Origin of the sequence: Amycolatopsis orientalis, from assembly GCF_000943515.2 — a bacterium.
GTDB classification, from domain to species: domain Bacteria; phylum Actinomycetota; class Actinomycetes; order Mycobacteriales; family Pseudonocardiaceae; genus Amycolatopsis; species Amycolatopsis orientalis.
The window spans coordinates 6,455,024-6,512,356 of record NZ_CP016174.1 but is presented as its reverse complement, the minus strand read 5'-3'; the positions used below and the strand labels follow the sequence as shown (position 1 = coordinate 6,512,356).

Genomic DNA, 57,333 nt, shown 5'->3' with positions numbered 1-57,333 from the left:
CCACGGTCCTGGTCGTGGTCACCCCGCAACCCGTCGCGCAGGAGGATCGTCAGCCGGCCACGACGTACTGGACTTCGGTCTGGAAGGCGCACGGAGACCGCGAAAAGCTGCGGGAGGCGGAAATCGTGTTGCTCGCCGCCGTGGGCGCCGGCCGGGCGAAGACGATCCGCGCGATCCGTCCGTCCGGAGTGGACAGTTCGGCGTCGAGCACGGGCATCTTGGTGACCGTGGTGTTCATGGTACTCACGCCGCCGCCCGCGGGAGAGATCGCGGAGGACTCTTGGACGACCGCCGCGAAAGCGAGTCTGTTGCCGGACAAGTTCACCGCCTTCGGCTACGTCGGTGATACGCGGATCTTCGCGAAGAGCGGCGGGCCGGTCAAAGCCGATCTCGCGGTCAGCCCCAATCCTGCCGAACCCAGGGAGAAACAGCTCAAAATCAACGAGGAGACCGGGACACTGAGGATTCCGGACGCCTTGATGTGGCTCACCGAGTTCAAAGCGGCCGAAGACGTCGGGATGGGCATCCGTGTCACGGTGGGGGACACCTTCCGCACCCTCGATCGGCTCGTCGTCCTCGGCCTCCGTGAGGCGGCTACCCCGCAGAAGTCGGCCGAGGACTGGGGCAAGCTGCTCACCGATCAGGTCCGCACCCCGGCCGGATTCGGCTTCCTGCCCCAAGGGACGCCGACGAACAACTCGGATCAGGCGGCCGCGGGCCAGGACCCTCGGGCCGAAGCCGAGTCGAAGCTCGCCGCGGCCGCCGGATTCGCGGCCACCGCGACAGATTGGTGGAAGAAGACCGATGGCGAGTGGTTCGCCGAACTGCTCGGTCTCGACCCGGCCGTACTGGCCGGGGGGGCGAACGCCGAGGGCGGCGACCGGTGGGAGGCCAGGGCGGCGCATACCGCGTTGTGGCCCGCGACCTGGGGTTACTATCTTCCCTCGTTGCTCAACGGGGTGCTGACCGAGCAGCAGATCGCGCAGACACGGCAGTTCTTCCTGGAGCACGTGTCCGGTCGCGGGCCGCTTCCCGTGGTGAAGATCGGCAGACAGCCGTACGGCATCCTGCCGACGACAGTGTTTTCCAAGCTCGCCTTCCCGCCGACCGCACCGCACCGCGTCGCACTGAACAACGTGCTGAAGGAAGCATCGCGCCACTGGCACGACGCGCTCCCGAAGGTCCAGTACCTCGACTCGGCCACGGGGGACCCGCACCAGAAGCTGCTGGACATCCTCGCGCTGCACCCGACCTCGGCCGAGTACCACCAGCGGTTCGCCAGGAGCGCCGAAGAGCTGGCCGTCCGGGAGCCGGGACTCGCCGAGCGGCTGGAGACCGTCCTGGGCGCGCCGATCCGGGACGTACTGGCCCGGTTCGGGTACCGGACCGTCGATCCGGACTCCGGGCCCGACCTGCTGCGGCGGGTGTTCGAGGAGCAGACCCAGCCGGTGCCGGCGCCGGTCGTCGACGACCGGGAACTGTCCGAAGTGGACCCGATCCGCGACTACGCGCCCGAAGGCAACTACCTGGATTGGCTGGCCCGCTACGGCAAAGAAGATCTGGACAAGGTACGCAAGGAAGAAGGGTTCGACGACAACGTCCCGCCGTCGGCGCTGCTGTACCTGCTGGCTCGGCACGCCGTGCTGCTCGGCGCCGCCGAGGCCGCCCGGAGGCTCGCTTTGAGCACGCCCGGCGCCGAGGTGCCGGATGTGCGCGACGCGCCGTTCATCCACGTCGAGGTCTCCGACGAGCCCAGCGAAAGCCGGTATCGCAAGCTCTATTCGACCGATCCGGCCATCGATCCCGACAGGCTGGTGCACGAGCATCTCCGCACCGTGCTCGACACGAGCCCCGCCGCCGCGGATCTGTCCGAGCAGATCGAGGCGCTGCGCCTGCTCGCGAAGGTACCGACGGCGCGACTGGAGCGGGTCTTCGCCGAGCACCTCGACTGTGCCACCTACCGGCTCGACGCCTGGCGCCTCGGGCTGGTCAACGAGCGGCTGGCCGAACTGCGCCGCGATCCCGCCGGTGGCCCGCCGAAACGCGGTCTCCATCTCGGGGCGTACGGCAGGCTGGAGAAGATCGAACGAGCCGGGACCCCGGCGACGGAACTGCTCCCCGAAGGTCTGCCCGCCATCTTCGGTACCGGCCCGTTGCCCCACGACGACAAGAACGGCGGCTACATCCACGCGCCGTCGCCCGCCCACGCGCGGACGGCCGCGGTGCTGCGGGCCGGTTTCCTCGCCAACGGCAAGCAGCGTGCGGACAGCACGTTCGCCGTGAACCTCAGCTCGTCCCGGGTCCGGGTCGCACTGTCCCTTTTGGACGGCATGCGGCAGGGGCAGGCGCCGGGGGCCCTGCTCGGTTACCGGTTCGAACGAGGGCTGCATGACCGCAGGGTCGGGCTCGACGAGGTCATCGCCGGATTCCGGTTCCATTTCCCCTTGCGGGCGAACAAGATCAAGGATTCGGTGCCGGATCCGGCGCAGGGTCCGGGGCTGCCGACGAGTGTCGAGCAGGTCGAGGCACGCAATGTCATCGACGGGCTCGATTTCCTTCGGCACGTGGACAAGCTGGACAAGAAGGAGCGGGTGTACCCATTCAAGCTCACAGGGCTCCCGGAGATCACCGATACCGGCATACTCGGCGACATCTACAAAGAGATCGATGCCCTTCGTGACGCGCAGGACGCGTTGGCGGATCTCATCGTCGCCGAAGGCACGCATCAGGTGCTTCAGGGCAACACCGAACGCGCGTCGGCGACGCTGGACTCCTACGCGAAAGGCGGTGTCCTGCCCGAGCCCGCGGTGGTCGAGACCCCGCGTGGCGGGACCACCCTCACCCATCGCCTCGGCCTGCAGTTCACCCCCGGCCTCGGCCCCGATCACGGCGCGCCGTTGCTGGGCCGGAACAACCCCCGCGCCAGGGCGGAACCGGCGGTCAACGACTGGCTGGCCGACATGCTGCCCGAGCCGGGCTCGGTGGCCGCGTCGGTCACCTGGCTCGATCACAAGAACAAGAAGCACGTCCACGTGGTGACCCAGGCGGAGGCCGGACTGCAGGCGATCGACCTGCTGTGGGCGGTGCCGCCGGCGCGGGCGGCGGAGGCCACCGACCTGGACGACCGGATTCTCGGCGTGGTCATCGAGGAGGCCCGCCCGCGACCGGACGCCAAACTCGAAATCCAGTACACGGAACGGGTTTCCGGGAAGGTGAGCTTCTTCGAGTTGTCACCGCTGATCGGTGCCCTGCGTTCGCTGCTGACGACGGCAAGGCCGTTGCGGCCGACCGATCTGGTCCCCGCGGCCGGTACCGCGCGGGTCGAGCGCGCGGCCGACGACGCCGTCTCGCTCTCCCGGGAACGCCCCGCCGCGGTTCTGGAGTCCCTGAACCGCCTCGGCGAGGACGTCACGGAATTCCTCGCCGATCTCGGTGCGCTGGAACCGGCGGAGGTCGTCGAGCACATCGATGATTTCCTCGCCCGGTACGCGAAACTGGCCAAAGCCGCGGGCGACTTCGGACTGGGTGTCAGCGGCTGGGGAGAACTGTCGCTGTGGCGGGGCGGCGTGTTCGCGCGCGTCCTCGGCGCCGTCGCCGAGGTGGCCGCGAGGATGGACCGCGCGCTGAAGGCCGCGGACGTGCTGTTCACCCGGTACGAGAAGCTCCCGTCGTCCACATCGGACGCGGAGCGGTACCGGCTGCTGGAGGAGATCGAACGGTTGCTGGTGACGAAACCGAAGCCGCGCGAAACGTCGGTGTTCCGGATGCGGGCGCGGGTGCGTTCGGCCCGCACGACGTTCGAAGCCCGCCTCAGCCGGTTGACGGGGATCGCCGGGACGACCGAGCCGACGCTGAGCGGCCTGCTCGCCGATGTGGCACGCGAACTGCCGCTGACCGACCTCGATCCGGCCGGTCTCGACCTCGAACCGTTCGAAGACCAGGTCGTCGCCTACGGTGCGGAACTGCTGGCGCGGGCGGGAAAACTCAAGACCGACCTCATCGGTGACGCCGCCGCGCACAAGGACGGACGGCGACAGGCCGCGGAAAGGCTCCTGGTGCGCTACGACCAGGTGCCCGCCGGGCCGGAGCGGGTCGCCGCGGGGATCGACGCCCTCAAGGCACTGCTCGGGGAGGACGTCCTGGTGGTCCCGGAGTTCACGCCGTCGGAGGAGATGCTCGACCAATGGCGTGACGCGCGGAACGACAGCGAAGCCCTCGTCGAGCACCTGACCGACGAGGGACCGGGCAAACCCGGCCGTGACTTCCCGGTGGACGACTGGCTGCACGGGATGGCCAGGGTGCGGGAAAAGCCGCGGCTGTGGGAAAAGACGGTGCACCTCGCCGGTGCGCTGCTCGAACCCGGTGGCTTGCTCGGCACCGGGATCCTGGGCTGGAAGGAGCCGCGCCTGACGCCGGTCCAGCTGCCCTATGCCGAGGACGACCATTGGCTGGCCATGGAATTCTTCGATCCGGCGAAGGTGGGCGATCAGCTGGTCGAGGACCGGTTGCTCTACACCGCGCACTACGCGGCCTCGCTGAACGGTGAACGTCAGTGCGGGCTGCTGCTCGACGAATGGACCGAGGTGGTCCCCGCCGAACGCGAGACGACGGGAATCGCGCTGCACTACGACGGTCCGGACGCCGAACCGCCGCAGTCGATGCTGCTCGTCGTCCCGCCGGTACTGGAACCGGACGGGAAGTGGACCACGGAGCTGCTCCTCGAAGCGATCGAGGAGACCTTCGACCTGGCGAAGACTCGCGCCGTGGAACCCGACCACCTCGAAGGCACCGCGCTCGGGCAGTTCCTCCCGGCGACGATGATGTCGGCGGTCCGGGACCAGGTCACGATCAGTACCGACCTCGCCGTCTCCACCTTGCGCTGGAAGGCCACCCGATGACCGGAACCCAGTCCTTCGCCGAAGAACTCGCCGTCCGCGGTACCCCGGCCGTCGGGGTGTGGAACCGGCTGGAAGGCCGCCCCCGCACCACCGGGTTCGACCGCGCCCTGCGAGCCGAAGTCCGGGATCCGTTGTGGATGCTCACCCGGCAGTGGCAGCTGGGGGAGTTCCGCGGGACGGACGCGGGCAGCCCGGTCACCGTGACCTACGCGGTGTCGCCGTCGAGGCCCTCCCGGTTCCAGCCGCCTACCGGACCGCCGCAGGACCTGAGCGCCGACCGTCCACTTGAGACGGTCGCGGAACGGCGGCGTCCGCAGCTGACGTTCGGTACTCCCGGAACGGAGAAGATCGGGTTCGACCTGAGACTGGCGATCGGCCGCCACTGGTTCAAACTGATGGCCGCCGATCAGCTCCTCTTGGGCAATCTCCTCGGGTTCAGGAACGCCTACATCGAGCGCTATCCCATCGCGCTGCCCGATCCGCGGAACCCCGACGACGTCGCGAAGCTGGCGCATCCCGAGGTCTGGTCGATGATGCAGACGGTCGCCGGACGCCGGATGGACGGCTACCTGTTCTATCTGCACCTCAAAAGCGGCGGGCACGCCGAGGACGGCACCGGCCTGCTCGGGCAGATCCAGAGCGACCGGATCCGCAAGCTGGGGGCCCGGCTGGTGCGGTGGTACGAGAAACTGATCGACCGGCCCGTGGCGGAACCGACGGACGCGACCTGGGATCCCGGCCGGTTCGAGCACCGGTTCTCGGTCGCCGCCGGTGTCGAGGGCGGGGGCGAGAAGAAGCTTTCCGCCGAGGAATACCCCGGCGGGACACTGGAGTGGCACGCGTTCTCGGTCGATCCGCAGGATCCGGTCGGCGGGACGAAACCGCCGGAGCCGACGCTGACCAGGACCGTGTTCCCCGCGCCGGTCCGCTATTCCGGGATGCCCCTGGCGCGCTGGTGGGCGCAAGAGGACGGGAAGACCAACTTCGCCGCCGTCCGCCCCGACAGCACCGACCTCGCGCGGCTGGTCTTCCTGGAGTTCGCGCTCGTGTTCTCCAACGACTGGTACCAGGTGCCGTGCGACCTGCCCGCCGGCACGCTCGCCAAGATCCGGGGGCTGGTCGTCACGGACGTCTTCGGGCAGAAGCAGTGGATCACCCCGGCGGGGCGGGGACGGGACGAGGACTGGCGCCGGTGGTCGATGTTCACCTTGGACGTCGCCGGTCGGGATGACGTCGAGGCCGACACCGACCTGCTGCTCCCGCCGAGTGTGCCGAAAGTGGCCGAAGGCCCCGCGTTGGAGGAGGTCCTGCTGATCCGCGACGAGACCGCCAACCTGGTCTGGGGTATCGAGCAGACCATCACCACGCCGGCCGGGGAACCGCGGCGGGGAAGCGAGGCGGCCGCGGAGGTCGTCGCGTTCCGGCGGCGCCTGCACGACGCCGTCGCGGCGGCGGACGGGGAGGATCCGCCGCGGGCGCCGATCTCGTACGTCGCGATGAACAGCGTGCCGGAGCACTGGATCCCGTTCATCCCGGTGCACGCCCCCGGGGACAACCGCGAGATCCGGCTGCAGCGCGCGGCGATGCCGGACGTGGTGGACCGGCGGCCGGTGCAACCGCGGACGACGTTGCTGCGGCCGGGTCTCGACGACCTCCCGGCCGGTCAACAGCCGCAGTACTACGTCAACGAGGAGGAGGTGCCCCGCGCGGGTACGCGGCTCTCGGTCGCCTACAACCGGACACGCTGGCGCGACGGCCGCGTCGTCGTCTGGCTCAGCGCGCGGCGCGGTGTCGGCCGGGGCGAGGGCTCCAGCGGACTGGCCTTCGACCTCCTGGAGGACACGCCGCTGCCTCCGGCGCCGTGATCGCGCGTGAAGGCCCCCTTCCCTCGGCTCAGCCGAGGGAAGGGGGCCTTCACGCGCGATCGAGGGGAGTGGGTCAGCCGTTGGCGGCGATGTCCGCGAGGACCGCGGCGATGGTGCGGACCGGGACGCCGGTGCCGCCCTTGCCGGTGTAGCCCCACGGCCCGGCGGTGTTGAACGACGGGCCCGCGATGTCGATGTGCGCCCAGGGCAGGCCGTCGGCGACGAACTCGCGCAGGAAGATGCCCGCGGCGAGCATGCCGCCCCAGCGGTGCCCGGTGACGTTGGCCAGGTCGGCCAGGCGCGAGTCGAGGTCGGCGCGCAGTTCCTCCGGCAGCGGCATGGCCCAGCCGCCCTCACCGGTCGCCTGCGCGATGGAGGCGACCCGGTCGCGGAACTCGTCCGAGCCCATCACGCCCGCGGTGCGGCTGCCCAGCGCGACGAGCTGCGCGCCGGTCAGCGTCGAGGTCTCGATCAGGTAGTCGGGGTTCTCCTCGCCCGCGCGCACGATCGCGTCGGCCAGCACGAGGCGGCCTTCGGCGTCGGTGTTGAGCACCTCGACGGTCTTGCCGCCGTACATGCTGAGCACGTCGCCCGGCCGGTACGCGGTGGCCGAGGGCAGGTTCTCCGCCAGCGGGATGTGCGCGACGACCTCGAGCGGGTACTTCAGCTTCGCGGCCAGCACCACGGAGGCGAGCACGGCGGCCGCGCCCGACATGTCCGAGGTCATGTGGTCCATGTTCGCGGCGGGCTTGATCGAGATGCCGCCCGAGTCGAAGGTGATTCCCTTGCCGACCAGCGCGACCTTCTTAGCCGCCTTCGCGGGCTTGTAGGCGAGACGCAGCAGGCGCGGCTGGCGCGAGGAACCGCCGCCGACGCCGAGGATGCCGCCGAAGCCCTTGCGCTTCAGCGCCTTCTCGTCCAGGACCTCGAACTCGAGCCCGTTCGCCTCGGCCAGCGTCTTCGCGCGGTCCGCGAAGGAGGCCGGGAACAGGTCGTTCGGCGGGGTGTTGATCAGGTCGCGGGCGATGATCACCGACTCCGCGATGAGACCGGCGGCCTTCAGCGTCGCCTTGTGGTCCTTGGCGGTGCCCTCTTCGGGGCTCACGAAGTCCACCTTGGCGACCGGGCCGTCGCCCTTCTCCGAGCGGTACTCGGTGAAGCTGTACGCGCCGAGCACGGTGCCCTCGACGGCGGCCTGCAGGTCGATCGCCGACAGCGTGACGAACGCGCGCTCGGTGCCGCTCAGCGCCCGCGCGGCGGCGCCGGCGCCCCGGCGGACCTGCTCGGCGGTGACGCCGTCCGCGCCGGCCTTGCCGAGGCCGACGGCCAGCACGACACCGGCGGACAGCTTGCCCAGCGTCGGCACCTTGACGACCTCATCGGCCTTGCCGGACGCGCCGAGCGTGCCGAGGACCTCGGCGAGCTTGCCGTCGAAGGCGGCGTCGGCAACGGAGGAGCCGGCGGCGAGCGCCAGGCCGTCCTCGCCCTGCAAGGTGCCGACGACGACGACATCGGCGCGCGTCTTGGCAAGCGCCGCTTCGGCGTTCTCGGTCAGGGCAAGCTTCGGCACGGTCACTTCTGGCTCCTCGCGCGTTCGCGGTGGGTACCGGGCGGCCGCCCGGTCGGATCGTGAGCCATGCTAATGACAGGCGGACCTGGGGTAACAGCGGGGCCGACCGGATAACTGGATGTTCTGGAAGGGAGACGGCGTGCGACTGGCTGGCGGTCTGCTCATCGCGCTCGCGGTGGGCACCTCCGGAGCGGACTACTGGGTGCTGCTCGCCGCCGTGGTCGCGGTCCTGTGCTCCGTGGCGGCGGAGGCGCTGCTGCCCCCGATGGGAGAGTCGCGGCCGGAGCGGATCTCGGGCTCCGTTTCACGGCTGGGCCTGGTCCTGGTCTTCGCGACGACGTTCGGTCACTACCTCTTCCCATCGGCGCCGGGAGCGGCCGCCGCGGTGTTCGCCGTGGTGGTGGCCGTCGCCGATCTCGCCGGGGTCCGCCTCGGCGACCACGCCGCCCGCTGGGTCACCGGCCTGCTGCTGGCCGCGGCGGTCTCCCTGATCGCGATCTGCGTCGGCATCCCGCCGTTGGCGCAGTTCATCGCGCCGGACCCGCCGTCCGTGCCGGGGCTCGGTCTCGCCGTGCTGGTGCTGCTGCCGTTCCTGGCACCTCGCCGTCCCGGCGCGGGCCGCGCGGCCGTGGTGGGCGCCGTGGCCGTGGCGATCATCGCCGTCGCCCTCTACCAGCTGGGGCCGGTCCGGCTGGGGCTTTCGGCGACGTCGTTCCGCGAACTCCTCGCCGCCGCCGACGCGGTCTCGCTGCTGCCGGTGCTGACCGTGGTGGTCGCGCTGGCGACCGTGCCCGTCGCGGTGGACGCCTTCACCGACGGCCGCGAGCGGCTTTCCCCGGAACGTCCGAAGGCGACACTCGCTTGTGGACTGATCGTGGCCGTCGCCGCGGCCTTCGCTGGGCCGGTCGTGGCCCTCGGGCTCGCGGGAGTGGGAACGCTCACCGAACTGGTTCTGCGGGTCCGTGCCCGTCGGTACCGTGCAAGGCGTGCGTGATCCCTTCTGGACCCCGGGCGACACCGTCGTCGAACGGTTCCTGCGACCGGACGGCTCGATCGGCCAGCATCATCCGCTGCGCGTCATCTCCGACGACGGCACCGTCCTGCTCGGCTGGCTGCCCGCGGACACCCCGATCATCGGCAGCAGGCTGGCCGACGGGCGGCTCTTCCGCGAGGCCCCGCTCGAAGAACGGTTCCGGGTGCCGAGGGTGCGCGTGGCCGACTTCTGGCGCGACACCTCGACCCTGCGCCGGATCGCCGACGACGAATGGTCGTCGGTCTGGTGGTTCTTCGACGCCGCCGGGCACTTCCTGAACTGGTACGTCAACCTGGAGGTCCCGCTGGGGCGCACGGCGACCGGGCCGGACCGGATCGACGGCATCCTCGACGTCGCCGTCGAACCCGGCGGACGCTGGCAGTGGAAGGACGAGGACGAGGCCGAGGAGGCCGTCCTCGCCGGCCGCATCACCGCCGGGCAGCTGGAGCGGCTACGGGCCGAGGGAGAGCGGATCGGGGCGCTCGCGGACGCCGGCCGGTTCCCCTTCGACGGGACGTGGACCGACTTCCGGCCGGAGCCGGACTGGCCGGCGCCCGGCCTGCCCGACGGGTTGCTCTAGCTCACCTGCAGAAGCAGGAGCAGCACCAGCACGACGTTGATCACCGTGAGGATGACCACCGATTTGGTGGACAGCTCGCGCGGGAACACCTTGCCGTGGATGCTGCGCCACCAGAAGATGCCGAAACCGGCGCCGACCAGGCCGAGGAACGCGCCGAAGCCGCTGTCCAGCAGGGCCCAGCCGTCCATCATCAGCACGCCCGTGCCGAAGGTCAGCAGTACCGCCGTCGCGAACGTCTTGATGTCGGCCCCCGTGCCGGAGGCGGCGGGCTTGGCCGGGTGAGCGGGCTGCATGGGGTTTAACGTCACCCCTTCATCCTAGGGGCGCGGGCCCTCGCTCGTTCGTCACGACGGACAGATCGCGGGAGGTAAAGATATGCGGACGTCCGACTAACGAGGGTCCGACCAAGCGTTATCGTCTTAGCCATGACGACCTCGACGCAGTTCACCCACCTCCCGCACCCGAGCCCCGCGAGCCCGGAACGCGTCGCGGACGTATTGGCCGCACCCGGCTTCGGGCTGCACTTCACCGACCACATGGTGACCGTGAAATGGAGCGCCGAGCAGGGCTGGCACGACGCGACCGTCGGTCCGTACGCGCCCTTGACGCTGGACCCGGCGACCTCCGTGCTGCACTACGGCCAGGCGATCTTCGAAGGCCTCAAAGCCTACCGCCAGCCGGACGGGACGATCGCCGCGTTCCGCCCCGACGCGAACGCGGTCCGCTTCCGCAACTCGGCCGAGCGACTGGCGATGCCGCAGCTGCCGGTGGAGGTCTTCCTCGACTCGATCCGCGAGCTGATCGCGGTCGACTCCCGCTGGGTCCCCACGAAGCCGGGCGAGTCGCTGTACCTGCGGCCCTTCATGATCTCCACCGAGGCAGGCCTCGGCGTCAACCGCCCCGCGAACGAGTACCTCTACGCGCTGATCGGCTCGCCCGCCGGCTCGTACTTCTCCGGCGGCGTCAAGCCGGTGAGTGTGTGGCTCTCGACCGAGTACGTCCGCGCCGTCCCCGGCGGCACCGGCGAGGCGAAGTGCGCGGGCAACTACGCGGCGTCGTTCGTGGCGCAGGCGCAGGCCGTGGAGAAGGGCTGCGACCAGGTCGTGTGGCTCGACGCCGTCGAGCGGCGCTGGGTCGAGGAGATGGGCGGGATGAACCTGTTCTTCGTCTTCGGCTCCGGCGACGAGGCCCGCGTCGTGACCCCGGAACTGACCGGTTCGCTGCTGCCGGGGGTGACCCGCAAGTCGCTGCTGGAGCTGGCGAAGTCGTTCGGGCACCAGGTCGAGGAGCGGCGCGTCTCCACCGACGAGTGGGAGAAGGCCGCCGCTTCGGGCGAGCTGACCGAGGTGTTCGCCTGCGGGACCGCGGCGGTCATCACGCCGGTCGGACACGTGAAGCACGCGGGCGGCGAGTTCTCCGTGGCCGGCGGGCAGCCCGGTGAGCTGACGATGAAGCTGCGCGGCGCGCTGACCGGGATCCAGGAGGGCACCCGGCCCGCCCCCGAAGGGTGGATGTACCCCCTGGGCTGAGTTCGCGCTTTTCGCCCCCTACGCGCGCCATGAAAGGTCCTTTCCTTGCAAAATTTGCAAGGAAAGGACCTTTCATGGCACTTGAGGGGTGGGGTCGGCTCCGCATTCAGAGGACTAAACGCGGGAGACGGGGAGCCTCAGGAAGCGGGCGCCTCGATCAGCGGACCGCTCACCCCCGCCTGCTCGTGCGTCGCCATCTCCGCGAGCACCCGCGTCGCCATGAACACCAGCGGCAGCGCCGCGACCGCGCCCGTCCCCTCACCGAGCCGGACGTCCAGATCGAGGATCGGGTCCAGGTCGAGGTGCTCCAGCGCCAGCGCGTGCGCGGGTTCGCCGCCGCGCTGACCGGCGGTCCACCATTGCCGCGCGCCGGGGACGAGTTCCTCGGCGACCAGTGCGGCCGCGCAGGCGACCAGGCCGTCCAGGATCACGGGCGTCTTCCGGAGCGAGGCCTGCGCGAGGAACCCGGTCATCGCGGCGATGTCGGCGCCCGCGGCGGTGCGCAGCAGCGCGACCGGGTCGGCCAGCACCGTCCTCGCCCGCCGCAGCGCGTCGCGGACCGCGGTGGCCTTGCGCATCCAGGCGTTGTCGTCGATCCCGGAACCGCGGCCGACGACGGCCACCGGTTCGCTGCCGGTCAGCGCCGCGACCAGTACCGAGGCCGGGGTGCTGTTCCCGATCCCGAGGTCGCCCGCGATCAGCAGATCCGCCCCGCCGTCGACCTCGGCGTCGGCGATCGCCCGGCCCGCGCGGACGGCGGCGCGTGCCTCGGCGTCGGTCAGCGCGTCCTCGACGTCGATCGAGCCGGATCCGCGCCGCACCTTGAACTCGCCGATCGAGCGGGTCGCGGGGGCGTCGCTGTCCACGGCCATGTCGATGACCCGGACACTCGCGCCCGCCGAGGCCGCCAGCACGTTGATGGCCGCGCCGCCGGTCAGCATGCTGCCGACCAGTTGCGCGGTGACCTCGCCCGGATAGGCCGAGACACCCTTCGCGGCGATGCCGTGGTCTCCGGCGAACACCACCACCCGGGGCCGGGTGAAGGGACGGGGCGGTGACTGGCCCTGGCAGGCCGCGACCCACACGCCCAGTTCTTCGAGCCTGCCCAGCGACCCCGCCGGCTTGATCAGTTTCGAGTGCAGGGCGATCGCCGCCGAGCGTGCGTGTTCATCAGGCTGCTCGACTTCGGCGAATTCGAGGATATCGTCGTCCAACGCCCTGCCCCTTCGGATCGCTTCGGTGGCCGCGCCCAACCTACCGACCCGTCTGTGCCAGAGTTGCCTGTGGCTCAGACGAAGGCCGCCGGGGTGGTGCTCGCGAGCGGAGCGGGTACCCGGGTCGGCGCCAAGCTCAACAAGGTCTACCTGCCGGTGGCGGGCAGGAGGGTCGTCGCGTGGTCGCTCGACGCCTTCGCCCGAGTGCCCGGTATCGACGTGCTCGTGCTGGTCATCCGGCCGCAGGACACCGGACTCGCGCGGGAGGTGCTGGCCGCGCATCCGGCTGAGGTCGAACTCGTCCACGGCGGCGCCACGCGCCAGGGTTCCGAGCTGAACGCCTTGCGCCACTTGGCTTCCCGGATCGAAAGCGGGGAGATCGACGCGGTGCTGCTGCATGACGCGGCCCGTCCGCTCGTCACCCCGGACCTGATCGCGGCCGTCCTCGCCGACACGCGGCGGTACGGGGGAGCGGTGCCGGGGATCGCGGCCGACGACGTCGTGCGCGTGGACGGCGATTCCGTTTCCGGGGCGCTGCCCGGCGCGATCCGGGTGCAGACGCCGCAGGGTTTCCGCGCCGCGCCGTTGCTGGCGGCCTACGAAACCGCCGAGCGCGAAGGTTTCGTCGGCACGGACACGTCTTCGTGCATGGAAAGGTTCTCCGCGCTGCCGGTGCGGTGGGTTCCGGGCAGCGCGGAGAACCTCAAGATCACCTACCCGCACGACCTCGTTGTCGCCGAGCAGGTGATCGGCCGAGGTCAGGGATCGCCCTGATCGGCAGTGGCTCCGTTCGCGGGCAGGATGGTGACCGGCTGGCGCGCTTCCATCGGGATCACGCAGTCCGGATGTGGTTGCAGCAACTGGATCGGCGCGGCGGCGTCGCCGGGCGGCGGGATGGTGAGCACGGCGCGCAACGTCCAGTCGGCCGTCGAGTGGTACTGCCAGGAGACGAGCGCGGGGTGGAAAACGTCGGTGTCGGGCAGGGTGGTGACCCGGAACGCGCTCGCCCGTTCCTCGCCGCGCAGGATGAGGACGTCGGCACAGGTGTCCCACTGGAACACCGCGGCGCAGACCTCCGGTTCCTCCCGGGGGCCGAAGATGTAGACGACCCACCGGCGTCTTCGAAGCTCTTCGAGCAGTTCGTCGATGCTCAGGTGGTTCATCGAGCCCCCTAACGGGTTTCGGGAACTCTGCGGAGAGTAACAGGTGTACTAGAGCACCGTCCAGAATGTGTACTAGTACGTAATAATGCGGTGTGAGCAGGATCCTTGGTGCTCGCCCATTGGTGTGCTAGAACGCTTGTGCGCACCGCGCGACCTTGTGAGGAGTCACCTTGCCCGCCGTCGACCGACCCGAACCGCCGTATCTCCAGATCGCGGGAAGCATTCGCGACGACATCGTTTCGGGCAGGCTCAAGGAAGGCGACGCGGTCCCGTCCGCGCGGGAGATCGCCAGAAACTGGAACGTCGCCATGGCGACGGCGATGAAGGTCCTCTCGACGCTCCGCGCCGAAGGTCTGGTCCGCGCGGTCCGCGGCGTCGGGACAGTGGTGCAGACCAGAGCGTTGCACCGTTCCGCGCAAGACAGGACGATCTCGATCGCGAGAACCGGCAAGGTCTATCCACCGGGCCACTACGCGAAAATCCGTGAGGCGGGGCTCCTTCCGGCGCCGGATCGCGTGGCGGACGCGCTCGGCATCGAAGAGGGCGCGCCCGCGATCCGGCGGCGGCGCACGACGTACGCGGGCGACGAACAGCCGGTGTCGACGTCGGTCTCCTGGTTCGACGGCGCGCTCGCGGCCAAGGCCCCGTTGCTGTTCGAGACCGAGCGGATCGTCGAAGGCACGGTGAAATACGTCGCCGACCGGACGGGCCGGGTTCTCTCGTCGACCCGCACCCAGCACGCCGCGGGACTCGCGGACGCCGAGGACGCGGCGGAGCTGGGGGTGCCGGAGGGGACGGCGATCTTGTTGAGCCGCAACAGGTTTCTCTCCGCGGAAGGCGACGTACTCGAGTACGGCGAATCGGCGGCCTTGCCGAACCACTGGGTTTTCTACGAATACAACATCGAGGACGGGGCATGAAGCACATTCACGCGGGTAAGGTCCGGGACCTTTACGAAATCGACGGCGACATTCTGCTCGTCGCGTCGGATCGCGTTTCGGTCTACGACGTCTCGCTGCCGACCCCGATCCCGGACAAGGGTGCGCTGCTGAACCAGCTTTCCGCCTGGTGGTTCGAAAAGCTGGCCGACGTGGTGCCGAACCACGTCATCTCCACCACCGACGTGCCGGCCGAATTCGCCGGCCGCGCCATGCGCTGCAAGCCGCTGAAGATGATCCAGGTCGAATGCATCGCGCGCGGCTACCTCACCGGTCTCGGCATGCGCGAATACCAGCGTGACGGCAAGGTTTCGGGGGTCGAACTGCCCGCGGGCCTGGTCGAGGCGGACAAGCTGCCCGAGCCGATCTTCACGCCCACCACCAAGATCTCCGACACCGGCCACGACGAGTTCATGACCTTCGCCGAAGTCGTGAACGACATCGGTCAGGAGACCGCGGACCGCATCCGCGACCTGACGCTCGAGATCTACACCAAGGGCGCGGAGCACGCGGCCAAGAACGGCATCATCATCGCCGACACCAAGATCGAATTCGGCTTCGACGCCGACGGGGTGCTGACGCTCGGGGACGAGGTCCTCACGTCGGACTCGTCGCGGTTCTGGCCCGCCGACGACTACGAGCCGGGCCGGACGCAGCACGCGTTCGACAAGCAGTTCGTCCGCGACTGGTCCGCGAGCACCGGCTGGGACAAGACGCCGCCGGGGCCGGCGATCCCGGACGAGATCGTCGAGGCGACCCGCGAGCGCTACACCGAGGTTTACGAGAGGATCACCGGGAAGACCTGGGTTCCCGGCGGTGGCCATGCCTGAACCGCAGGTCTACGACCCGTACCGGCTGATCGACGACGTCGAGGGCCTGCTGATCCAGCGGGGTCACCGGCCGGAGCGGGCCGACGGCCGGGCGGGTGACCGCGTCGCCGGCGCGAGCAGGTTGCTGCGGGGCCTGGGGATCGAGCCGCTGCGCGCGCCGGGTGACGCCCTCGACCTCGACGGTCAAGTGGCGTACCAGTCCCTGGTGCACGGCGACTGAGACAAGGCATCTGACGCGTTCAGTCGACTAACTGCGGGAAAAGCGTCCGCAGTTAGTCGACTAAATGCGGGGGATCAGGGAGAGCGGGTCAGCGTCGGGTCGGTCTCGACGACGCCGTCGAGGGCCTCGTCGATCGCGGCGAGCAGATCCGCGTCCAGCTTCACGCCGGCCGCCTTCACGTTCTCGTGCACCTGCTCCGGCCGCGAAGCGCCGATGATCGCCGAAGCGACGTTCGGGTTCTGCAGCACCCACGCCACGGACAGCTGGGCCAGCGACAGGCCCGCCTTGTCCGCGATCGGCTGCAGCCGCTGGACGCGCTCGAGGACGTCGTCGTTGAGGAAGCGGGCGACCATGTTGGCGCCGCCCTTCTCGTCGGTCGCGCGGGAGCCCGCGGGCAGCGGCTGACCGGGCTTGTACTTGCCGGTGAGCACGCCCTGCGCGATCGGCGACCAGACGATCTGGCTGAGGCCCTCACGTTCGGACGCCGGGACGACCTGCGCCTCGATGACCCGCCACAGCGCGTTGTACTGCGGCTGGTTCGAGATGAGCGGCACCTTCAGCTCGCGCGCGATCGCGGCGCCCTGGGTGATCTGCTCGGCGGTCCACTCCGAGACGCCGACGTAGAGCACCTTGCCCTGGCGGACGAGGTCGGCGAAGGCGAGGAACGTCTCTTCCAGCGGGACGGACCGGTCGAACCGGTGCGCCTGGTAGAGGTCGACGTAGTCGGTGCCGAGCCGCTTCAGCGAAGCGTTCGCCGACTCCATGATGTGCTTGCGGCCCAGCCCCTGGTCGTTGGGGCCCTTGGGGCCGGTCGGCCAGTAGACCTTGGTGAAGATCTCCAGGCTTTCCCGGCGCAGGCCCTTCAGCCCGCGGCCGAGCACCGATTCGGCGGCCGTGTTCGCGTAAACATCGGCGGTGTCGAAGGTGGTGATGCCGGCGTCGAGCGCGGCCTTGATACAGGCTTGCGCCTGGTCCTCTTCCACCTGGGACCCGTGGGTGAGCCAGTTGCCGTACGAAATCTCACTGACATTGAGGCCGCTGCGGCCGAGGCGTCGGAACTCCATGCGGGCGACTGTACCCCAAGCCGTTAGTCACGCTAACGACCTGGGAATCGCCTGCTCAGACCTTGTCGCCGGGGCTGACCCGCGGCTTGGGCACCCGCAGCTTGCGGATCTGGCTCGCCCGGATGAAGGAGTACCAGCCGACCGAGCCGCCCTTGACCGTCTCGTTCGGGAACTTCAGCCGGACCATCTTCGCGATCCGGCGGCCGCTGAGCACGCCCTCGACGATCATGCCGAGCAGCATCACGGTGCACAGCAGCGTCGCGTAGCGCTGCACGTCCGGGTACGGCACCAGCAGGGCGACGAACACCAGGATCGCCAGTGGCATGAAGAGACCGAGCAGGTTGCGCCGGGAGTCGACCAGGTCACGGATATAGGCCTTGACCGGGCCGCGGTCGCGCGGGAGCAGGTACTTGTCCTCGCCCGCCATCATCCGCTCGCGACGTTCCTTCGCGGCGTTGCGCTGCTTGGCCTTGTACTCCGGGTCGGCCTTCGCGGACTTGCGGAGTTCCTTGTTCCGCTTCATCGCCTCCCGCATGGTGGTCGGCGGGGGCGCCACCGGACCACGGCGCTTGGCCTCGGCCTCGCGGCGCTTGGGCGTGGCCTTGCCCTTTCCGGGCGTATAGGCCTTGGCCTGGACCTCGACGGCCTCGGTGTCGGGCGTCTCGGCGTCGGTCGTGGCGGAGTCTGTGGTGCTACGGCGCAGGAACCTCACCTCACCAGGGTAGTCGCGGGCGTCACGGTGCCACGCACCAGGCCGAGCGATATGTCACCATGGAGGGGAACAGATCGGGACTCCGACGTGTTGGACCAGATGCAAGACGAGTACCCGCAGCGAGTTCGACCAGAGGGAGAACCATGACGACCGCTGAGCAGGCAGCCGCAGCTCAGGCCGAAACCGCCGAGGAGACCCACGGCGTCACGTTGACCGACGCCGCCGCCGTCAAGGCGAAGGCCCTGCTCGAGCAGGAGGGCCGTGACGACATGCACCTGCGCATCGCCGTCCAGCCCGGTGGGTGCGCCGGCCTGCGCTACCAGCTGTTCTTCGACGAGCGCACGCTCGACGGCGACCTGTTCCGTGACTTCGACGGGCTCCGCGTGGCCGTCGACCGGATGAGCGCCCCGTACGTGTCGAGCGCCGTGATCGACTTCGTCGACTCGATCGAGAAGCAGGGCTTCACGATCGACAACCCCAACGCGACCGGCAGCTGCGCCTGCGGCGACAGCTTCCACTGAGCCACGCTCACGCATGAAGAAGGGCCGCGAACCTCACCCAGGTCGCGGCCCTTCTTCATGCCCGCGGTTCTGCGTACCGCCGCGGGCTCAGACGTAGGCGTCCAGATCGTCGACCTGGGCGAGGCACCGCTCGTCCACGGTCCAGGGCGGGGCGATCTGCCGGGGCAGGGGCAGATTCTCGGCCTGGAGGGACGACGGGATACCGGCGCAGTCGGCGATGAGTTCGCCGATGGATTCCGGTTCGAGGTGATACGCGGAAGTGGTCACGAACGACAAGCTAATGACTCGCGTTCGAGTAGGACACCACTACCAACCGGTAGTGTTCATGGCCGTGCCTGAAGCAACCCGTATGGGGCATGACCTGCGGGTAACTTAGCCGTCCTCGTCTCGGCGAGGCCGACCGATCAAGGAGAACCGGTGGCAGACAGCGCCAGGATCGCAGTATCCGGCAGTATCGCAACCGACCACCTCATGCACTTCCCGGGCAGGTTCGCCGAGCAGCTCATCGCCGAGCAGTTGCACCGCGTGTCCCTGAGCTTCCTGGCCGACGACCTGGTCGTCCGGCGGGGCGGGATCGGCGCGAACATCGCCTTCGGCCTCGGTGTGCTGGGCAAGAGCCCGATCCTGGTCGGCGCGGTGGGCTCCGACTTCGCCGACTACCGCTCGTGGCTCGAGCGGCACGGCGTCGACACCGCGGGCGTGCTGGTGTCCGAGGTCGCGCACACGGCCCGGTTCGTCTGCACCACCGACGAGGACCTGTGCCAGATCGCCACCTTCTACGCCGGTGCGATGGCCGAATCCCGCAACATCGAACTCGAACCGGTCGCCGCGCACGCCGGCGAGCTGTCGCTCGTGCTGATCAGCCCGGACGACCCCGAGGGCATGGTCCGCCACGCCGAGGAGTGCCGCCAGCGCGGCTACCCCTTCGCCGTCGACCCTTCGCAGCAGCTGGCCAGGATGGACGGCGAGCAGGTGCGCTCCTTCGTCGAGGGCGCCAAGTACCTGTTCAGCAACGACTACGAATGGGAACTGCTGCTCCAGAAGACCGGCTGGACCGAGGCCGACGTCCTCGACCGCGTCGGCATGCGGATCACGACGCTCGGGGAGAAGGGTGTCGAGATCATCGGCAAGGACGGTCTCGCGCTGCAGATCGGCGCCGTCCCGGAGCGCGGCAAGGTCGACCCGACCGGCGTCGGCGACGGCTTCCGCGCCGGGTTCATCGCCGGGATCGACGGCGGTCTCAGCCTGGAGCGTTCGGCGCAGCTGGGCTCGCTGATCGCCGTTCTGGTGCTGGAGACCGTCGGTACGCAGGAGTGGACCTTCCAGCGCGAAGACGCCCTGGGCCGGCTCAAGGAGGCCTTCGGTCCGGAGTCCGCCGAGGAGATCGCCGCGATCCTGCCCGCGTGAGCTGAAGGGGACTTTCCCCTCATGTGATGCGACGAAAGGGCCCTTCACCGCGTGAGACGCGGTGAAGGGCCCTTTCAGCCGCGTCCGGTCAGGATCCCGCAGATCTCGGCGGGCCGGGACATATGCGGGCAGTGTCCGGCGTCGATCTCGATCGCGGTGACGCCGAGCCGTTCCTTGGCGGCCTGGCGCATCCAGCCCGGTCTCAGCGTGCGATCCCGCGTGGGGACGATCACCGTCGACGGGACCTCGGGCGCGGGCCCGGCGGGATGCGTCGCGAGGACTTCGGGGCTGAACAGCCGCAAACTGTCCAGTGCCGGCCGTTCGGTCTCGGGATCGCAGTCGTGGAAGAGGAACTCCGACGCCTTCGCGGGTTCCGCGGCCGGATCCACGCCGATCCAGTCCGGTTCGAGCAAGGCGCGGGCCTCGTCCCGCAGGCACCGCCCGCCCGCGAAGTCGGGGATGTAGGCGGCGACCCACACCAGCGACCGCGCGCCGAGCGCTTCGGCGATCGCGGGAAGCAGCACCCCGGTCCCGGAATGGGCCACCACGACGGGCCGTTCGCCGTCGTACTGGTCCCGCACGTGCTGGGCGTATCCCTCGACCGGCAGGTCTTCCGGCGTCAGCAGGTCCACCGCGAGCGCGCGGTGCCCGGCGGCGGCGAGCAGCTTGGCCACCCGGTCCCAGCTCGCCGGGCTCTGCGTTGTGCCGTGCACGAGGACGAAGTCCATCCCTCCATGCTGGCCCTCACCCGCAGAACGGTGAAGGCCGGCATGGCGAGTCGTGACTAGAGCTTCACCGGGTAGACCGGCTCCGGCACCTCGGGCTTGATGCGGTTCTCGACGAAGATGCCGTGCCACAGCATGAACACCAGCAGCGCCCACAGCTGACGGCTGCGGTCGTGCTGGCCGGCCTTGTGCTCGTCGAGCAGCGCCAGGACGGCGTTCTTGTCGAGCAGTTCGCCGGTCTGCGAGTCCGAGATGATGCCCTTGGCCCAGTCGTACATCTCGTCGCGCAGCCACAGCCGGATCGGCACCGGGAAGCCGAGCTTGCGCCGGTTGAGCACATGCGCCGGGATGATCTTCGCCAGCGCCTGGCGCAGCGCGTACTTGCTGGTCCCGTGCGTGAGCTTCTGGTCGACGGGGATGGTCGCGGCGACCTTGAACACCTCGGAGTCGAGGAACGGCACGCGCAGTTCCAGCGAGTTGGCCATGGTCACCTTGTCGGCCTTGACCAGGATGTCGCCGCGCAGCCAGGTGAACAGGTCGACGTGCTGCATCCGCGCGACCGGGTCCCAGCCCTCGGAGACCCGGTACCAAGGAGCGGTGACGTCCTTGAAGCCGACGCCTTCCTCGTAAGTGCGCAGCACCTTGCGAAGCTGGTCGTCGCGGAAGTTGCGGGCGTTGCCGTAGTAGCGGTCCTCCAGCGGCAGCGCCCCGCGCCGCAGCAGGTCCTTGCCGCGAGTGCCCTCGGGGATCTTCGTGGAGACCTTCCCGAGGATCCTGCGCATCCCGCCGGGGATCTTCTCGAATGGCGCCAGTGAGATCGGCTCGTTGTAGACGGTGTAGCCGCCGAAGAGCTCGTCGGCCCCTTCGCCGGACAGCACCGCCTTGACGTGCTTACGTGCCTCGCGGGCGATGAACCACAGCGGCACGAGCGCCGGGTCGGCCACCGGGTCGTCGAGATACCAGACGATGAGCGGCAGCGCCTCCATCATCTCCTCCGCCGACACCACCCGGACCACGTGCTTCACCCCGATGGCGGCGGCCGTCTCGGCGGCGACGTCGACCTCGGAGTAGCCCTCGCGATCGAAACCGCTGGTGAACGCGATCAGGTTCGGGTTGTGCTCCTTGGCCAGCGTCGCGGTGGCGGTCGAGTCGATGCCACCGGAGAGGAAGGCGCCGACCGTGACGTCCGGGTCGGAGATCATGTGCTTGCCGACCGAGTCGCGCATCGCGTCGGCGATGCGCTCGTACAGCGCCTCCGCCTCGGCCTGGCCGTTCACCGGCTTCGCGGTGAACTGCGGGTGGAAGTAGCGGGTGAACTCGACCTCGCCGCCCGGGACGACCCGGAAGGACGTCCCGGACTCGACGCGGCGGATCCCGGTGTGCAGCGACTCGGGCTCCGGCACGTACTGCAGCACCAGGTAGTGCTGCAGGGCCTTGCGGTCCAGCTTCTCCTCGACGCCGAGCACGCTCGAAAGCTCCAGCAGGCTCTTCTTCTCACTCGAGAAGGCGATCTTGCCGGGGCCGGCGGCGTAGAACAGCGGTTTGATCCCGAACGGGTCGCGCGCGCCGAAGACGACCTTCTCCTGGGAATCCCAGATCATGAAGGCGAACATGCCGCGCAGCTTCTTCACCGCGTCGTCGCCGAGGTAGTGGTACGCCGCGACGATCGCCTCGCCGTCACCTTCTGTGGCGAATTTCGCACCGTGCCCGGCGGCCAGCTCGTCGCGCAGTTCTTTGTAGTTGTAGATCTCTCCGTTGAAGTTCAGCGTGTAGCGCTCAGGAGCCTCCGGCGGGCCCCAGATCAGCGGCTGGTGGGCGTGATCGACGTCGATGAAGGCCAGCCGGTTGAAGCCGTAGACCACTTCGGCGTCGGCCCAGGTGTCGTGCTCGTCAGGACCGCGGTGCCGCTGGCAGCGCATGGCGGTGTCGACCGCCTCGCGGGCGCCGGCCGCGTCGGCTTCGGTCGAACAGATCAGTCCAAGCAGGCCGCACACGTCTAGTTCACACACCTCTTGTTGTGGCCGAGCGGGGGAGAAGGGCCCAGTATGCCCGGGTGTGGGTACACCCGGATGTGGTGGGGGATACGCGTGTTGGGGTTACCCCTTGGTCAGCGTGGCGCCACAACTCGGCTAGGCTCCGCGTGAACAAGAAGATCGGTCGAGGAGGCTCTGGGTGAAAGGGCAAGGCGCAGTGGGAAATCCAGAGCGCACCCCCGTTAAACGGGCTGGTCGCATCGCAGCGCTCGCGGCGTTGGTGATGCTGACCGCGACGGGCTGTTCCGGGGACGAGATCCTTCGCTTCGGCTGGCCGGTCGGGGTGACCCCGCAGGCGCACGACATGCGCACCCTGTGGACGTGGACGGTCGTCGCGGCGCTGGCCGTCGGTGTCATCGTCTGGGCACTGATCTTCTGGACCGCGATCTTCCACCGCAAGAAGAAGACCGCCGACGGCGCGGAGGAGGAACTGCCCCGTCAGTTCCAGTACAACATCCCGCTGGAGATCTTCACGGTCGTCGTCCCGACGATCATGGTCTGCGTGCTGTTCTTCTTCACCGCGACCACCGAGAACCGCGTGCTCGCCGAGACGGACAACCCGGACGTCACGGTCGACATCGTCGCGTTCCAGTGGAACTGGGAGTTCAAGTACAAGAGCGACTCCAAGAACCACGACGACCCCGAGATCACCACGGTCGGCAGCTCGACCGAGATCCCGCTGCTCGTCCTGCCGACGAACAAGACGATCCAGTACAACCTGCGGTCGGCGGACGTCATCCACTCGTTCTGGGTGCCGGAGTTCCACTTCAAGCGGGACGTCATGCCGGACCCGGAGAAGAACAACCAGGACTTCACCTTCCAGAACTCGATCGACCGGGAAGGTTCGTTCGTCGGCCGGTGCGCCGAGCTGTGCGGCACCTACCACTCGGGGATGAACTTCGAGGTCAGGGCCCTGTCGCCGGACAAGTACGCGCAGTACATCCAGCTTCGCGGCACGGTGAACCCGAAGAGCGGCAAGCCGAACACGGCGTCCGAGGCGCTGACGGCGATGAACTGCGGCGACCTGTGCGCCCCCTACGCCGTCACCACCACCCCGTTCAACACCGACCGCACCGCGCGGGTCGCGTCCAACTGACCCGGCTGTTCGAGCCCGAAACAGGAGTGAGGCAACGTCCATGAAGGTCGAAGGACGGATTTTCTTCCTCGTCGCGGTCTTCTCCGTCGTCGTGGCGGGTATCTACGCGTACATGACCGGAACGATGACCCGGGACGGCGTCGAGCCGGTCGGTGTGGTGGCCCTGATCCTCACCGGTGGCCTGGCCTTCCTGGCCGGCAGCTACCTGCAGTTCGTGGCGCGGCGCATCGAGCCGCGGCCGGAGGACCGGGAAGACGCCGAGATCAGCGACGGCGCCGGTGAGCTGGGCTTCTTCAGCCCCGGCAGCTACTGGCCGATCGGTCTCGCGGCGGCCGCCGCGCTGACCGGGGTCGCGCTCGCGTTCTTCCACGTCTGGCTGCTGATCATCGCGCTGGGCCTGGTGATCGTCGCCATCGGCGGGCTGGTCTTCGAGTACCACACGGGTCCCAACCACGAGTGACGGTCTCGTGCCGAAGCGGCGCCTTGATCCGGTGACGGATCGGGGCGCCGCTTTTGCATTCAGAGGACTAAATGCGGGCGGGCTGGGGCGCCTCGGGTGCGGACTTGGGCGCGGAGTCGGCCGTGGACTTGGGAGTGCGCTTCGGTGCGAGCGCCGCGGCCAGGACGGCCAGCATCCCCACGCCCTCCGGCCAGGTCGGCCGGTGGCCGTAGGCGAGGACGTCCACCACCACCGCGACCACGGGGTAGACGTAGGACAGCAGCGCCACGGTCGTGGTCGGCAGCTTGCCGATGCTCGCGTACATCAGGACGTACATCAGCGCGGTGTGCACCGTGCCCAGCAGGACCAGCCACAACAGCCCTGAGGTGTCCGTGGGCAGCGGCGTGACGAGCAGCGCGGGTGCCAGCACGATCGTCCCGGTCACCAGCTGGACGGCCGCCAGGACGTGCGGGCGCAGGTGTTTGAGCTGCTTCGCGACGAACGAGGCACCGGCGTAGAGCGCGGCCGCGCCGAGGGCGAGCGCGATCCCCTCCAGCCGCACGGGCTTGCCGTCGACGCCGTGTGCGGACAGTGAGATGAGTGTCACTCCACCGAACGCGATCAGCGCCCGGATCAGCTGGCTCTTCGCCATCTTCTCGCCGAGGAACGCCGCGGCGAGACCGACCAGCATCAGCGGCTGCGTGTGGTAGACGACGGTGCTGACCGAGATCGACGAAAGCGCGTAGGAGGCGAACAGCAGCACCCAGTTCCCGACCAGGAACAGGCCGCCGAGGACGGCGAGCCACAGGTCGCGGCGGGTGAGCGTCCAGGGCCGGAGCCAGCCTCGCGCGGCGCTCCACACCAGGAGCAGCAGGCCGCCGACGAGACTCCTCGCGAACGCCACGGCGGGCGCGTCGGCACCGCTTTCGAGGACGACGGCGCCGATCGTGCCGGACAGCGCCATCGCGGCCGTCCACTGGAGCAGGGGGTTGTTCTTGTTCATGGCGACCACTTTCGACCTCGGGCGCCCGGCCGACCAGTGTCAGAGATGACATCGACCGCAAAACTTATGACACACTGCCGGAATGGATGTGAAGAAGGTCGCGGTGGTGCTCGCCGACCAGGTCTCGCCGTTCGAACTCGGCGTCGCTTGCGAGGTCTTCGGCACCGATCGCAGCGCCGACGGCATCGAGGGCTGGGACTTCGCCGTCTGCTCGCCCGGCGGCGAGAACGTCCTGAGCTGGTCCGGCTTCGGGTTGAACAGCCTGGAAAACCTGGACTTCGCGGCGTCCGCCGACCTGCTGATCGTCCCGACCTGCGCGCCGCGCAGCGCGAGCCCGCCGGAGCCGGTTCTGGAAGTCTTGCGCGACGCGGCGAGCCGGGGTGCGTGGGTCGCGGGCTTCTGCGCGGGCGTCTTCTCGCTCGGGTACGCGGGACTCCTCGACGGCCGGAACTGCACCGTGCACTGGGTCTACGAGCAGGAGTTCCGATCGCGGTTCCCGACGGCGAAGGTCGACCCGAAGGCGTTGTACGTCCACGACGGCGGCGTCCTCACCAGCGCGGGGACCGTCGCCGCCGTCGATCTGTGCCTGCATCTGGTGCGCGAACTGCGCGGCGTCGCCGCGGCCACCACGCTGGCCAGGCGGATGGTCGCGGCTCCGCATCGGGCCGGCGGGCAGGCGCAGTTCGTGCAGGCGCCGGTGCCCGAGACGGCCGCGCCGGACGACACCGTGCTCGCCGAAGCACTCGAATGGATCGAGCGACGGCTGGATCAGCCGTTCACCGTCGCGGAACTCGCCCGCCGCAGTGGTCTGGGGGAGCGTACGTTCCTGCGCCGGTTCTCGGCGGCCACCGGCACGACACCGCACCGGTGGCTCACCGAACGCCGCCTCGATCGCGCGCAGGCGCTGCTCGAAGAAGGTCGTCTGTCCATTGAGGACATCGCGGTCGCCTGCGGCTATGCCTCCGCCGCCGCGCTGCGGCACCAGTTCGGCAAGCTCCGCGGCACCAGTCCGAGTGCCTACCGCAAGACGTTTTCCGCCGGCTGAGCGGAAATGTCGTGCCCGACGGTGACGTCGACGTACTCGGGGACCTCCTCGTGCACGTCCCCGACCGTGAGCGTCCCGGTCGGCTCGAACAGCAACAGTGACGCACCGTCCACTGAGGACGGTTTGTGATAGGTGCCGCGCGGGACGACGAACACCGAGCCCCGCGGCAGCGTGACGACGCGTTCGCCCGCCTCCTCGCGCAACGCGATGTCCAAAGTGCCGTCGAGGACGTGGAAGAACTCGTCGGTGTTCTCGTGGACGTGCCAGACATGCACGCCCGCGACCTTGGCGAGGCGGACGTCGTAGTCGTTGACGTGGGCGACGATCCGCGGGCTCCAGATCTCGTCGAATCCGGCCAGTGCGGTTCCCAGATCGATCGGCTGCTTGCTCATGACCTCGATCCTGGCCGCTGGACCGGTGCGGCGGTGAGTGCTAGGAATCGCATATGTCGCATGATTTCTCGCACAGGGTCTTTTCACACCGGGTCGCCGTCCTGGTCGACGAGGGCTCCAACCCCTTCGAGATGGGCGTCGCGACCGAGCTCTTCGGCCTGCGGCGGCCGGAACTGGACCGGCCCTGGTACGACTTCACGCTGTGCGCCGCCGAGCCGTCCGTGCGCATGCACCTGGGGATGTTCATCCTCACCGGGATCGCCGGACTCGAAGCGCTGGAATCCGCCGACACGGTGATCGTGCCCAACCGGCCCGAACCGGAACTCCCGGTCGGGGAGCCGGTGCTGGCGGCCATCCGCGACGCGGCTGCGCGGGGTGCCCGGCTGGTGAGCTTCTGCACCGGCGCGTTCACTCTCGCGCGGGCGGGTGTCCTGGACGGACGGCGCGCGACGACGCACTGGAAATGGGCCGGGCTGTTCCGGACCCTGTTCCCCGAGGTCCGGCTGGAGCCGGACGTCCTGTTCGTCGACGACGGCGACATCCTGACCGCGGCGGGCAGCGCGGCCGCGCTGGACCTGGGCCTGCACCTGATCAGCCGCGACCATGGCGCCGAGGTCGCCAACGCGGTGAGCCGCCGTCTGGTGTTCGCCGGGCACCGCGACGGTGGCCAGCGGCAGTTCGTCGAGCGTCCGGTGCCGTCGGTGCCGGACACCTCGCTGGCGCCGGTGCTCGAATGGGCCCGCGAACGACTGGACCGGCCGCTCACCGTCGCCGACCTCGCCGCGCGGGCGGCCGCCAGTCAGGCGACACTGCACCGGCGGTTCCGGGCCGAACTGGGGACGACGCCGCTGGCGTGGCTCACGACGGAACGGATCGCGCTGGCATGCCGGCTGATCGAGCGCGGCGAGCAGCGGCTGGACCGGGTGGCGCGGGCTTCGGGCTTCGGTACCGCCGCGAACCTGCGTACGCAGCTTCGGCGGGCTACGGGGCTGACGCCTTCGGCTTACCGGGCACGGTTCAGCACCGCTTCGTAGGCCGTTGGGCGGGGCCTTACCTCGCACTTGGTCGACTGCTTGCGCCGGTCTCCAGGCTGTGAACCAGAGTGAAGCCGTGTTATGAACGGGACTTTCATTGCAAATTTTGCAATGAAAGTCCCGTTCATAACATGCCGTGAGGGTCAGGCGAAGGCGATCCACCGGTTCAGCAGGTCGGCCGCGGCGCCCGAGTCGATGGCCGAGGCGGCCCGCGCGAGCCCGGCCGCCAGATCGTCTTCCAGCGACCCCGAGAAACCGGCGAAAGCGGCCAGCGCGGCCGCCGAGTTGAGCAGCACCGCGTCCCGCACCGGCCCGGTCTTCCCGGCCATCACCTGGCGGAACACCTCGGCGTTGTGCGCCGCGTCGCCGCCGCGCAGGTCCTCCGCGGTCGCCCGCGGGACGTCCAGCGACGAAGGATCGAAGCTGCGTTCCGTGATCTCACCGCCGGAGACCACCCACACCGAACTGGTGGTCGTGGTGGTGATCTCGTCGAGCCCGTCGTCGCCGCGCACGAGCAGCACGGTCATCCCGCGGCGTGCGAACACCTCGGCCAGCACGCGGGTCTTGTCCTCGTAGGCGCAGCCGATCAGCGAACTGCGCGGCTGCGCCGGGTTGGTCAGCGGGCCCAGCAGGTTGAACGTCGTCGGCACGCCGAGTTCGCCCCGCGTCGGGCCGGCGTGGCGCAGGGCGGGGTGGAACTTCGGCGCGAAGCAGAAGCCGATGCCCAGTTCGTTCACGCTGCGCTGGACCGTCTCCGGCGGCAGGTCGATGGTGACGCCCAGCTCTTCCAGCACGTCGGCCGCGCCGGACTTCGACGACGCGCTCCGGTTCCCGTGTTTCGCCACCGGCGCGCCCGCCGCGGCGGTCACCACCGTGGCCATGGTGGAGATGTTGACCGAGTTGGACCGGTCGCCGCCGGTCCCGACGATGTCCACCGACGGCCGGTCGATCGTCACCCGTTTGGCATGCGCCAGCATGGCGTCGGCCATGCCGGAGATCTCCGCCGGTGTCTCGCCCTTCGCCCGCAGCGCGACGGCGAACCCGGCGATCTGGGAGGGCGTCGCCGCCCCGCTCATGATCTGGTCCATCGCCCACGCGGTGTCGTCTTCGGACAGGTCCGTCCGCGCGATGAGCTGGTTGAGCAGGGACGGCCAGGTCTTGGCTGCCGCGCCCATCGGGTCAGCCGTGCACGACCGGCACCCGCCGGGCGCGCAATACGTCGGCGACCGTCTCCGCGGCGGTCAGCGGGTCGAGCGGGTGGACCAGCACCGCGTCGGCCTGCGACCAGGTCGCGAGCCAGCGGTCGTCCTTGCGCCGCACCGACACCACGATCGGCGGGCAGTCCTCGATCTCGTTCTTGAGCTGGCGGGTCAGCCCGATGCCGCCGGTCGGCTGCGCCTCGCCGTCGAGGATGGCCAGGTCCACGTTGCCCGCGTCCATTTCGACGAGGACCTCGGAGATGCCGGACGCCTCGGTGTAGTCCACCCGGCCGAGGTCGGCGGCGGGCCGGCGGCCGACGGCGTTGATGATCGCCTCGCGCACCTCCGCCTTGTGGCTGAACACCAGGATCCGCATCGCCTGCTCGCCCATGAGCGCGCCTCCGCCTCGTCTAGTCATCTCGACACCGGCGATGTTATCCGCCATGACCGACATCACGTGGACGCACCCGACGGCTGGAGCGCGTCCCAGCCCAGCGAGTCGCCGCCGAGCCGCTGCGCGAGTCCCGCCATCCGTGACCGTTCCTGCGCGCAGTGCAGCGCGTCGAGGGTCTGGACGCGCACCGCGTGCGCCAGCGTGAGGTCGCCGTCCGGTCCCTGTTCCCGCAGCTCCCAGCCGTCCTGGGCGAGGATCGAGGCCGCCTCCGCCACCTTTTCGGGCGGCAGTTTCAAGTGGTGGCGCAGGATCGCCGGTGCTTCGGCGACCCAAGCGGGTGATCTCCGCAGCGCCGACGAGTCCGCCTCGGCCGGGTCGAAGGCTTCCACGACGATCTCCACGCCGGGCGTGTCGACGGTCAGACCTGGGCGGTCCTGCTTCTTGACCAGGTCACGAAGCCGATCTAGTAAACCCATGAGTAGCCCTGTTCCCACTTTCGTTCAGATGTGACCCGACACGCACGCGACTTGCCGTGGACCCACCCGGCGGGCCCCGTGCGTGAGAGGACATAATGCGACGCGTGACAACGGCAGCTCCCACCATCAGCCAGCGGGTCCACTCGCTGAACCGGCCGAACATGGTCAGTGTCGGCACCATCGTGTGGCTGTCCAGCGAACTGATGTTCTTCGCCGGACTGTTCGCCATGTTCTTCACCGTGAAGGCGCAGAACGCCACCGGTCAGTGGCCGCCGCCGCTGCACGGTGAGCCGTTCGAGTTGAACGTCGCCTTGGCGATCCCGTTCACGGTGATCCTCGTGGCGTCCTCGTTCACCTGCCAGTTCGGCGTGTTCGCCGCCGAAAAGGGCGATGTCTTCGGCCTTCGACGCTGGTACATCATCACGTTGATCATGGGCGCGATCTTCGTCGGCGGCCAGGGTTACGAGTACCTCCACCTGATCGACGAGGGGATGACGATCCCGTCCGGCCCGTTCGGCACGGTCTTCTTCCTCGCGACCGGGTTCCACGGCCTGCACGTCATCGGCGGGCTCATCGCGTTCGTGTACCTGCTCATCCGCACCAAGCTGAGCAAGTTCACCCCGGCCCAGGCCACCTCGGCGATCGTCGTGTCGTACTACTGGCACTTCGTCGACATCGTGTGGGTGGGCCTGTTCGCGGTGATCTACATCCTTCCGTGAACGAAGCCGCCACCACGACCTATCGGCCTGAACTGACAGCAAGGGTTGCCGCAAGATGACCTCCAGCAAGGACAACACGGAGCGCCGCTTCCGCAAGCGGTCGAAGGCTCGCAGGCGGTTCGCCGGCGCGCTGGCGCTCGGGATCGCGCTGCTCAGCGTGGGCGGGTTGTACGCCGTTTTCGCCCCGGAGCCGCAGACCGCACAGGCGCAGGGCGAATCCGCCCTCCTGCGCGAGGGCGAGAAGCTCTACAACAACACGTGTATCGAATGTCACGGGCCGAAGCTCGAGGGCGTCCAGGACCGTGGCCCGAGCCTCATCGGCATCGGCGACGCGGCCGTGTACTTCCAGACCTCCACCGGCCGCATGCCCGCGGTGCGCCAGGAAGCCCAGGCGCAGCGGAAGCCGCCGAAGCTGTCGGAAGCCGAGATCAACGCGCTGGGCGCCTACATCCAGGCCAACGGCGGCGGCGCGCAGCGTCCCACCGAGAAGGGTGACGCGCTGCGCGGCGAGGACGTCGCGCGCGGCAGCGAACTCTTCCGCCTCAACTGCGCCTCGTGCCACGGCTTCACCGGCCGCGGCGGTGCGCTCTCGTCGGGCAAGTTCGCCCCGAACCTGGACCCGGCCACGGAAGAGCAGATCTACACCGCGATGCTCACCGGGCCGCAGAACATGCCCAAGTTCTCCGACCGGCAGCTGTCGCCGGAGGAGAAGAAGGACATCATCGCGTTCGTGAAGTCCGTGAGTCACGGGAACAACTCACCCGGCGGTAGCTCGCTCGGCGGACTTGGCCCGGCCTCGGAGGGCGCGATCGCGTGGATCGTCGGGATCGCCGCGCTGATCGGCGTGACGTTGTGGATTGGATCGAAGGCATGAGCGCCGAAGGGCCGAAGCCGCCGACAGAGGCGGAGTTGGCGGACATGGATCGCGACCAGCTGGTCAAGCTGGGTACCGCGCTCGACGGGGTCGAGATCGTCGAGTACCCGAAGCCGTGGCCGGTCGAGGGGACGCGGGCGGAGAAGCGCGCCGAGCGCGTGGTCGCCCTCTGGTTCGTGCTGGCCGCGCTGTCCGGCCTCGCGTTCGTGGTCCTCGTCGCGTGGCCGCACTGGTTCGAGTACAAGGAGCCGGGGACGACCGGTTACACCAAGTACACGCTGTACACGCCGCTGCTCGGGATCACCCTCGGGCTCGCCGTCCTCAGCCTCGGTGTCGGCGTCATCCTCTACACCAAGAAGTTCATCCCGGCCGAGGTCTCGGTGCAGGAGCGCGGGGACGGCGGGTCCAAGGAGGTCGACAAGGCCACCATCCTGGCCCAGCTGGCCGAATCGGGCACCAGCAGCACCATCGCGCGCCGTTCGCTGATCAAGCGGTCCGCGGGCGCCGGTGCCGGTGTGCTCGGCCTCGCCGTCGCGGCGCTGCCGATCGGTTCCTTCATCAAGGACCCGTGGAAGGACACCGAGAACCGCGACTCCCTGTGGCACTCGGGCTGGAAGAAGAACTTCCCGGAGGAGAAGGTCTACCTCCGCCGCAACACCGGCCGTCCGCACGAGGTCTCCCTGGTCAGGGCCGAGGACCTCGACGCGGGCGCCATGGAGACGGTCTTCCCGTTCCGCGAGTCCGAGCGTGAAGACGAGCACGCGCTGTCGGCCGCCTTCAAGCGCGTCGACAACCCGGTCATGCTGATCCGCCTCCGCCCGACCGACGCCGCCAAGGTCGTCAAGCGTCAGGGCCAGGAGGACTACAACTTCGGCGACTACTACGCGTACACGAAGATCTGCAGCCACGTGGGCTGCCCGACCTCCCTGTACGAGCAGCGGACCAACCGCATCCTCTGCCCCTGCCACCAGTCGCAGTTCGACGCGCTCCACTACGCCAAGCCGATTTTCGGACCGGCGACGCGGCCGCTGGCCCAGCTTCCGATTACAGTGGACGAAGAGGGCTACCTGATCGCGCGCGGAGACTTCAACGAGGCCGTCGGACCGGCCTTTTGGGAGCGTAAGTCATGAGTTCACTCACCACCCCGACAAAGGGGACGAACCCGGTCGAGAAGGCCGCGGGCGCTGGTGCGAAGTGGGCCGACGACCGGTATCACCTGGCCAAGGGCATGCGGCACCAGCTCAACAAGGTGTTCCCGACGCACTGGTCGTTCCTGCTCGGCGAGATCGCGCTCTACAGCTTCATCATCCTGTTGCTGTCGGGTGTCTATCTCACGCTGTTCTTCGACCCCTCCATGGAGGAGGTCGTCTACAACGGCAGCTACACCGGCCTGCAGGGCGTCGAGATGTCGCGGGCCTTCGCGACCACGCTCGACATCTCGTTCGACGTCCGCGGCGGCCTGTTCGTCCGGCAGCTGCACCACTGGGCCGCGCTGATCTTCGTGGCCTCGATGATGGTGCACATGTTCCGGATCTTCTTCACCGGCGCGTTCCGGCGCCCGCGTGAGGCGAACTGGGTCATCGGTGCGCTGCTGCTGGTCCTGGGCATGTTCGAGGGCTTCTTCGGCTACTCGCTCCCGGACGACCTGCTCTCCGGTACCGGTATCCGCGCGACCCTGTCGGGCATCGTGCTTTCGGTGCCGGTCATGGGCACCTGGATCCACTGGGCGCTGTTCGGCGGGGAGTTCCCCGGCAACGAGATCATCCCGCGCCTGTACACGATCCACATCCTGCTGCTGCCGGGCATCATGCTCGGCCTGGTGGCCGCGCATCTCGCGCTCGTCTGGTACCAGAAGCACACGCAGTTCCCGGGCGTGCGCCGCAAGGAGACCAACGTCGTCGGCGTCCGCATCATGCCGGTCTTCGCGCTCAAGGGCGGTGCGTTCTTCGCGCTGGTCACCGGCGTCATCGCGCTGATGTCGGGCCTCTTCCAGATCAACCCGATCTGGAATATCGGCCCGTACAACGCGGCGCAGGTCTCGGCGGGTTCGCAGCCCGACTGGTACATGGCCTGGGCCGACGGCATGCTGCGGATCTGGCCCGCGTGGGAGCTCTACCTCGGGAACTACACGGTCCCGGCGGTGTTCTTCCCCGGCGCGGTCGGGATGCCGCTGCTGATCGGGTTGCTGGTGATGTATCCCTGGATCGAGCGAAAGCTGTCCAAGGACACCGCGCACCACAACCTGCTGCAGCGTCCCCGCGACGTCCCGGTCCGGACTTCGCTGGGCATCATGGCCCTGACCTTCTTCGCGGTCATCATGCTGTCGGGCTTCAACGACATCATCGCGTTCGCCTTCGACATCTCGCTGAACGCGACGACGTGGGCGGGCCGGATCGGCGTGCTGCTGCTGCCGCCGCTGGCGTACTACATCACCTACCGGATCTGCCTCGGCCTCCAGCGGGCCGACCGCGAGGTGCTGGAACACGGTGTCGAAACCGGCATCATCAAGCGCCTGCCGCACGGTGAGTTCATCGAAATCCACCAGCCGCTCGGCCCGGTGGACGACCACGGCCACCCGCTGCCGCTCGAGTACCAGGGCGCGTCGGTGCCGAAGAAGATGAACAAGCTCGGCTCGGCCGGGCACGCCGTCGCGGGTTCGGTCTGGTCGCCGGACCCGGTCGAGGAGACGATCGCGCTGGAGCGTGCCCGGGCCAACGGGCACGGCAACGGCAAGGTCGACGACATCGGCGGCGAGCCCTCGCAGGAGCGCAAGGAGATCACCTCCGGGCACTAGCCAGCCTGCCAAGAAGCGCGTGAAGGCCCCCTTCCCTCGGCTCAACCGAGGGAAGGGGGCCTTCACGCGTGTCAGGGGTCCCGCGTTCAGTCCTCTAATGGCGTTTCGACGACCTGCAGCTCCAGCGGCCGCATGTCGTCCTTGCTCGGCACCACGGTGAGGCCCGCGGCGGAGAGGACCGCGGTGAGAGCCGCCCTCACCGCCGCGTGTGCCGCGTTCAGCTGCCGCACCCTCGGATGCTCGAACTCCCCGGCCGTCAGGTGCCGGTGGACCTCCTCCTGCCAGGCGACGTTCATCAGCCAGTTCACATAGACGCCCCCTCCTGGGAAGAGGTCCACGTCGATCGCCGCGCCGCCCTCGTCGCTGAGGCCGGTGAGGTCCGGTTCGGCGATCACCCGGAAGCCCGCTTCCCGCAGGACGGCCGCGGTCCGGCCGCCCAGTGCGAGCAGCCGTTCCTGTTCGGCGGGGGAGACCCGTCGCGGCGACGTCATCCGGCACCCACGAGCACGCGTTCCTCCTTGGTTTCGGCGACCAGCGCACCGGGGAAGTTGATTCCGCGTTTCCGGTAGGCCTTCCGCATGTAGCCCTGCAGGATCTGCTTGTAACCCGTGTCGATCTCCGGTATGCCCGTCCAGTTCACGGAGAAGGAGAAGACGAGATCATCGGCCATTTCGGGGAGCCAGTCCCGTGCGCAATCGGGACACCGCTCTCGCTCACTGTATAGCGCCTTGATCATTTTCGGGTTCTTCCCCTTGGCTCGCACCTTCTCGACGATGTCCTTTTCCGAGTGGTGGTCGTCGCCCGCGCTGAAACCGATCACGTAGTTCGGGTACCTGCCGTCGGGGTTGGTCCAGCCTTCCAGATAGGCGACGGCGATGTTGCGGCTGATCCCGAAGCCGGACTCGATCCGCGCGTCCATCGCGATGGACGACATCCCGCCGCTGTCGTAGTCGACGAGCCCGCAGGTGAAGTCCGGGAGATCCGCTGTCTTGGCGGCGGCCACCGGGACTTCGGAGAGCCGCTTGCACCATTTGCGGACTGTCTTGAAGATCGGGGTGACCTTGGACGCGACCTTGCGGAAGATCGCGGACCTGTTCAAGAACTTGGAAATGTTCTGGATGATCTTCACGACCGCCGAAGCGACCTTCGGCAGCTTCAAGAAGACGACGACGATCGACGCCACGTTGACCACGGTCCAGATGCAGGCCTCGATGTTGCCTTCGCCGAAGCACCGCTCCGCGTCACGCCAGCCGATCACCTCGAGCAGGACTTCGGCCCCGACCTCCACCAGGAAGGCCGTCACACTGCCGCCGTTCTTCGACTGCTCGGCGGCCTGGCGGTACTCGTCCAGCAGCATCCGGCCGAATTCGGTCGTCGAGAGCATGGCGACTTCTTCTTGGCTCAGATCGGGCAGCCCGGCCCCGGTCTCCGCCGCCGCGCGGCGTCTCGCTTCCTCATCGTCCTTTCGTTGCTGTTCCTCCGCGCGGTCGGCGGCTTGCTGTGCTTCGGTCGCGCTTTGACGTGCCCGTTCCGCGGCGGCGGCCGCGTTGCGCGCGTGTTCTTCCGCCCGGTCGGCCGCGGTCCTGGCTTCGGCCGCCGAGGCTTCGGCGGCGGTCGCCGCGTCCCTGGCGAGTTGAGCGTCCCGTTCGGCACGCGACGCCGAGTCCCTCGCCGCCTGTGCCTCGCGTTCCGCCGCGGCGGCGCTCCGGCCGGCGATGGCGGCGTCGGCGTTGGCCTCGTTGGCCGCGGCTCGCGCGGTCTGCGCGTCCGCGCGGGCGGCCGCGTCCGCCGCGTTCGCCCGTTCCCCCGCGGCGCGAGCCAGCGCGCCTTCGGCCGCGGCGACGGCTGCCGCTTCCTGCGCTTCGGCCGCCGAGTTCGCCGCGGCGGCGGCTGATGCCGCTGCCCGTGCCGCCGCTTCGAACGCGGGTTTCACCTCTTTTTGCGCCCGAGCAGCGGCTTCGGCGGCCTGATCCGCCGCCAGCCTCGCTTCGGTGGCCCGGTCGCGGGCCGCTCGCGCCTGCTCGGCTCCGACCGCCCTCGCCTGGTTGGCGACCAGGATGACGAAATCGGCGTCGAGGTCCGAACCCGCGTACGGCGCGACGACGGTGATCGCCCGGTTGGCCGGATCGGTGATCGCACTCGACGACGACCGCGCGGCGGTGGACGCCCGCAGGGCGATATCCGCTTGCGTCGCCGCGGAGACCGACTCGTTGAACGCCGCGTCGGCCTCGGCGCGGGTACGCTCCGCCGCCATCAGCGAACGCATCGCTTCGCCGGCCGCTTGTTCCGCGAGCTGAACCGCGTTCCGTGCCGCCTCGGCCGCCTTGGTCTCCTCAGCGGTCGCCTCGGCCGCCTTCACGTTGGCCTGGGTGGCGTGGTGATGGGTCTCCGCCGCCGACGACTCGGCCCGGTTGGCCGCGTGGTTGGCCGCCGAGGCGGCGGCGCGGGCTTCCTGAGCGGCCGCGCGCGCCCGTGCCGCCGCTCGGGTCGCCTCGCCCGCCGCTTGCCTGGCGACCACGGCCGCGCCGGTCGCCCGGTTGGCGGCGTCGCGGGACGCGGTGGCCGCGGCGGTCGCGTTGTTGGCCTCGTTCCGCGCCGCGATGGCGGCGTTCTTCGCGTCGGTCTCCGCCGCGGTGCCTCGGGCGGCGGCCGCGGCGGCGTCCAGTGCGTCCGCCTTCGCCTGCGCGGTCTGCTTCAGCCGTTCCGCGGTGAAGGCGGCGTCGCGGGCGGCTTTCGCCTTTCCTTCTTCGCCCACCGCCCGCTGTTCGGCTTCCCCTGCGAGCCGTTCCTGTTCCTGTGCGCGGAGGTTGGAGTCGTGGGCGATACCGGCTTGGCGTTGGGCCTCACCGCGGTGACGACGTGCTTCCGCGGCCGCTTGGTCGGCACGCTGACGGGCGGCGGCCGCGTTGGCGCGTTCGGCTTCGGCGACCCGGCGGGCGTTCTTCGCCCTGTCCCGCTGCCGTTCCGCTTCCTCGCGATGCGCGCGGGTGCGGCCGGCCGAGGCCCAGGCGGCGTTAGCCTCGGCTTCGGCTGCTTCGCGAGCCTGCTTGGCCCGGACGGCCGCGTCCTTGGCCGCCACCGCCTGTACTCGTGCCGCTTCGGCCACCTGTGCGGCAGCGACCGCGTGCTCTTCGGCGTGCAGACCCCATTGGCGAGCCTGCTCGGCGTGTTTCTCGGCGCGTTCCTGGGCGTTGCGTGCCTGGTCGGTGGCTTCGGTGGCGTCGATCGCGTGCTGTGCGGTCTCCGAAGCGTGGACCGCGGCCTGTCCGGCCGCGCTCATTCCTCGCGCTATGTCGGCCCACTGAGTGCCGTAGGGCAGTCCGACGGCGACCAGTTCGGCGGCCTGGACGCCCGCCTGCTCGGCCGCACGGACGGCGTCGGTCGCGGCGGTACGGGCGTTGCCGACCTGACGGGCGGCCTCGGCCTTGACCAACGCGAAGGAATCAGCGGGGTGGTTGCCTGCCGCGTCGTTCGCGTCGAGGATCTGCTTGGCCTTACGGGCTTCGTTCCCCGCGAGCACCATCGCGTTCGCGATCCGCTGGAGCGCGCGCAGCGCGTCCCCGTGCGCCACCATCAGGTTCCGCCGCGCGGTCATCGCCCGCGCGGCCCGCTTGGCGAGGTCGCTCAGCTGATCGGCGGCGCGCGCCGCGGCCTCCTGATCACGGACCTGCTTCTCCCGGTCGTCGGCGTCGCGTTTCGCCGCGACGAGGTACCCGGTGTTGAGGAACTCCGCGATCGCCGCGTCACCCGCGTCGAGCGCGGCCTGTGCCGCGGTCTTGACGTGCTGGCCGGCGACACCGAGCAGCGCCGTGACCCTGGCCCGCAGCTGATCGGCACGGGCCTGGCCGCCCGCCGCGATCTGTGCGTCGCGCTCCCTCGCGATCTCCTTGCCGTAGGCGAGGAACTGCTCGCGGTCGATGTCGCCGCCCGCGAGGACTCGTTGGACCTCGGCGTTGAAGATCGGCCCGCCGGTGCCGGCCATCGCCTGGATGGTGACCCGGTTCTGGCGCGCGGTCTCGGCTTCACGCGCCGCGGCCCTCGCCTTGGCGGCGTCGAGGCCGGTTTCGAGGAATTCGTGCAACGCGGCTTCGGTGCCCGCGTCGAGCGCCGCCCGTGCGGCCTCACGTACTTCGGGCTCCTCGGCCAGCTCGGCCTGATCGGCGATGATCTGCCGGACGACGGGACTGCCCACCAGGGCGGGTACGCCCGATCGGCCGTCCCAGTTGCGGTACGGGTCCTCCGGCATGGGACGGGCCGGGGACGTCGGTGGTGGCGTGGCCGGTGGTGGATCGTCGGCCGCCACCGCGGGCACCGGGTTGATGAGCCCGGCGAGTACGGCGGTGGCCAGGAAGACAAGGAACGTTCTCAGCAGATATCTCGTTCTCGACATCAGAACCCCCAGGTATCGGTGAAAAGAACTACTGCGGGGTGAAAGAGGTGCCTTGCCGGTGTACCCGGCAAGGCACCTCGGGATTGTCAGTTGTAGTACTCTTTCGCGCCTTCGGCGGCGGTGTGTTCGATCCTTCCGTACTGGAAGTAGCTCACGCGTTTACCGGGTACGCCGGGGAAATCCATTTCGTCGGAAGTGGGATAGCCGAGCCTGCTTCGTTCGTATTGCAGTGCCGCCCACCGATCGAAAATGGCTCCGTAGATCAGCTTCGGGCCGATGTCCGGGTGGTACCAGATGCCCCTGGGGCCGGCGAACAGGTTGCGCATGCCTTTCCCGTCGGGCAGGTATCCCGTGTCCCCGCTGGGAATGAATCCCGGGATGCTACGGCCACCGGATTCGAGGTACTTGGCGAGCAGCGGGTCCATTATCCGAACCACGCCGTGCTGGGCCGACCAGAAGGCGCCACCCTTCTGGAAGCGCTTGTACCGGATGCCGTTCAAGATGTTCTCAGGCTGGATTTGCGGCCCGAGTCCGTTCCAGCCCCACCAGTCTTCGTTGAACCAACGCTCGTCGATCTTCGTGGTGATCCAGGGGTTCGGGCCGACGGGAATCCAGCTGACGTCGGCGGCGAAGTTCCCGTCGGTGTCGAAGTTGTTCTCCTTGCTCTGACCGTTGGCCGCCCAGAGCTGGCCCCAGTACTGACGCAGGTAGCGGCCGGGGTGGGCTTTCGCCTCCAGCGTCACGTTGGTCGGGCTGCCGTCCTTGCCCGCCTTGGCGCACCAGGTCGCGTTGAGCTTGTAGACGTCGGTGCCGTCGTTGCCCGCCAACTGGACGCGCAGGTTGGCCGCGACACGCAGGTAACTGCCGACCCGTGTGGCCGATTCGAGGGAGAAACAGGCAGGGTCGGCGAGCCCTGGCACGATCTTCCAGGTGGCCTCACCCAATGGTGCGGTGACGACATCCGTCGGCTGGGTTCCCGGGGTGGCCCAGGCATCGCCGCCGGCACTGCGGACATGCCAGCCTCTCCGGCCGGCGGTGACTCCGGCGAACGCCTGTTCCAGCACGGTGTACTGGCCCTTGGCGAGGAAATCCTTGACCTGGTCCCAGGTTCCGTTCGCGGCGACGTCGGCCGCCGCCGCGGCGAGCCGGGGACGGAGCCTGCTCGCGTCGGCCTTGGCCTTGATGTCGCGGATCTTCTGCCGGTCGGCTTCCTCCCGTTCACGGAGGATCCTGGCGTCGTCCTTGGCGCGGGCCTCGGCGACCCCGGTTCTGATGTACCGGTCCCAGTCGGCCGCCACCCCGGCGAGGGCGAGGGTGGCCGCGCTCTTGATCTCGCGGTGCGCGGGGTCGGCCAGTTCCGGGGTCTTGAGCAGTTCGCGGATGAAGTCGTCGTCGGCGAGGTCGAGCCAGGCCGCGACGGCGAGGACGGGAACCTTGTCGCAGGCGTCCTTCTTCGCCATCCTGGCGGCTTCCCGGCGGGCGGCCTCCTGGTTCTCCCGGTTCAACCGGTCGAGGTAGTCGAGCTGGTCCTGCTGCTGCAGCGCCCTGATCTTGTTCTCGATGAAGTCCTTCCACACCGCCGCGTCACCGCCGAACGCGTCGAAGGCACCCTGCTTGAGTTTCGGGTGTTCCGGTTTGGCCTTCTGGTAGACCTTGTAGATGAACATCTGGTCGTTGTCGTTGAGCATGACGTCGTCGAAGTCGGTGATGTCGGCGTCGATCAGGATTTCCCGGCGCAGCTGAACGGTGCGGTCCCAGGCCTCCTGGCGACGCTGCCGTTCGACGCGGTCACGGGCGGCGAAATCGAAGACGCCGGTGCGGATGAACGCGGTGGCGTCGGGGGCGGTGTTGTTGTCGAGCATGACTTTGTAGACGCGGTAGGCTTCGGCCTTGGTGACCGGGAAGTTCGTCGGGTTGATCTTGTCGTAGACCTTGAAGACGAAATTCATGTCGGTGGCTTCGCGCCATTCCTTGGTGGCTTCGCCGACCTCTATCTCGAAAACCGCCCGCACCTTTTCGACCTCGGTCGAGGCCGGCAGTTCGGCCGCCGCGGCGTTCGGGCTTTCCTGGGGGACCGGTGCCTGAGGGGCCGGTGCCCGGGTGACGTCCGGGGCCGGCGCCTCGACGGTCGGGCTCGACGGTGCCGGTGGGGCGGCGTACCCGGTGGCCGGGGTGAACAGGCCGCACAGCACGGTCGCCGCGGTCAGAACAGCGACACTCCTGGCAGGTCTTCTGCCGAATATCAGTGATCTTCGCATTTCGATACCTTTGTTCAGCGGAAAGGCCGGCCGGGAGCCTGGGCGCGTTTCCCAGGCCCCCGGCCGGAGCAGATCGAAATCGGTTACTGGCCGGAAATGGACCGGTACACGTGCATTTCGTAGGTGGTGGAATTCCAGGTGATGTAACCGTGCTGGAAGTTACTTTGGCGGCCGATGGGGATGGTGAACTCGTCACTGGTCGGGAAACCGAGTACGCCGCTTTCCGCGCTGAGCGAATTCCATTTGTCGCGGATGGAGCCCATCACGTACTTGGCGCCGGTCGCGGGAGACCAGTAGATCGCCATGTTGTGGCCGTTGAAGTTGATCATCGCCCGGGTGGCCGCGTTGACCTGGTTGGTGCTCGGCATCAGCCACTTGTGCCCACCGAGACCCAGATACCGGGTGAGGATCTCCCCGTTGATGAACTTCGCGCCGGTCTCCTGGCTCCAGTACAGGCGGCCGTTGGTGAATTCGCGGAACCGGGCACCCGCGTCGTAGCTTTCCGCCGCCTTCGGATTCCCGGCGAGTCCGCGCAGGCCGTCGTCGTTGAACCAGTCCAGCATCAGCGGCGTCGACACTTCGGGATTCGGCGCGACCGTCCGCCAGGTCGAGTCCTCGTGGAAGAGCCGGTCGGTGTCGAACCAGTTCCCGCCGCCCAGCTGGGCGATCCAGAGCTGCGCGTCGATATGCCGCATGAACCGCCCGGGGTGCGCCTTCGACTCCAGCTGGACATCGGCGCCGCTGCGCCGCGGGCACCAGGTGGCGTCCTTCTTGAACTGGTCGGTGCCGTCGTTGCCGTGCAGTTTGACCCGCAGATCCTGCTGCCGCAGGTAGTTCCCGGCGCGATCGGTGGACTCCAGCGAGTAGCACAGCGGGTCGGCGAGACCGCTCGCCACCTTCCAGGTCGCGTTCGGCAACGCCTTGGTGCCGTCGGTGCCGGGGTTCCCGGTGGTGATCCAGGCGTCGCCGCCGCCGGTGTGGACGTGCCAGCCCCGGACGCCGGGGGTGTAGGTCCCGAACGACTGGGTCAGTACCTCGTACTGGCCCGTGCGCAGGAACGTGATCACCGCGTCGCGGTTGCCCGCCAGCGCCGTGGTGGCCGCCGCGACCAGCCGCGGCCGGAGCCCGCTGTTTTCCGCGCGGACCTTGAGCTGCCGGACGGCGTCGCGGTTGGCCTGGTCTTCCTGAGCCTCGCGACGGGCCTTGTCGCGTCCGGCCGCAGCCTTGAGCCCGGTGTTGACGAACGCCTTCCACACCGCGGGATCCGTGCTGCGGGAGGCTCGCTCTGTCGCGTCCTTGATCTCGATGTTCGCCGGGTCGGCCAGTTCGGGCAGCCGCAGCAACTCACGGATGAAGACGTCGTCCTCGGCGTCCAGCCAGACGTTCTGGAAGGTGGCCGGGATCTCGGCGACGGCGGTGCGCCGCTTGATGTCGCGCTCTTCCCGGGCCGCCTTCTCGGCGTTTTCCTGCCGGAGGCGGTCCAGGTGTTCCACGATGTCCTGCTCGGCGAGGTCGAGGATGGTGACCTCGATGAAGGTCTTCCAAGTGGCGGCGTCGCCCTTGTACGCGGTCATCGCGCCGCTCTGGACCTTGGAGCCGCTCTTGGCCCGGCTGGCGACCTGGAAGACGAAGTTCCGGTCGGTGAGGTCGAGCAGCACGGGGTCCAGCGGGATGATGCGGGCGTTCTCCAGCGCCTTCATCCGCGCGCCGATCCGGTCCCGCCGCTCGATGTCGCGGAGGATCTTCTCGTCGTGGTCGCGCTGGACGAATTCGTGGATACCGGTCCGGATGAACGCCGAGGCGTCGGCGACGGTGAGGCCGTAGATCCGGGACGCTTCCGCCTTGGTGCGGGGGAAGTTGTCGATGCTGATCTTCTCGTAGACCTTGAAGACGAAGTTCTTGTCGGACAGTCTCAGCCAATCGTCGGACGCGTCGCCGACCTCGATGGCCTCGACGGCCAGCACCTTGTCCTGCTGTGACGCCGGTGGAACCGTGGTCGAGTCGATGTCGGGTTCCGCGGTGGGCACGGCGGGCGGCACCCCTTGGCCGGGTGGTGGTTCGGCCGCACCCGCCGGTGCGCCCAGCAGCCCGGTGCACATGGCGGCGACGGCGGCCACCGCTATGCCACGGCTGAGCCATGGCCTTGACATGGACGTTCTTCGCATACCCCAGTCACCTATTCTCGAGAAGAAGCCGCCGCGGGAAACCGGGCGGCGGGATGATCAGCTCGGGTTCTTGATTCTCTGCTCGCCGTCGAGTGCCTTCTGCAGCAGCGACTCCCAGTACGCGACGTTTTCGCCGGACAGGGAACGGTTGTCCGTCCAGTCGCCTTCCGTCGTCCTCGCGGGATCGATGACCGCTTTCCAGTTGGGGTTCTGCGCCGCCTGCTGCGCGGCGAGCAGGATGGCGTGCCAGGTTTCCGCCTGCTGCTGGGCGAAGTCCCTCGCCTCTTCCCATTTCGACCGCGCGGGCGAAGCGCCGGTGCCGACCTTGCGCCAGGCGGCCACCGCCTGGTCACGGGCCTCTTTGCCCGCCTCCCCTTCGATTTCCCGCGCCGCCTTCTCGGCGGCTTCGGCGTCGACGATCAGCTGGGCGATCGTCAGTTGCCACTGACGGTTTTCGCGCAGCATCTCTTCCCGGAAGCCTTCGACGTCCAGTCGCGCGCCCTGTGCCCAGCCCCAGGCGAAGAAATCGGTCAGGTCGTCGTCGGTCGATCCCTCGCGTACCGCATAGGCCGCGGCGAATCGCACCTGGGCACCCGGGTCCCGTTCGGCGAGCGTCCGGACGTATCGGCGGTCCTCCTCGACGAGGGCGCGTTTCTGCTCGCCGAGCTCGGCGCGGAATCTCTGATCCCGCCCCTTCGCCGCTTCGTAGCCGCCGCCGTGACAGAACTGTTCCCGTTTGGACGCGGACGACGTCAAGTAGAGGTTCGCCGCTTCGTACACCTCTGGCGAATACGCGCGGAGGTGGGTTTCCAGCAGTCGCCGGAGGAAGCGCTTGTTGCCTTCGTCGCGGTTGAGCGCCCGCTGTGTCGCGTATTCGAGCCCGCCGCCCGGAGAACGGAGGAACTCGATGGACGCCGCTTCCGGGTCTGCGCTGAGCAGGGCGGCCCAGGCGTCCGTCTTCACCGTGCTGTGGACGCTGTACCTGGCGTAGGTCAGTACCTCCCAGCGGGCGATCTCGCCGGGGGTCATCGCCGCGGCCGCGGCGTGTATTCCGGTTTCGGCGGCGAATCCCGCCGGAACGGCGACCGTCCCGGAGAACAGTGCCGCGGCGCAAAGCGCGCAGGACAAAATACGCTTGTACACTCCAAGCCCCCAGTAAGCTTCGGTGTAAGTGGGTTCGACGAGAATCCCCCGGAAGCTGCCGGGAGATGAATTAGAGGTTTTTCGAAACTTTATCGCGGAAACGCCAGTGACTTCCCGGTGGATGTTTCGTTCACCGGGAAATCGTCGGGGTTTTCGTCAGTGACCGCGTGGTCGGCGGCTTCGGTGAGAGGTGGTCCGGCCATTGCGGCCGACGGTGGCTCGCGCTGGATGAAGGCGGCGACAATCGCCGCGATCCCATGACGGATCGATCATCGGTACGTACCTCAAAATCCCCAGTACCGAAATTCCCCCAGTGAAATTCCGGTTCTGATCCCACTTAACCGCGATTGCCCGGTTCGCGCAAGATGCACCCCGCTGGTGAAAAAGTCACCGACGGGGCGGGGTTTTCGTTTGCCGTCAGGCGCCTTCGACGCCGATGTCGAACGCGGACTCGCTGTCGGCCTTCGAGTACGAGCGGAAGGCGATGTGCGTGACGGTGTTCAGCACGCCGGGAACCTTGCCGATCTTCGCCGGGATCAGGTCCGCGAGGTCTTCGTGCGCCGCGACCCGGACCGAGGCGATCAGGTCGACGTCACCCGCGCAGGAGTACACCTCGCGGACCCCGGCGATGTCCGCGATCGCCTGGGCCGCTTCGGGGATCGCATCGGCTTCGACCTGGATCAGCACGATCGCGGTGATCACGGGGGCCCTCCTACGTTGATGATTCCGTCGCCGCGATCCTAGCCCGCCACCTGTTCCAGCGCCGTCGCGCTCGCCGCGAGATCCAGCCATTCCTGCCAGCCGCCCGCGACGGCGGCCGGTTCCGCCCACGGGTGCGTGGTGCGCACGAGCCGGACCCCCGGCCGGGTCAGCCAGCGCAACAGGATGCGGACCTCCTCCGAGATCGCGCCGAAGAGCGGCCCCGGGCCGGGGATCACCGTTTCCGCCGAGGCCACCAGCATCTCGACCACCGGCATCGGCGGTACTCCGCGCCGGGCGACCCCCGCCGACGCGAGCCTGCCGTGCCGGATCACCGCCAGTTCCCAGCCGCCGTTGCCGTCGGGGCCCGCGGCGATCAGTTCCGGGATACCCGCCAGCGCCGACTGCCGGTGTGCCCGGCCGACCGCGCGGATCAGCCCGGCCAGCTGATCGCGGTGCTGGGCGGCCTGTTCGTAATGCTCGGCCTCGGCGAGCCTGGCCAGCTGCTCGGCGGCGGCCCGCAGCGGCCGCCCGTCCGTCCCGGCGATGAGACCGGACACCGCCAGCACGCCAGGCCGGTACGCCTCGACCGTCTGCCGTCCGGCGCACGGTGCCCCGCAGCGGCCGAGTTCGGCGAGGACGCAGGGTTTGCCGTTGGGCGCGGTCGCGGAGATCCGCTGGGTGCACGTCCGCAGCCCGGAGGCGCCGGCGAGGGTGTCCGCGGCCGAGCGGGCGTCGGTCTGGCTGCGGAAGGGCCCCAGCATCCCGTCTCGCGGCATGCGGACCACCGACAGGCGTGGGAACGCCTCCTCGGTCAGCGCGACCCACCAGGCGTGCCGTGGGTTCTTGGATCGGCGGTTGTACATGGGGCGATGGGCGGCGATGAGCCGCAGTTCCCGGATCGAGGCCTCCAGCGCGTGCGCGCATTCGACCGCGTCGACCCGTTCGGCGAGCGCGACCATCTCCCGGATCCGCCCGCGGCTCTCCGAGCCGGTGAAGTACTGCCGGACCCGGCGGCGCAGGTCGTTCGACGTCCCGACGTAGAGGACCTCGTCGCTGGGGCCGCGGAACAGGTAGACACCGGGCCGCGACGGCAGGTGTTCGGCCAGCGAACGTTTGCGGCGCTGGGCTGGGGTCACCTCGGGCAGGTAGTCCAGCAGTTCTTCGAGGGTGTGGACGCCGAGGTTGCCGACGCGTTCGAGCAGCGCGTGCAGGACGTCGACGGTGGCCCGCGCGTCCGCGAGCGCTCGGTGGTTGGGCGTCGTGCGCGCCCCGAACAACGCGGCCAGCGCGGAAAGGCGGTAGCTGGGCGTCTCGTCTCGGGAGATCACCCGGCGGGCGAGCCGGACCGTGCAGACGACGGCCGTCTTCGGCCAGTGGTACCCGTGACCTTCGCAGGCCGCGCGCATGAAACCGGTGTCGAAGGCGGCGTTGTGCGCCACGAGCACGGCACCGGAGATGAACTCCAGGAACGCGGGCAGCACCCGCTCGATCCGGGGAGCGTCGTAGACCATCGCGCCGGTGATGCCGGTGAGTTCCACGATCTGCGGCGGGATCGGCATCCCCGGATTGACGAAGGTGGCGAACTCGCCGAGGATCTCGCCGGCGCGGACCTTGACCGCGCCGATCTCGGTGATCCCGTCCGGGCCGGGTTTCGTTCCGGTGGTCTCCAGGTCGAAGACCACGAAAGTGGTGTCCCGCAAAGGGGTTCCCAGCTCGTCGAAGGCGAGTTGTGCCGCGCCGGGCCGCCGTCCGGTGTCCATGATCGGGCACACTAGGGGCGGGCACCGACAATCCCGGGAGCGCCGCACGCCGTCCCATCCAGCGCGCCCCGAGCCCATGGGGCCTACGCTGGAGCGATGCAACCGCAGCCCGCAGTGCCCGAACTGCCCGAGGACGCCATCGGCGGACCCTCGGGTGTCGTGGCGTCCGCGGGGGACTCGGAGTCGTCGGAGGAGGTCCCGGCCGAGGGCTGGACCAGCCTGCCGGAGGCCGTGCGGGAGCGGATCGCCGAGCTGGCGGCGGCCGCGGTCGGCAAGCTGCCGGTCGCCGACGTGCCGAGGCAGCTGCGCCCGGTCGCGAAGTTCGCCCCGGCCAAACGCGCGAAACTCGGCGGGACGGCGTTGCTCGCCGCGCTGGGGGAGTCGTCGCAGTTCCGGGTCGCGGTCACCGAATGGCTGCGCGACCACCGCAAGGACGCCCTCGACCCGAACGACCCCGATTCCGTCGCCGCCGCGGCCGCCGCCGTGCTGCTGGGCGAGGCGGGTGCCGCCGGACGGGTCCGGCTGGTGGCGAAGAACGCGGACGAAACGGCGTTACGCGCCGAACGGGACGCCGCGCTGGCCCGTAACCAGCGGCTCGAGACCGAACTGGCCCAGTTGCGCGAAGAGTTGCGCGAGGCCAAGGAAATCGCGGGCAACGCGCGGGGGGAACGCGACGCGGAGGTCGAGAAGCTGCTGAAACGCCTGCGCGAGCAAGGTGTCCAGCTGCGCCAGGCCAGGGACGCGGCCGCCGAGGCCCGCGCAGAGCTGGAGGCAGGCGGGGCCGAGCGCGCCGAGGAGATCAAGGCGCTGAAAGCCCAGCTGGACCGTGAGCGGCAGCGTGTCGCGACAGAGCGGGCGCGGGCGGAGAAGGCCGTCACGGATGCCGAGATCGCCCGTCAGTCGGCACGCGAGGCGCGTCAGGCCGACGAGGTCAGGCTCGGGCTGCTGCTGGACACGATCGAGGGTGCCGTCGGCGGGGTGCGCCGGGAACTCTCGGTGAGCGCGCGAGGCCAGCGTCCGGCGGACCTGGTCCGCGGTGCGACGTCCGGGCTGGGCGCGGGCGGCAAGATCCAGGACGTCACCGCGCTCGACCGGCATCTCGCGCTGCCCAACGTGCACCTGATCGTCGACGGCTACAACGTCACGAAGACCGGCTATCCGGAGCTGGCGCTGTCCGATCAGCGCGATCGGCTGATCCACCAGCTTTCCGCGCTGGCCGCGCGGACCAGCGCCGAGGTGACCGTGGTGTTCGACGGCGCCGGGGTGCTTTCCGTGCCCGCGGCGGTGCCGCGCGGGGTGCGGGTGCTGTTCTCCGAACGCGGCGTGCTCGCGGACGACGTCATCCGGTCCCTCGTCGCGGCCGAGCCGCCAGGGCGGCCGATGGTGGTCGCGAGCACGGACCGGGCGGTGGCGGACTCGGTGCGGCGGAAAGGCGCGCATCCGGTGCCGTCTGCGGTCCTGGTGTCGCGGCTCAGCCGCGTGTGAAGCGACGGTGCTGCGTCGGGTCTCGTAGGCGGCTGTCCGTGAAGGCCTCCTTGAGGGACTCAGGGTCCCTCAAGGAGGCCTTCACGGACAGCTCGGACCATCGCCACAAGGGTCAGTGAGGGTTGGTTCTAACCGGCATTACCACTCACGAGGCCGAAACTGTCGGTGACCCTTCTTACGCTGTCCGCCATGGAACCGATCGCCGATATAGCGGACATAGAGACGCTCGTCATCGATTGCGACCGCTGCGCGGTCCGGGGTGACGCATGTCATGACTGTGTCGTCAGCGTCCTCCTTGGCGCGCCGTCGTCGCTCGAATGGGACGCCGACGAGCGAAAAGCGGTGGACGCGCTCGCGGAAGCGGGGATGATCCCCCGTCTCCGGATGGTCGAGATGGTCGAACAGAGGCGCCGGATGACAGCTTGAGACACGCCGCGACCGTGGCATTCGACGAGTGGTCGATCCGGCCGGGTGAACGGTAGGTAGTCGAGATAGCCCCCAGGATGTAACGCCCGTCACAACTTTCCGCTCATGCTGGTCCGAAGGTGTTTCGGCGCATCACGGAGAGTTTTTGCGGTGGGTGTGGTGGACGCGGTGCCTGTGGTTTCGTAACCTGTCCGAGATCTCGTGGCCGGAAGTCGTCGCCAGACGACGACACGGGATCGCCACTGAGGCAGCTTTGTCGGGGAGTTGCACCAGAAACCAGCCTTGTGCCAAACCTGTTGCGCTAGCAGTCGGCCAGGTACAGGGCGGGAACGCGGAGAACCGCGCGGGCCTCACGGCCGGCGACGCGGCTTCGCGGAAGAGGGCCCCCGACCTCTTCGTCCGGGTTTCTGCGTCAGTGGCCGACAGCAAAGGAGACACGCGCGACCGTGCAGTCGCATCCAGTCAAGCGCGTGGTGTCAGGAGCTTTGGCCGCGGCCGCGGTGATCACCGCCGTAACGGTCGCCCAGCCTGCTGCCACTGCTGCCCCAGCCCCCGCCCTCCAACAGCCTCCGTCCGGCTCGGACGCTCTCGCCAAGTACCGCGACCTCGCGGCGCAGGCGGAGAAGGCCAACGAAGACCTCCTCAAGGCGAAGGACGATCTCGCCGCGAAGCAGGCAGAACTCGACAAGGCGACCGCGGACGCCGCGGCGGCCAAGGACGCCGGTCTCAAGGCGGCCGGTGACGAGAAGACGTTCCAGGCCGAGGTCAACAAGTTCGCCGGTGCGTCGTTCACCAGCGGCGTGCAGCTGAACAAGCTGTCGTCGCTCCTGTCGGGCGCGTCCACCCAGGACTTCCTGGACCGCTCCTCGGCGCTCGAGGTCCTCGCCTCGAACAAGAACGCCGCCCTGAACAACCTGAGCGGTGCTGTCGCCCAGGCCGCCGCCTCCGCGAAGCAGGCCGCGGACGCGCAGGCCACGGCCACCGCCGCCCGTGACGCCGCCGCCAAGCTGACGACGGACATCGAGGCGCGGCAGAAGACGCTGAACGACCAGCTCAAGGAGATCGAGCGGGCCGGCGGCAACCTGAGCGCCGCGGACAGGGCCGCCCAGAAGGACAAGGGCGGCGCCTTCCCCAACCTGCCCGCCCCGGGTCCGGCCGCCGCGGCGGCCCTCGCCGCGGCGAAGAGCAAGCTCGGCAGCGCCTACGTGTGGGGCGCGACCGGTCCGTCGACCTTCGACTGCTCGGGTCTGATGCTGTGGGCGTACAAGCAGGCCGGTCTCACCCTGCCTCGGTCGAGCCGTCAGCAGTCCACCTTCGGCGCCCCCGTGGAGCGGTCGCAGCTCCAGCCGGGCGACCTGGTGTTCTACTACTCGCCCGTTTCGCACGTGGGCATGTACGTCGGCAACGGCATGATGGTGCACGCGCCGACCTCCGGTGACGTCGTCAAGGTGTCGCCGCTGCAGAACAACTACGTCGGCGCCCGTCGCCCGACTGCCTGACGAACACCCGAAAAGGGGCGGTACCGCGCAAGCGGTGCCGCCCCTTTCGCGTGCGGAGGGCCAAGTAGCCTGCAGGGGTGCTGAGGACCCTGCTGGTGACCAACGACTTCCCGCCCCGGCCAGGCGGTATCCAGAACTACCTGAACTCGCTGGCCACCCGCCTGCCCGCGGACGACCTCGTCGTCTACGCGCCGTCTTGGGAATCGAGCACCGGCTCCCACACCGAGTTCGACGCCGCCGCCCCGTTCGAGGTGGTCCGGCATCCGACGTCCCTGATGCTGCCGACCCCGGACGTTCTCAAGCGGGCCAAGGAGATCATGCGGGCCCGCGACTGCGAGGCCGTCTGGTTCGGCGCGGCCGCGCCGCTAGCGTTGCTGGGACATTCGCTGCGGTCGGCAGGCGCCCGCCGGGTGCTGGCGTCGACGCACGGTCACGAGGTCGGCTGGTCGATGCTCCCGGGGTCACGGCAGGCGTTGCGGCGGATCGGCGACACCGTCGACGTGATCACCTACGTCAGCAAGTACACGCGTTCCCGCTTTTCGGCCGCTTTCGGCCCGATGGCGGGCCTGGAGATGCTCCCGTGCGGCGTCGACACCGCGCTGTACCGCCCGGACGCCGCCGCGGGCAAGGAGATCCGCGATCGGCACGGTCTCGGCGACCGTCCGACGATCGTCTGCGTCTCGCGGCTGGTGCCGCGCAAAGGCCAGGACATGCTCATCCGGATCCTGCCCGAACTCCGCAGGCGGATCCCGGACGTGGCGCTGCTGCTCGTCGGCGGCGGCCCGTACCGCAAGACGCTCACCGGCCTCGTCGACGCGCTGGGGGTCGGGGACAACGTCGTCATCACCGGATCGGTGCCGTGGAAGGAGTTGCCCGCGCACTACAACGCCGGTGACGTCTTCGCCATGCCGGCCCGGACGCGCGGGAAGGGCCTCGACGTCGAGGGGCTCGGCATCGTGTACCTGGAGGCTTCGGCGACCGGGCTGCCGGTCGTCGCCGGGAATTCCGGCGGCGCCCCGGAAACGGTGCTGGACGAGGTCACCGGGCACGTCGTCGACGGCCGTGACGAACAGCAGCTGAGGGAGACGCTGGCCGCGTTGCTGGCCGATCCGGTGCGGGCGCGGCGGATGGGCGCCGCCGGTCGCGAATGGGTCGCCGGGAACTGGCGCTGGGACACCATGGCGAGCAGGCTTTCCGGCCTGCTCGACGGCGACCCGGTCGCGGCAGTGCGGTAAGGCCCGTCAGGGCTCGTAGCGCGCGGGGTGATTCGGGTCGTCGACGCGGACCACCACGTCGGACAGCGCCGTCGGATCGACTTCCTGTTCGTAGCGCTCGTAGGCGGGCAGCGCCCATCGGTCGGGCACCCGCCGCTTGAGCGCGGCGGGTGAAAGCCACAGATGCACGCTCAGGTCGAACGCGAGGCCCGCGCCGAACAGGAACTCGCCGTCCAGCAGGACGACACCGCCTTCGGGCAGTTCGACGCGTTCGGCGCGGGTGGCGCGATCGCGGACCGGGTCCCACAGCGAGGGGAGGACCCGCCCGCTGCCGCCCTCGGCGAGGGGATCGAGCACCTCGCGGCGCAGGGCGCCGAGGTCCAGCCAGTCGGTGTAGCGCGCGTCGGGGTCTTCCTTGCCGCGTTCGAAGCGCAGTGAGGCGGGGCGGAGGAAGTCGTTCGCCGAGATCCGCAACACCGCGTGACCGGCGACGCGCAGGGGATCGACCAGGGCGTCGGCGAGTTCTGTGGTGTTGGTCGCACCGGCCGCGCCGTCGACGGCGACCGCGATCCGGCGGCGGGCCGTGATCGCCGTGATGCGTTCGGTCAGTTCGGAGACCAGCAGAGCGGGAGAAATCGGACGGTAGCGCACGGAAAGAGATCCTCCACCCGGACCGGTGAACCTCGCACGGTACACCCGGTGCGAGGATGGACCGGTGACGAGAGCAGCGACCAAAACAGCCGGAAGTGGTTGGCAGGTAGGCGTTTCCCAGACAGTGCCGTACAGCGGCGCACAGGTGTGGGACTTCCTGGTCGGGCGCGAGGGTGTGGGGATCTGGCTCGGCCCGGGTGCCGAACTCGGCCGCGAGCTGGGCGCGCCCTACGAGACGGCCAACGGGACGACCGGCGAGATCCGCGGCCGCTCCGAAGGCGACAAGCTCCGGCTGACCTGGCGGCCGAAGGACTGGGATCACGACTCCACCCTGCAGATCACGGTGAGCGGCACCGAGCAGAAGACCACGCTCCGCTTCCACCAGGAATGGCTCGCGGGCGCCGACGAGCGCGAAGAACAGCGGGCATACTGGACCGAGGTGACCGAGCGAGTGGTGGCCGCGCTGGCCGAACGCTGACCGGCGCGCCGGGGGAGGCGTACCGATGCAGGCAGCCGAAGAACCGAAGCAGCTGACCGAGGATTTTCTCCAGGAGCCGCACCGGATCTCCGCGCTGCTGCGGGAAGAAGGCCCGGCCCGCAAGGTCCGGATGCCCCGCGGCCTGAACGCCTGGATCGTCACCGGGCACGCCGAGGCCCGCGCCCTGCTCTCGGATCCCCGCGTTGGCAAGGACACCGCCCAGGTGAGGCGGCTCTTCGAACGTCACGGCTTCGAATCCGGCGGTGACGACGCCGTGCGCGCCCTGAACGGGCACATGCTCAACCTGGATCCGCCGGATCACACGCGGCTGCGCAAACTGGTCAACCAGGCCTTCACCTCGCGCACGGTTTCCCGGCTGCGGCCGAGGATCGAGCAGATCACCGCGGAACTGCTGGACGGGATCGGGGACGCGGAGCGCGTCGACCTGCTGCCCGCTTTCGCCGTCCCCCTGCCGATCCGGGTCATCTGCGAACTGCTCGGCGTGCACGCGGGCGACCGGTCGTCGTTCGCGCAGTGGTCGAACACGATGCTCGCCTGGTCGACGCAGGAGGAACTTCAAGCCGCGGCGGCGAAGATGCACGCGTATCTCGTCGCCCTCATCGACGAGAAGCGCGCGAAGCCCGCCGAAGATCTGCTTTCGGGCCTGATCCACGCCAGTGACGAGGGCGATTCGCTCTCCGGGGACGAATTGCTGGCCATGGCGTTCCTGCTGCTGGTGGCGGGCTTCGAGACGACGGTCAACCTGATCGCGAACAGCGTGTTCGCCCTGCTGCGCGAGCCGGAGCAGCTGGCGGCGCTCCGCGCCGATCCCGCCCTGCTGCCGGGCGCTGTCGAGGAGTTCCTCCGCTACGACGGCGCGATCCACCTGGCGACCCTCCGATTCACCACCGAGCCCGTCACGGTCGGCGGCGTCGAGATCCCGGCGGACGAGTTCGTGCTGGTCTCCCTGCTCGGCGCCAACCGGGACGCCGAGCGGTTCGAAGACCCGGACCGGCTGGACGTCGCACGGGCGGCGAACGGGCATCTCGCGTTCGGCCACGGCATCCACTACTGCGTCGGTGCCCCGCTGGCCCGCCTGGAGGCGGAGATCGCTTTGCGCGGTCTGCTGGACAGGTTCCCCCGACTGAGCCTGGACGCCGAGCCGGAAACCTTGCGGTGGCGGGAAAGCGCCCTGGTCCACGGGCTGGAGACCCTCCCTGTGCGCCTGCGCTGAGAAAGGCGTGTCGTAGGGTCGCGGGATGGACGCCGCAGAACTCCTCGCGCTCGACGCGGAACACGTCTGGCACCCGTACGGGCCGATGCCGAGCACGATCGACTCCCTGCTGGTCCGCGAGGCGAGCGGCGTCCGGCTCACCCTCGACGACGGCCGCGAACTGATCGACGGCATGTCGTCCTGGTGGGCGGCGATCCACGGCTACCGGAATCCGGTGCTGGACGCGGCGCTGGCCGACCAGGCGGGCCGGATGAGTCACGTGATGTTCGGCGGGCTCACCCACGAACCGGCCATCAGGCTGGCGAAGACGTTGGTCGATCTCAGCCCGGAGGGCCTGCGGCACGTCTTCCTGTGCGACTCCGGGTCGGTGTCGGTCGAGGTCGCCGTCAAGATGTGCCTGCAGTACTGGCAGTCGGTGGGGCGTAAGGAAAAGCGGCGCCTGATGACCTGGCGCGGCGGCTATCACGGCGACACGTTCACGCCGATGAGCGTCTGCGACCCCGAAGGCGGGATGCATTCGCTGTGGCGCGGCATCCTGCCGGACCAGCTGTTCCTGCCCAAACCGCCGGGGGAGTTCGGCGACGAACCGGATCAGGAGTACCTCGAGCTGCTCGCGGCCGGGATCGAGCGGCACGCGGGCGAACTGGCCGCGGTCATCGTCGAGCCGGTCGTGCAGGGTGCCGGCGGTATGCGGTTCCACTCGCCCGCGTACCTGCGCGCGCTGCGCGAGATCACCGAGGCCAACGACGTCCTGCTCATCTTCGACGAGATCGCCACCGGTTTCGGCCGCACCGGCCGGATGTTCGCCGCCGAGCACGCCGGGGTCACGCCCGACGTCCTGTGCCTCGGCAAGGCGCTGACAGGTGGTTACCTGACGATGGCGGCCACGTTGTGCACGCCGCGGATCGCCGACGGCATCTCCCGCGGCGAACTGCCGGTGCTCGCGCACGGGCCGACGTTCATGGCGAACCCGCTGGCCTCGGCGGTGGCCAACGCCTCGCTGGGGATCCTGGCCGAAGGCGGCTGGAAGTCCGACGTGCCGCGGATCGAGGCCGCGCTGAAGGCCGGGCTCGAACCCGCTCGCGAGCTGTCTTCGGTCGCCGACGTGCGGGTGCTCGGCGCCATCGGCGTGGTGGAGCTGGACCACCCGGTGGACATGGCGGTGGCGACCGAGGTCCTCACCGCGAACGGCGTCTGGCTGCGGCCGTTCCGGAACCTGATCTACACGATGCCGCCCTACATCTCCGGCGCCGGGGACCTCGCGGAGATCACTTCCGCAATGGTCTCGGCCGCACAAAAAGCGTAAAAACGACAAAGTTCACCATAAAGAGTGTGACGGCAGCCACAGCAAACCGAGAAGGCCACGCTGGGTACAGCGCGTGATCATGTGTTGATCTTGGTCAGGCGAACGGGCGAGTCCGATCGGGACCTTTTCGGGGTGGTATGTCGCAAAAGGGCGGTATGCCCTAGTTCTCGGGCGCACAAGCAAACCTGAGAAACCTTTGCGTAGCGGACATTTCGGCGCGGATCCGGTTTCCTGCCCCCATGATCGACATCGTTGGTGACGAGCACGACACCGGGCCCCCGGGCCGCCGCCGCTCCACTTCGACCCTCCTGAGCACCCTCCGCCACGACCTCCCGGCCTCGGTCGTCGTCTTCCTCGTGGCCGTTCCTCTCTCCCTCGGCGTGGCACACGCCGCCGGGGCACCCTTGCTCGCCGGACTCGTCTCCGCCGTCGTCGGCGGACTCGTCGCGAGCCTCTTCGGTGGTTCCGCCCTTCAGGTCAGCGGACCGTCCGCCGCGCTGACCGTCGTCCTCGCGGAGACCATCGCCACCTTCGGCTGGGCCGCCACCTGCGCCATCACCGCCGCGGCCGGCCTGGTCCAGATCCTCTTCGGCGTCAGCCGCTTCGCCAGGGCCGCGCTGGCGATCTCACCGGCGATCGTGCACGGCCTTCTCGCCGGGATCGGCCTGATCATCGTCCTCGGCCAGTTGCACGTCGTGCTGGGCGGAGCGGCGCAGGGTTCCGCGATCGCGAACGTCCTCGCGCTGCCGGGCCGGATCGTCGGCCATCACGACCAGGCCGCCCTGGTCGGCGTGGTCACCGTGGGCGTCCTGCTGGCGTGGACCCGGATGCCGCGTTCGGTGCGCCGCGTCCCCGGTCCGCTCGCCGCCGTCGCCCTCGCCACCACTCTTTCCGTCGCGGCCGGCATGGACCTGCCGCGCGTCGACCTGCCGAACGGCTTGCCGGGACTGGGTTTCGTCCCCGAAGCGCCGTCCGGCTCCTGGGTGGCAATCACCGGCGCCGTACTCTCCATCGCGCTCATCGCCAGCCTGGAAAGCCTGCTTTCGGCCCTCGCCGTGGACAAGCTGCGCGACGGGCCCCGCACCGACCTCAACCGCGAACTGATCGGACAGGGGCTGGCGAACATCGCCGCCGGATCGCTCGGCGGCTTCCCGGTCACCGGCGTCGTCGTCCGCACCATGACCAACTTCGAAGCGGGCGCCCGCAGCCGGGCCTCCGCGATCCTGCACAGCGCCTGGATTCTCGGCTGCTGCGTGTTCCTGGCCGGCGCGCTGCGGCTGATCCCGCTCGCCGCACTCGCCGGGCTCCTCGTCTACGTCGGCGCCAAACTGGTCAACGTCACCAGCCTCCGTGAGGTCCGCCGCCACGGCGACCTGCCCGTCTACCTCGCGACCCTGACCGGCGCGGTCGCCGTCAACCTGCTCACCGGGGTCGCCGCGGGGATCGCGGTGTCGCTCGCGCTCATGCTGCGCCGGATGCTGTTCTCCGGCATCCACATCGAACCGGACGGCGCGCGGACCCGCGTCGTCATCGAGGGCGCGCTCACTTTCCTTTCCGTGCCAAGGCTCACGACCGTCCTCGCCGGAGTCCCCGAGCGGTCCGAAGTGACGCTGGAACTCTTCGTCGACTATCTCGACCACGCCGCTTTCGACTGCCTGCGCGGGTGGCAGTGCGCGTACGAGCGGAACGGCGGGGTGGTCGTCGTCGACGAGATCGGGCATCCGTGGTTCGAACGCGGCAAGGCCGGTGTGCCGACCGTGCGGCGCGGTGTGGCGTCCCGGGTGGTGCCGCGCTGGCTCGCGCCGTGGTCGGAATGGCAGGCGGAGCACCTCGAACTGCCGGCCCAGCGCGGCGGCAGCGTCCCGTTGTGCCGCGGTGCTTCGGAATTCCAGCGGCGGACCGCGCCGCTGCTGCGGCGGACCTGGGACGGGCTCGCGCACGGGCAGGCGCCGCATACGCTGTTCATCACCTGCGGCGACGCGCGCATCGTGCCGAACCTGATCACCACGAGCGGGCCGGGGGACCTGTTCACCGTGCGGAACATCGGGAATCTCGTCCCACCGGCCAGTGCCGAAGCGGATTTCTCGGTGGGGGCGGCGATCGAGTACGCCGTCGGGCTGCTGAGGGTGCGGGAAGTGGTGGTGTGCGGGCATTCCGGCTGCGGTGCGATGAAAGCGCTGCTCGGCGACGCGCCCACCGGGCTCACCCAACTCGGCGGCTGGTTGCGCCATGGCGAGGAAACGGTGCGGCGCCGGGAAAGCGAGGGACCGGTGCTGCTCGACGGCGCCCGTCCCGGCCGTGAGGCCGATCAGCTCGCGCTGCACAACGTGGTGCGGCAGCTGGAGAACCTGCGCTCGTACCCGGTGGTCGAGGCCGCGCTGGCACGCGGTGAACTCCGGCTCACCGGAATGTACTTCGACGTCGGCAAGGCGAGCGTGTACCTGCTCGACGCGGCGCACCGGTCGTTCACCTCGGCCGCTTCGCCGGTGAAGTCCTGACTCCTCCGGATGCGCGTGAAGGCCCCCTTCCCTCGGCTCAGCCGAGGGAAGGGGGCCTTCACGCGCAAGGCGTCTTGGTCGGGTGGCCGATCGATACCTCCCAGGATCCGGGACGTGGCAAGGCTTTCCGAAACGCCGGGGACATCTCCCGGTAACAAAGCAGCCCGAAAGTGGGCCACGCCACCCGGTTGTAGGACGATATTCACTCGATCAGGTGGTGCATAGCGGACAAATCACCAGTTTCCTGGTGATCATGTTGGTGTCCTCGAAACGACCTCTCGCCGTGCTTCGGCACGACCTGCCCGCCTCGTTGGTGGTGTTCCTCGTCGCCGTCCCGCTGTCACTCGGGATCGCGCT

50 protein-coding genes (2 of these 50 only partly in view) are annotated in these 57,333 nt (G+C 69.2%); 28 read left to right on the top strand and 22 right to left on the bottom strand.

The features are described 5' to 3' along the window. Together SD37_RS28130 and SD37_RS28125 are read left to right on the top strand one after the other, a co-directional pair. Positions 1–4,898, top strand: partial view of a hypothetical protein gene (locus tag SD37_RS28130; protein ID WP_065913002.1) — the 3' portion only. Its footprint begins 322 nt before the window's first position; the window shows 4,898 of its 5,220 coding nt (coding positions 323–5,220); its start codon lies off the left edge, out of view; its stop codon occupies positions 4,896–4,898. Then, positions 4,895–6,763 (top strand): hypothetical protein, encoded by a 1,869-nt coding sequence (locus SD37_RS28125; protein WP_044850101.1) that lies wholly within the window; start codon positions 4,895–4,897, stop codon positions 6,761–6,763. The genes SD37_RS28130 and SD37_RS28125 overlap by 4 nt, the downstream gene beginning before the upstream one ends. A 73-nt stretch (positions 6,764–6,836) precedes the next feature. Here SD37_RS28125 and SD37_RS28120 read toward each other — a convergent pair whose 3' ends face one another. Continuing rightward, entirely contained in the window at positions 6,837–8,339 is a 1,503-nt protein-coding gene (locus tag SD37_RS28120; RefSeq protein WP_044850100.1) for a leucyl aminopeptidase, read from the bottom strand. Between the two features lie 133 nt (positions 8,340–8,472). Between SD37_RS28120 and SD37_RS28115 the strand changes: the two genes are divergently transcribed. Together SD37_RS28115 and SD37_RS28110 are read left to right on the top strand one after the other, a co-directional pair. Continuing rightward, positions 8,473–9,327, top strand: coding sequence for a hypothetical protein (locus SD37_RS28115; protein ID WP_044850174.1), 855 nt, complete (start codon positions 8,473–8,475; stop codon positions 9,325–9,327). Beyond that, positions 9,320–9,946, top strand: coding sequence for a ribonuclease FAU-1 family protein (locus SD37_RS28110; RefSeq protein ID WP_037309689.1), 627 nt, complete (start codon positions 9,320–9,322; stop codon positions 9,944–9,946). Before SD37_RS28115 ends, SD37_RS28110 begins: the two co-directional genes overlap by 8 nt. Here SD37_RS28110 and SD37_RS28105 read toward each other — a convergent pair. Continuing rightward, positions 9,943–10,254, bottom strand: a complete 312-nt coding sequence (locus SD37_RS28105) for a hypothetical protein (protein ID WP_145926754.1) — start codon at positions 10,252–10,254, stop codon at positions 9,943–9,945. The two genes, SD37_RS28110 and SD37_RS28105, sit on opposite strands and share 4 nt — an antisense overlap. Before the next feature lie 117 nt (positions 10,255–10,371). Here SD37_RS28105 and SD37_RS28100 point away from each other — a divergent pair, with 117 nt between their 5' ends. Continuing rightward, positions 10,372–11,475 carry a branched-chain amino acid aminotransferase gene (locus SD37_RS28100; RefSeq protein ID WP_044850098.1) on the top strand — a complete coding sequence of 368 codons (1,104 nt, stop codon included), beginning with the start codon at positions 10,372–10,374 and terminating at the stop codon, positions 11,473–11,475. A gap of 137 nt (positions 11,476–11,612) precedes the next feature. Here SD37_RS28100 and cobT read toward each other — a convergent pair whose 3' ends face one another. Then, the gene (gene cobT, locus SD37_RS28095; protein WP_044850097.1) at positions 11,613–12,689 is read right to left on the bottom strand and encodes a nicotinate-nucleotide--dimethylbenzimidazole phosphoribosyltransferase; all 1,077 of its coding nucleotides are present in this window, start codon (positions 12,687–12,689) and stop codon (positions 11,613–11,615) included. A 93-nt stretch (positions 12,690–12,782) separates the two neighbouring features. Here cobT and SD37_RS28090 point away from each other — a divergent pair, with 93 nt between their 5' ends. Next, complete coding sequence (locus tag SD37_RS28090; protein ID WP_044850096.1) at positions 12,783–13,463, top strand: IspD/TarI family cytidylyltransferase; 681 nt, start codon at positions 12,783–12,785, stop codon at positions 13,461–13,463. Here the strand turns inward: SD37_RS28090 and SD37_RS28085 are convergent. Further along, the gene (locus tag SD37_RS28085) at positions 13,448–13,852 is read right to left on the bottom strand and encodes a hypothetical protein (protein ID WP_044850095.1); all 405 of its coding nucleotides are present in this window, start codon (positions 13,850–13,852) and stop codon (positions 13,448–13,450) included. The genes SD37_RS28090 and SD37_RS28085 overlap by 16 nt on opposite strands. Before the next feature lie 170 nt (positions 13,853–14,022). Here SD37_RS28085 and SD37_RS28080 point away from each other — a divergent pair, with 170 nt between their 5' ends. The 3 genes from SD37_RS28080 to SD37_RS28070 are packed head-to-tail and all read left to right on the top strand — an operon-like array spanning position 14,023 to position 15,840. Then, positions 14,023–14,772: a GntR family transcriptional regulator gene (locus SD37_RS28080; protein WP_044850094.1), complete on the top strand. Its 750-nt coding sequence runs from the start codon at positions 14,023–14,025 to the stop codon at positions 14,770–14,772. Further along, positions 14,769–15,620 (top strand): phosphoribosylaminoimidazolesuccinocarboxamide synthase, encoded by an 852-nt coding sequence (locus tag SD37_RS28075; protein WP_044850093.1) that lies wholly within the window; start codon positions 14,769–14,771, stop codon positions 15,618–15,620. Before SD37_RS28080 ends, SD37_RS28075 begins: the two co-directional genes overlap by 4 nt. Continuing rightward, positions 15,613–15,840, top strand: a complete 228-nt coding sequence (locus tag SD37_RS28070; RefSeq protein WP_044850173.1) for a hypothetical protein — start codon at positions 15,613–15,615, stop codon at positions 15,838–15,840. The genes SD37_RS28075 and SD37_RS28070 overlap by 8 nt, the downstream gene beginning before the upstream one ends. 74 nt (positions 15,841–15,914) lie before the next feature. Here the strand turns inward: SD37_RS28070 and SD37_RS28065 are convergent, their stop codons facing one another. Continuing rightward, a complete protein-coding gene (locus SD37_RS28065) occupies positions 15,915–16,904 on the bottom strand; it encodes an aldo/keto reductase family protein (protein ID WP_044850092.1) in 990 nt (329 codons plus the stop codon). Positions 16,905–16,959: 55 nt separating this feature from the next. After that, the gene (locus SD37_RS28060; RefSeq protein WP_037309352.1) at positions 16,960–17,616 is read right to left on the bottom strand and encodes a DUF3043 domain-containing protein; all 657 of its coding nucleotides are present in this window, start codon (positions 17,614–17,616) and stop codon (positions 16,960–16,962) included. 143 nt (positions 17,617–17,759) lie between these two features. Between SD37_RS28060 and SD37_RS28055 the strand changes: the two genes are divergently transcribed. Beyond that, on the top strand, positions 17,760–18,137 hold the full coding sequence (locus SD37_RS28055; protein ID WP_005164197.1) for a HesB/IscA family protein: 378 nt from the start codon (positions 17,760–17,762) through the stop codon (positions 18,135–18,137). 87 nt (positions 18,138–18,224) lie between these two features. On the opposite strand, the gene SD37_RS28050 is transcribed toward SD37_RS28055, so the two are convergent. Next, positions 18,225–18,404 carry a hypothetical protein gene (locus SD37_RS28050; protein ID WP_418189789.1) on the bottom strand — a complete coding sequence of 60 codons (180 nt, stop codon included), beginning with the start codon at positions 18,402–18,404 and terminating at the stop codon, positions 18,225–18,227. Positions 18,405–18,554: 150 nt separating this feature from the next. Here SD37_RS28050 and SD37_RS28045 point away from each other — a divergent pair, with 150 nt between their 5' ends. Next, positions 18,555–19,544 carry a carbohydrate kinase family protein gene (locus SD37_RS28045; protein ID WP_145926753.1) on the top strand — a complete coding sequence of 330 codons (990 nt, stop codon included), beginning with the start codon at positions 18,555–18,557 and terminating at the stop codon, positions 19,542–19,544. A 74-nt stretch (positions 19,545–19,618) separates the two neighbouring features. Here the strand turns inward: SD37_RS28045 and SD37_RS28040 are convergent, their stop codons facing one another. Together SD37_RS28040 and asnB are read right to left on the bottom strand one after the other, a co-directional pair. Beyond that, positions 19,619–20,272, bottom strand: coding sequence for an alpha/beta fold hydrolase (locus SD37_RS28040; protein ID WP_044850090.1), 654 nt, complete (start codon positions 20,270–20,272; stop codon positions 19,619–19,621). 56 nt (positions 20,273–20,328) lie between these two features. Then, on the bottom strand, positions 20,329–22,263 hold the full coding sequence (asnB, locus tag SD37_RS28035; RefSeq protein ID WP_044850089.1) for an asparagine synthase (glutamine-hydrolyzing): 1,935 nt from the start codon (positions 22,261–22,263) through the stop codon (positions 20,329–20,331). A gap of 196 nt (positions 22,264–22,459) precedes the next feature. On the opposite strand from asnB, the gene ctaC reads away from it, so the two are divergent. Continuing rightward, a complete protein-coding gene (ctaC, locus tag SD37_RS28030; protein WP_037309370.1) occupies positions 22,460–23,398 on the top strand; it encodes an aa3-type cytochrome oxidase subunit II in 939 nt (312 codons plus the stop codon). A 40-nt stretch (positions 23,399–23,438) separates the two neighbouring features. Then, complete coding sequence (locus SD37_RS28025) at positions 23,439–23,858, top strand: cytochrome c oxidase subunit 4 (RefSeq protein WP_007029867.1); 420 nt, start codon at positions 23,439–23,441, stop codon at positions 23,856–23,858. 67 nt (positions 23,859–23,925) lie between these two features. On the opposite strand, the gene SD37_RS28020 is transcribed toward SD37_RS28025, so the two are convergent. Next, on the bottom strand, positions 23,926–24,840 hold the full coding sequence (locus tag SD37_RS28020; RefSeq protein WP_044850088.1) for a DMT family transporter: 915 nt from the start codon (positions 24,838–24,840) through the stop codon (positions 23,926–23,928). Positions 24,841–24,922: 82 nt separating this feature from the next. Between SD37_RS28020 and SD37_RS28015 the strand changes: the two genes are divergently transcribed. Then, a complete protein-coding gene (locus SD37_RS28015) occupies positions 24,923–25,885 on the top strand; it encodes a GlxA family transcriptional regulator (RefSeq protein WP_044850087.1) in 963 nt (320 codons plus the stop codon). Here SD37_RS28015 and SD37_RS28010 read toward each other — a convergent pair. Continuing rightward, positions 25,858–26,277: a cupin domain-containing protein gene (locus SD37_RS28010; RefSeq protein ID WP_044850086.1), complete on the bottom strand. Its 420-nt coding sequence runs from the start codon at positions 26,275–26,277 to the stop codon at positions 25,858–25,860. The genes SD37_RS28015 and SD37_RS28010 overlap by 28 nt on opposite strands. A 53-nt stretch (positions 26,278–26,330) precedes the next feature. On the opposite strand from SD37_RS28010, the gene SD37_RS28005 reads away from it, so the two are divergent. After that, on the top strand, positions 26,331–27,311 hold the full coding sequence (locus SD37_RS28005) for a helix-turn-helix domain-containing protein (RefSeq protein ID WP_044850085.1): 981 nt from the start codon (positions 26,331–26,333) through the stop codon (positions 27,309–27,311). Positions 27,312–27,454: 143 nt separating this feature from the next. On the opposite strand, the gene trpD is transcribed toward SD37_RS28005, so the two are convergent. The 3 genes from trpD to SD37_RS27990 all read right to left on the bottom strand — a co-directional run bounded on the left by trpD (position 27,455) and on the right by SD37_RS27990 (position 29,380). Beyond that, a complete protein-coding gene (gene trpD, locus SD37_RS28000; RefSeq protein ID WP_044850084.1) occupies positions 27,455–28,486 on the bottom strand; it encodes an anthranilate phosphoribosyltransferase in 1,032 nt (343 codons plus the stop codon). Between the two features lie 4 nt (positions 28,487–28,490). After that, positions 28,491–28,901 carry a hypothetical protein gene (locus tag SD37_RS27995; RefSeq protein WP_037309389.1) on the bottom strand — a complete coding sequence of 137 codons (411 nt, stop codon included), beginning with the start codon at positions 28,899–28,901 and terminating at the stop codon, positions 28,491–28,493. Positions 28,902–28,963: 62 nt separating this feature from the next. Then, positions 28,964–29,380: a hypothetical protein gene (locus SD37_RS27990; RefSeq protein ID WP_044850083.1), complete on the bottom strand. Its 417-nt coding sequence runs from the start codon at positions 29,378–29,380 to the stop codon at positions 28,964–28,966. A gap of 95 nt (positions 29,381–29,475) precedes the next feature. Between SD37_RS27990 and ctaE the strand changes: the two genes are divergently transcribed. The 4 genes from ctaE to qcrB are packed head-to-tail and all read left to right on the top strand — an operon-like array spanning position 29,476 to position 33,767. After that, positions 29,476–30,099, top strand: coding sequence for an aa3-type cytochrome oxidase subunit III (gene ctaE / locus SD37_RS27985; protein WP_005164165.1), 624 nt, complete (start codon positions 29,476–29,478; stop codon positions 30,097–30,099). Positions 30,100–30,154: 55 nt separating this feature from the next. Further along, entirely contained in the window at positions 30,155–30,973 is an 819-nt protein-coding gene (gene qcrC / locus SD37_RS27980) for a cytochrome bc1 complex diheme cytochrome c subunit (RefSeq protein WP_037309397.1), read from the top strand. Further along, a complete protein-coding gene (gene qcrA, locus SD37_RS27975) occupies positions 30,970–32,103 on the top strand; it encodes a cytochrome bc1 complex Rieske iron-sulfur subunit (protein WP_044850082.1) in 1,134 nt (377 codons plus the stop codon). Before qcrC ends, qcrA begins: the two co-directional genes overlap by 4 nt. After that, the gene (gene qcrB, locus SD37_RS27970) at positions 32,100–33,767 is read left to right on the top strand and encodes a cytochrome bc1 complex cytochrome b subunit (protein ID WP_037309403.1); all 1,668 of its coding nucleotides are present in this window, start codon (positions 32,100–32,102) and stop codon (positions 33,765–33,767) included. The genes qcrA and qcrB overlap by 4 nt, the downstream gene beginning before the upstream one ends. An 86-nt stretch (positions 33,768–33,853) precedes the next feature. Here qcrB and SD37_RS27965 read toward each other — a convergent pair whose 3' ends face one another. The 7 genes from SD37_RS27965 to SD37_RS27935 form a co-directional block, all read right to left on the bottom strand. Continuing rightward, positions 33,854–34,258, bottom strand: a complete 405-nt coding sequence (locus tag SD37_RS27965) for a hypothetical protein (protein ID WP_044850081.1) — start codon at positions 34,256–34,258, stop codon at positions 33,854–33,856. After that, a complete protein-coding gene (locus SD37_RS27960; protein WP_236725134.1) occupies positions 34,255–38,157 on the bottom strand; it encodes a nucleic acid/nucleotide deaminase domain-containing protein in 3,903 nt (1,300 codons plus the stop codon). The genes SD37_RS27965 and SD37_RS27960 overlap by 4 nt, the downstream gene beginning before the upstream one ends. Positions 38,158–38,243: 86 nt before the next feature. Further along, positions 38,244–40,415 carry an AbfB domain-containing protein gene (locus SD37_RS27955; RefSeq protein ID WP_145926751.1) on the bottom strand — a complete coding sequence of 724 codons (2,172 nt, stop codon included), beginning with the start codon at positions 40,413–40,415 and terminating at the stop codon, positions 38,244–38,246. An 83-nt stretch (positions 40,416–40,498) separates the two neighbouring features. Further along, entirely contained in the window at positions 40,499–42,565 is a 2,067-nt protein-coding gene (locus SD37_RS27950; RefSeq protein ID WP_167369666.1) for an AbfB domain-containing protein, read from the bottom strand. A 72-nt stretch (positions 42,566–42,637) separates the two neighbouring features. Beyond that, complete coding sequence (locus SD37_RS27945; protein WP_052674819.1) at positions 42,638–43,723, bottom strand: hypothetical protein; 1,086 nt, start codon at positions 43,721–43,723, stop codon at positions 42,638–42,640. Positions 43,724–44,140: 417 nt separating this feature from the next. Continuing rightward, on the bottom strand, positions 44,141–44,425 hold the full coding sequence (locus SD37_RS27940; RefSeq protein ID WP_044850078.1) for an Lrp/AsnC family transcriptional regulator: 285 nt from the start codon (positions 44,423–44,425) through the stop codon (positions 44,141–44,143). Positions 44,426–44,463: 38 nt separating this feature from the next. Further along, on the bottom strand, positions 44,464–46,185 hold the full coding sequence (locus SD37_RS27935) for a DEDD exonuclease domain-containing protein (protein WP_044850170.1): 1,722 nt from the start codon (positions 46,183–46,185) through the stop codon (positions 44,464–44,466). A gap of 96 nt (positions 46,186–46,281) precedes the next feature. Between SD37_RS27935 and SD37_RS27930 the strand changes: the two genes are divergently transcribed. From SD37_RS27930 to SD37_RS27915, 4 genes are all read left to right on the top strand, one after another. Then, the gene (locus SD37_RS27930; RefSeq protein WP_065913001.1) at positions 46,282–47,670 is read left to right on the top strand and encodes an NYN domain-containing protein; all 1,389 of its coding nucleotides are present in this window, start codon (positions 46,282–46,284) and stop codon (positions 47,668–47,670) included. A gap of 189 nt (positions 47,671–47,859) precedes the next feature. Continuing rightward, entirely contained in the window at positions 47,860–48,096 is a 237-nt protein-coding gene (locus SD37_RS27925) for a hypothetical protein (protein WP_044850169.1), read from the top strand. A 446-nt stretch (positions 48,097–48,542) separates the two neighbouring features. Further along, positions 48,543–49,595 carry a C40 family peptidase gene (locus tag SD37_RS27920; protein WP_044850076.1) on the top strand — a complete coding sequence of 351 codons (1,053 nt, stop codon included), beginning with the start codon at positions 48,543–48,545 and terminating at the stop codon, positions 49,593–49,595. A 77-nt stretch (positions 49,596–49,672) separates the two neighbouring features. Then, positions 49,673–50,830 carry a glycosyltransferase family 4 protein gene (locus SD37_RS27915; protein WP_201788850.1) on the top strand — a complete coding sequence of 386 codons (1,158 nt, stop codon included), beginning with the start codon at positions 49,673–49,675 and terminating at the stop codon, positions 50,828–50,830. Positions 50,831–50,836: 6 nt separating this feature from the next. Here the strand turns inward: SD37_RS27915 and SD37_RS27910 are convergent, their stop codons facing one another. Then, on the bottom strand, positions 50,837–51,460 hold the full coding sequence (locus SD37_RS27910; protein WP_044850075.1) for a nucleoside/nucleotide kinase family protein: 624 nt from the start codon (positions 51,458–51,460) through the stop codon (positions 50,837–50,839). A 124-nt stretch (positions 51,461–51,584) separates the two neighbouring features. Here SD37_RS27910 and SD37_RS27905 point away from each other — a divergent pair, with 124 nt between their 5' ends. The 5 genes from SD37_RS27905 to SD37_RS27885 form a co-directional block, all read left to right on the top strand. After that, positions 51,585–51,938 carry an SRPBCC domain-containing protein gene (locus SD37_RS27905; RefSeq protein ID WP_044850074.1) on the top strand — a complete coding sequence of 118 codons (354 nt, stop codon included), beginning with the start codon at positions 51,585–51,587 and terminating at the stop codon, positions 51,936–51,938. A gap of 25 nt (positions 51,939–51,963) precedes the next feature. After that, positions 51,964–53,172 carry a cytochrome P450 family protein gene (locus SD37_RS27900; RefSeq protein WP_044850073.1) on the top strand — a complete coding sequence of 403 codons (1,209 nt, stop codon included), beginning with the start codon at positions 51,964–51,966 and terminating at the stop codon, positions 53,170–53,172. A 25-nt stretch (positions 53,173–53,197) separates the two neighbouring features. Continuing rightward, on the top strand, positions 53,198–54,478 hold the full coding sequence (locus tag SD37_RS27895; RefSeq protein WP_044850072.1) for an adenosylmethionine--8-amino-7-oxononanoate transaminase: 1,281 nt from the start codon (positions 53,198–53,200) through the stop codon (positions 54,476–54,478). A gap of 239 nt (positions 54,479–54,717) precedes the next feature. After that, positions 54,718–56,976, top strand: a complete 2,259-nt coding sequence (locus SD37_RS27890) for a bifunctional SulP family inorganic anion transporter/carbonic anhydrase (RefSeq protein WP_044850071.1) — start codon at positions 54,718–54,720, stop codon at positions 56,974–56,976. Positions 56,977–57,229: 253 nt separating this feature from the next. After that, positions 57,230–57,333, top strand: partial view of a SulP family inorganic anion transporter gene (locus tag SD37_RS27885; protein WP_145926749.1) — the beginning only. The gene runs 2,095 nt beyond the window's last position; only the first 104 of its 2,199 coding nucleotides appear in the window; it begins with the start codon at positions 57,230–57,232; its stop codon lies off the right edge, out of view.

What these genes read in the sequence shown, in the direction of transcription:
- SD37_RS28070 (WP_044850173.1), top strand. Translation starts at nt 15,613, where the DNA reads ATGCCTGAACCGCAGGTCTACGACCCGTACCGGCTGATCGACGACGTC.
- ctaE (WP_005164165.1), top strand. Translation starts at nt 29,476, where the DNA reads ATGCGACGCGTGACAACGGCAGCTCCCACCATCAGCCAGCGGGTCCAC.
- SD37_RS27955 (WP_145926751.1), bottom strand. Translation starts at nt 40,415, where the DNA reads ATGCGAAGATCACTGATATTCGGCAGAAGACCTGCCAGGAGTGTCGCT.
- qcrC (WP_037309397.1), top strand. Translation starts at nt 30,155, where the DNA reads ATGACCTCCAGCAAGGACAACACGGAGCGCCGCTTCCGCAAGCGGTCG.
- SD37_RS27990 (WP_044850083.1), bottom strand. Translation starts at nt 29,380, where the DNA reads ATGGGTTTACTAGATCGGCTTCGTGACCTGGTCAAGAAGCAGGACCGC.
- SD37_RS28040 (WP_044850090.1), bottom strand. Translation starts at nt 20,272, where the DNA reads ATGGACTTCGTCCTCGTGCACGGCACAACGCAGAGCCCGGCGAGCTGG.
- SD37_RS27890 (WP_044850071.1), top strand. Translation starts at nt 54,718, where the DNA reads ATGATCGACATCGTTGGTGACGAGCACGACACCGGGCCCCCGGGCCGC.
- SD37_RS27995 (WP_037309389.1), bottom strand. Translation starts at nt 28,901, where the DNA reads ATGGGCGAGCAGGCGATGCGGATCCTGGTGTTCAGCCACAAGGCGGAG.
- SD37_RS28075 (WP_044850093.1), top strand. Translation starts at nt 14,769, where the DNA reads ATGAAGCACATTCACGCGGGTAAGGTCCGGGACCTTTACGAAATCGAC.
- SD37_RS28085 (WP_044850095.1), bottom strand. Translation starts at nt 13,852, where the DNA reads ATGAACCACCTGAGCATCGACGAACTGCTCGAAGAGCTTCGAAGACGC.
- SD37_RS27895 (WP_044850072.1), top strand. Translation starts at nt 53,198, where the DNA reads ATGGACGCCGCAGAACTCCTCGCGCTCGACGCGGAACACGTCTGGCAC.
- SD37_RS28100 (WP_044850098.1), top strand. Translation starts at nt 10,372, where the DNA reads ATGACGACCTCGACGCAGTTCACCCACCTCCCGCACCCGAGCCCCGCG.
- SD37_RS27950 (WP_167369666.1), bottom strand. Translation starts at nt 42,565, where the DNA reads ATGTCAAGGCCATGGCTCAGCCGTGGCATAGCGGTGGCCGCCGTCGCC.
- SD37_RS27925 (WP_044850169.1), top strand. Translation starts at nt 47,860, where the DNA reads ATGGAACCGATCGCCGATATAGCGGACATAGAGACGCTCGTCATCGAT.
- SD37_RS27935 (WP_044850170.1), bottom strand. Translation starts at nt 46,185, where the DNA reads ATGGACACCGGACGGCGGCCCGGCGCGGCACAACTCGCCTTCGACGAG.
- SD37_RS28065 (WP_044850092.1), bottom strand. Translation starts at nt 16,904, where the DNA reads ATGGAGTTCCGACGCCTCGGCCGCAGCGGCCTCAATGTCAGTGAGATT.
- SD37_RS27930 (WP_065913001.1), top strand. Translation starts at nt 46,282, where the DNA reads ATGCAACCGCAGCCCGCAGTGCCCGAACTGCCCGAGGACGCCATCGGC.
- SD37_RS28010 (WP_044850086.1), bottom strand. Translation starts at nt 26,277, where the DNA reads ATGAGCAAGCAGCCGATCGATCTGGGAACCGCACTGGCCGGATTCGAC.
- qcrA (WP_044850082.1), top strand. Translation starts at nt 30,970, where the DNA reads ATGAGCGCCGAAGGGCCGAAGCCGCCGACAGAGGCGGAGTTGGCGGAC.
- SD37_RS27965 (WP_044850081.1), bottom strand. Translation starts at nt 34,258, where the DNA reads ATGACGTCGCCGCGACGGGTCTCCCCCGCCGAACAGGAACGGCTGCTC.
- SD37_RS28025 (WP_007029867.1), top strand. Translation starts at nt 23,439, where the DNA reads ATGAAGGTCGAAGGACGGATTTTCTTCCTCGTCGCGGTCTTCTCCGTC.
- SD37_RS28005 (WP_044850085.1), top strand. Translation starts at nt 26,331, where the DNA reads ATGTCGCATGATTTCTCGCACAGGGTCTTTTCACACCGGGTCGCCGTC.
- SD37_RS28125 (WP_044850101.1), top strand. Translation starts at nt 4,895, where the DNA reads ATGACCGGAACCCAGTCCTTCGCCGAAGAACTCGCCGTCCGCGGTACC.
- SD37_RS27900 (WP_044850073.1), top strand. Translation starts at nt 51,964, where the DNA reads ATGCAGGCAGCCGAAGAACCGAAGCAGCTGACCGAGGATTTTCTCCAG.
- trpD (WP_044850084.1), bottom strand. Translation starts at nt 28,486, where the DNA reads ATGGGCGCGGCAGCCAAGACCTGGCCGTCCCTGCTCAACCAGCTCATC.
- SD37_RS28020 (WP_044850088.1), bottom strand. Translation starts at nt 24,840, where the DNA reads ATGAACAAGAACAACCCCCTGCTCCAGTGGACGGCCGCGATGGCGCTG.
- SD37_RS27960 (WP_236725134.1), bottom strand. Translation starts at nt 38,157, where the DNA reads ATGTCGAGAACGAGATATCTGCTGAGAACGTTCCTTGTCTTCCTGGCC.
- qcrB (WP_037309403.1), top strand. Translation starts at nt 32,100, where the DNA reads ATGAGTTCACTCACCACCCCGACAAAGGGGACGAACCCGGTCGAGAAG.
- SD37_RS28015 (WP_044850087.1), top strand. Translation starts at nt 24,923, where the DNA reads ATGGATGTGAAGAAGGTCGCGGTGGTGCTCGCCGACCAGGTCTCGCCG.
- SD37_RS28055 (WP_005164197.1), top strand. Translation starts at nt 17,760, where the DNA reads ATGACGACCGCTGAGCAGGCAGCCGCAGCTCAGGCCGAAACCGCCGAG.